This window comes from Cellulomonas fimi ATCC 484 (assembly GCF_000212695.1).
Lineage (GTDB): Bacteria > Actinomycetota > Actinomycetes > Actinomycetales > Cellulomonadaceae > Cellulomonas > Cellulomonas fimi.
The window spans coordinates 631,974-689,439 of the sequence record NC_015514.1 but is presented as its reverse complement, the minus strand read 5'-3'; the positions used below and the strand labels follow the sequence as shown (position 1 = coordinate 689,439).

The 57,466-nt window shown below is 75.1% G+C and carries 49 protein-coding genes and 1 pseudogene (2 of these 50 only partly in view); 13 read left to right on the top strand and 37 right to left on the bottom strand.

What is annotated here, in order from left to right; translation table 11 throughout:
• The 3 genes in view from CELF_RS03090 to CELF_RS03080 are tightly spaced (at most 44 nt apart) and all read right to left on the bottom strand, a layout consistent with a single transcriptional unit that may run on beyond the window.
• Window positions 1–464, bottom strand: partial view of a DsbA family protein gene (locus CELF_RS03090; RefSeq protein WP_013769790.1) — the 5' portion only. It extends 457 nt beyond the left edge of the window; only the first 464 of its 921 coding nucleotides appear in the window; the start codon lies at window positions 462–464; its stop codon lies beyond the left edge, outside the window.
• A 36-nt stretch (window positions 465–500) separates the two neighbouring features.
• Window positions 501–986 carry a hypothetical protein gene (locus CELF_RS03085; RefSeq protein WP_041553322.1) on the bottom strand — a complete coding sequence of 162 codons (486 nt, stop codon included), beginning with the start codon at window positions 984–986 and terminating at the stop codon, window positions 501–503.
• Between the two features lie 44 nt (window positions 987–1,030).
• Window positions 1,031–2,806, bottom strand: coding sequence for a serine/threonine-protein kinase (locus CELF_RS03080; protein WP_013769788.1), 1,776 nt, complete (start codon window positions 2,804–2,806; stop codon window positions 1,031–1,033).
• A gap of 141 nt (window positions 2,807–2,947) precedes the next feature.
• Between CELF_RS03080 and CELF_RS03075 the strand changes: the two genes are divergently transcribed.
• The 3 genes from CELF_RS03075 to CELF_RS03065 are packed head-to-tail and all read left to right on the top strand — an operon-like array spanning window position 2,948 to window position 5,952.
• A complete protein-coding gene (locus CELF_RS03075) occupies window positions 2,948–4,384 on the top strand; it encodes an alpha,alpha-trehalose-phosphate synthase (UDP-forming) (RefSeq protein ID WP_013769787.1) in 1,437 nt (478 codons plus the stop codon).
• On the top strand, window positions 4,377–5,201 hold the full coding sequence (gene otsB / locus CELF_RS03070; RefSeq protein ID WP_013769786.1) for a trehalose-phosphatase: 825 nt from the start codon (window positions 4,377–4,379) through the stop codon (window positions 5,199–5,201). The genes CELF_RS03075 and otsB overlap by 8 nt, the downstream gene beginning before the upstream one ends.
• Before the next feature lie 25 nt (window positions 5,202–5,226).
• Window positions 5,227–5,952 carry a DUF3592 domain-containing protein gene (locus CELF_RS03065; RefSeq protein WP_157457158.1) on the top strand — a complete coding sequence of 242 codons (726 nt, stop codon included), beginning with the start codon at window positions 5,227–5,229 and terminating at the stop codon, window positions 5,950–5,952.
• A gap of 48 nt (window positions 5,953–6,000) precedes the next feature.
• Here CELF_RS03065 and CELF_RS03060 read toward each other — a convergent pair whose 3' ends face one another.
• The 4 genes from CELF_RS03060 to CELF_RS20320 are packed head-to-tail and all read right to left on the bottom strand — an operon-like array spanning window position 6,001 to window position 8,001.
• Window positions 6,001–6,393 (bottom strand): YbaB/EbfC family nucleoid-associated protein, encoded by a 393-nt coding sequence (locus CELF_RS03060; protein WP_013769784.1) that lies wholly within the window; start codon window positions 6,391–6,393, stop codon window positions 6,001–6,003.
• Complete coding sequence (locus CELF_RS03055) at window positions 6,393–7,319, bottom strand: WXG100 family type VII secretion target (protein ID WP_013769783.1); 927 nt, start codon at window positions 7,317–7,319, stop codon at window positions 6,393–6,395. Before CELF_RS03055 ends, CELF_RS03060 begins: the two co-directional genes overlap by 1 nt.
• Entirely contained in the window at window positions 7,316–7,630 is a 315-nt protein-coding gene (locus CELF_RS20325; protein ID WP_013769782.1) for a type VII secretion target, read from the bottom strand. Before CELF_RS20325 ends, CELF_RS03055 begins: the two co-directional genes overlap by 4 nt.
• Entirely contained in the window at window positions 7,627–8,001 is a 375-nt protein-coding gene (locus CELF_RS20320; protein ID WP_013769781.1) for a YbaB/EbfC family nucleoid-associated protein, read from the bottom strand. Before CELF_RS20320 ends, CELF_RS20325 begins: the two co-directional genes overlap by 4 nt.
• Window positions 8,002–8,137: 136 nt before the next feature.
• Between CELF_RS20320 and CELF_RS03040 the strand changes: the two genes are divergently transcribed.
• The 3 genes from CELF_RS03040 (at window position 8,138) to CELF_RS03030 (ending at window position 12,435) form a co-directional block, all read left to right on the top strand.
• Window positions 8,138–9,640, top strand: a complete 1,503-nt coding sequence (locus CELF_RS03040) for an outer membrane protein assembly factor BamB family protein (RefSeq protein WP_013769780.1) — start codon at window positions 8,138–8,140, stop codon at window positions 9,638–9,640.
• Between the two features lie 188 nt (window positions 9,641–9,828).
• Window positions 9,829–10,956, top strand: a complete 1,128-nt coding sequence (locus CELF_RS03035; protein WP_013769779.1) for an ABC transporter ATP-binding protein — start codon at window positions 9,829–9,831, stop codon at window positions 10,954–10,956.
• A 192-nt stretch (window positions 10,957–11,148) separates the two neighbouring features.
• Entirely contained in the window at window positions 11,149–12,435 is a 1,287-nt protein-coding gene (locus tag CELF_RS03030) for a DUF4032 domain-containing protein (protein WP_013769778.1), read from the top strand.
• Between the two features lie 95 nt (window positions 12,436–12,530).
• On the opposite strand, the gene rlmB is transcribed toward CELF_RS03030, so the two are convergent.
• From rlmB to CELF_RS03005, 5 genes are all read right to left on the bottom strand, one after another.
• Window positions 12,531–13,538, bottom strand: coding sequence for a 23S rRNA (guanosine(2251)-2'-O)-methyltransferase RlmB (gene rlmB, locus CELF_RS03025; protein WP_013769777.1), 1,008 nt, complete (start codon window positions 13,536–13,538; stop codon window positions 12,531–12,533).
• 77 nt (window positions 13,539–13,615) lie between these two features.
• Window positions 13,616–15,043 (bottom strand): cysteine--tRNA ligase, encoded by a 1,428-nt coding sequence (gene cysS / locus CELF_RS03020; protein WP_041553320.1) that lies wholly within the window; start codon window positions 15,041–15,043, stop codon window positions 13,616–13,618.
• A 58-nt stretch (window positions 15,044–15,101) separates the two neighbouring features.
• Entirely contained in the window at window positions 15,102–16,334 is a 1,233-nt protein-coding gene (locus tag CELF_RS03015) for an alanine racemase (protein ID WP_013769775.1), read from the bottom strand.
• Window positions 16,331–17,614: an MFS transporter gene (locus CELF_RS03010; protein WP_013769774.1), complete on the bottom strand. Its 1,284-nt coding sequence runs from the start codon at window positions 17,612–17,614 to the stop codon at window positions 16,331–16,333. The genes CELF_RS03015 and CELF_RS03010 overlap by 4 nt, the downstream gene beginning before the upstream one ends.
• Window positions 17,611–18,282: a TetR/AcrR family transcriptional regulator gene (locus tag CELF_RS03005; protein ID WP_013769773.1), complete on the bottom strand. Its 672-nt coding sequence runs from the start codon at window positions 18,280–18,282 to the stop codon at window positions 17,611–17,613. The genes CELF_RS03010 and CELF_RS03005 overlap by 4 nt, the downstream gene beginning before the upstream one ends.
• Window positions 18,283–18,444: 162 nt before the next feature.
• Between CELF_RS03005 and CELF_RS03000 the strand changes: the two genes are divergently transcribed.
• Entirely contained in the window at window positions 18,445–19,812 is a 1,368-nt protein-coding gene (locus CELF_RS03000; RefSeq protein ID WP_013769772.1) for a D-arabinono-1,4-lactone oxidase, read from the top strand.
• Window positions 19,813–19,980: 168 nt separating this feature from the next.
• Entirely contained in the window at window positions 19,981–20,931 is a 951-nt protein-coding gene (locus tag CELF_RS02995) for a quinone oxidoreductase family protein (protein WP_049791422.1), read from the top strand.
• 111 nt (window positions 20,932–21,042) lie between these two features.
• On the opposite strand, the gene CELF_RS02990 is transcribed toward CELF_RS02995, so the two are convergent.
• Both CELF_RS02990 and CELF_RS02985 read right to left on the bottom strand, forming a co-directional pair.
• Window positions 21,043–21,276: a hypothetical protein gene (locus tag CELF_RS02990; protein WP_126297656.1), complete on the bottom strand. Its 234-nt coding sequence runs from the start codon at window positions 21,274–21,276 to the stop codon at window positions 21,043–21,045.
• Window positions 21,277–21,482: 206 nt separating this feature from the next.
• Window positions 21,483–22,403: a LysR family transcriptional regulator gene (locus CELF_RS02985; RefSeq protein WP_013769769.1), complete on the bottom strand. Its 921-nt coding sequence runs from the start codon at window positions 22,401–22,403 to the stop codon at window positions 21,483–21,485.
• A gap of 93 nt (window positions 22,404–22,496) precedes the next feature.
• Between CELF_RS02985 and CELF_RS02980 the strand changes: the two genes are divergently transcribed.
• Window positions 22,497–23,576: an EamA family transporter gene (locus CELF_RS02980; protein ID WP_013769768.1), complete on the top strand. Its 1,080-nt coding sequence runs from the start codon at window positions 22,497–22,499 to the stop codon at window positions 23,574–23,576.
• Here CELF_RS02980 and CELF_RS19865 read toward each other — a convergent pair.
• The 3 genes and pseudogenes from CELF_RS19865 to CELF_RS02970 form a co-directional block, all read right to left on the bottom strand.
• Window positions 23,498–23,845: pseudogene (locus CELF_RS19865) on the bottom strand (2-C-methyl-D-erythritol 2,4-cyclodiphosphate synthase); the annotation flags it as partial. The gene CELF_RS02980 and the pseudogene CELF_RS19865 sit on opposite strands and share 79 nt — an antisense overlap.
• A 71-nt stretch (window positions 23,846–23,916) precedes the next feature.
• Window positions 23,917–24,681, bottom strand: a complete 765-nt coding sequence (gene ispD / locus CELF_RS02975; protein WP_013769766.1) for a 2-C-methyl-D-erythritol 4-phosphate cytidylyltransferase — start codon at window positions 24,679–24,681, stop codon at window positions 23,917–23,919.
• A gap of 31 nt (window positions 24,682–24,712) precedes the next feature.
• A complete protein-coding gene (locus tag CELF_RS02970) occupies window positions 24,713–25,195 on the bottom strand; it encodes a CarD family transcriptional regulator (protein WP_013769765.1) in 483 nt (160 codons plus the stop codon).
• Window positions 25,196–25,515: 320 nt separating this feature from the next.
• Here CELF_RS02970 and CELF_RS02965 point away from each other — a divergent pair, with 320 nt between their 5' ends.
• The gene (locus CELF_RS02965; protein WP_013769764.1) at window positions 25,516–26,094 is read left to right on the top strand and encodes a hypothetical protein; all 579 of its coding nucleotides are present in this window, start codon (window positions 25,516–25,518) and stop codon (window positions 26,092–26,094) included.
• A gap of 184 nt (window positions 26,095–26,278) precedes the next feature.
• Here CELF_RS02965 and pstB read toward each other — a convergent pair whose 3' ends face one another.
• From pstB to CELF_RS02925, 8 genes are all read right to left on the bottom strand, one after another.
• On the bottom strand, window positions 26,279–27,058 hold the full coding sequence (gene pstB, locus CELF_RS02960) for a phosphate ABC transporter ATP-binding protein PstB (protein ID WP_013769763.1): 780 nt from the start codon (window positions 27,056–27,058) through the stop codon (window positions 26,279–26,281).
• 9 nt (window positions 27,059–27,067) lie between these two features.
• Entirely contained in the window at window positions 27,068–28,027 is a 960-nt protein-coding gene (gene pstA / locus CELF_RS02955) for a phosphate ABC transporter permease PstA (RefSeq protein ID WP_013769762.1), read from the bottom strand.
• Window positions 28,027–29,046 (bottom strand): phosphate ABC transporter permease subunit PstC, encoded by a 1,020-nt coding sequence (gene pstC / locus CELF_RS02950; protein WP_013769761.1) that lies wholly within the window; start codon window positions 29,044–29,046, stop codon window positions 28,027–28,029. Before pstC ends, pstA begins: the two co-directional genes overlap by 1 nt.
• A 113-nt stretch (window positions 29,047–29,159) precedes the next feature.
• Window positions 29,160–30,272 (bottom strand): phosphate ABC transporter substrate-binding protein PstS, encoded by a 1,113-nt coding sequence (gene pstS, locus CELF_RS02945; RefSeq protein WP_013769760.1) that lies wholly within the window; start codon window positions 30,270–30,272, stop codon window positions 29,160–29,162.
• Between the two features lie 237 nt (window positions 30,273–30,509).
• Window positions 30,510–31,226: a response regulator transcription factor gene (locus CELF_RS02940; protein ID WP_013769759.1), complete on the bottom strand. Its 717-nt coding sequence runs from the start codon at window positions 31,224–31,226 to the stop codon at window positions 30,510–30,512.
• Window positions 31,223–32,488: a sensor histidine kinase gene (locus CELF_RS02935; RefSeq protein ID WP_013769758.1), complete on the bottom strand. Its 1,266-nt coding sequence runs from the start codon at window positions 32,486–32,488 to the stop codon at window positions 31,223–31,225. Before CELF_RS02935 ends, CELF_RS02940 begins: the two co-directional genes overlap by 4 nt.
• A 134-nt stretch (window positions 32,489–32,622) precedes the next feature.
• Window positions 32,623–33,105: a DUF1269 domain-containing protein gene (locus tag CELF_RS02930; protein ID WP_013769757.1), complete on the bottom strand. Its 483-nt coding sequence runs from the start codon at window positions 33,103–33,105 to the stop codon at window positions 32,623–32,625.
• Window positions 33,106–33,148: 43 nt separating this feature from the next.
• The gene (locus CELF_RS02925) at window positions 33,149–33,550 is read right to left on the bottom strand and encodes a DUF7144 family membrane protein (protein ID WP_013769756.1); all 402 of its coding nucleotides are present in this window, start codon (window positions 33,548–33,550) and stop codon (window positions 33,149–33,151) included.
• A 243-nt stretch (window positions 33,551–33,793) separates the two neighbouring features.
• On the opposite strand from CELF_RS02925, the gene phoU reads away from it, so the two are divergent.
• On the top strand, window positions 33,794–34,459 hold the full coding sequence (gene phoU / locus CELF_RS02920; protein WP_013769755.1) for a phosphate signaling complex protein PhoU: 666 nt from the start codon (window positions 33,794–33,796) through the stop codon (window positions 34,457–34,459).
• Between the two features lie 98 nt (window positions 34,460–34,557).
• Here the strand turns inward: phoU and CELF_RS02915 are convergent, their stop codons facing one another.
• From CELF_RS02915 to CELF_RS02895, 5 genes are all read right to left on the bottom strand, one after another.
• Complete coding sequence (locus tag CELF_RS02915) at window positions 34,558–35,298, bottom strand: phosphoglyceromutase (protein WP_013769754.1); 741 nt, start codon at window positions 35,296–35,298, stop codon at window positions 34,558–34,560.
• Between the two features lie 62 nt (window positions 35,299–35,360).
• A complete protein-coding gene (locus tag CELF_RS02910; protein WP_013769753.1) occupies window positions 35,361–36,701 on the bottom strand; it encodes a glycosyltransferase in 1,341 nt (446 codons plus the stop codon).
• A 280-nt stretch (window positions 36,702–36,981) separates the two neighbouring features.
• A complete protein-coding gene (locus CELF_RS02905) occupies window positions 36,982–42,219 on the bottom strand; it encodes a glycoside hydrolase family 3 N-terminal domain-containing protein (protein WP_013769752.1) in 5,238 nt (1,745 codons plus the stop codon).
• Window positions 42,220–42,555: 336 nt separating this feature from the next.
• On the bottom strand, window positions 42,556–43,611 hold the full coding sequence (locus tag CELF_RS02900; RefSeq protein WP_013769751.1) for a lactonase family protein: 1,056 nt from the start codon (window positions 43,609–43,611) through the stop codon (window positions 42,556–42,558).
• Window positions 43,612–43,824: 213 nt separating this feature from the next.
• Window positions 43,825–45,231, bottom strand: coding sequence for an ROK family transcriptional regulator (locus CELF_RS02895; RefSeq protein ID WP_013769750.1), 1,407 nt, complete (start codon window positions 45,229–45,231; stop codon window positions 43,825–43,827).
• A 99-nt stretch (window positions 45,232–45,330) separates the two neighbouring features.
• Here CELF_RS02895 and xylA point away from each other — a divergent pair, with 99 nt between their 5' ends.
• Together xylA and xylB are read left to right on the top strand one after the other, a co-directional pair.
• Entirely contained in the window at window positions 45,331–46,518 is a 1,188-nt protein-coding gene (gene xylA / locus CELF_RS02890) for a xylose isomerase (RefSeq protein ID WP_013769749.1), read from the top strand.
• 129 nt (window positions 46,519–46,647) lie between these two features.
• The gene (gene xylB, locus CELF_RS02885; RefSeq protein WP_013769748.1) at window positions 46,648–48,096 is read left to right on the top strand and encodes a xylulokinase; all 1,449 of its coding nucleotides are present in this window, start codon (window positions 46,648–46,650) and stop codon (window positions 48,094–48,096) included.
• 69 nt (window positions 48,097–48,165) lie between these two features.
• Here the strand turns inward: xylB and CELF_RS02880 are convergent, their stop codons facing one another.
• From CELF_RS02880 to panD, 7 genes are all read right to left on the bottom strand, one after another.
• Window positions 48,166–48,504, bottom strand: a complete 339-nt coding sequence (locus CELF_RS02880; RefSeq protein WP_013769747.1) for a histone-like nucleoid-structuring protein Lsr2 — start codon at window positions 48,502–48,504, stop codon at window positions 48,166–48,168.
• A gap of 83 nt (window positions 48,505–48,587) precedes the next feature.
• Window positions 48,588–48,779 (bottom strand): hypothetical protein, encoded by a 192-nt coding sequence (locus CELF_RS02875; RefSeq protein WP_013769746.1) that lies wholly within the window; start codon window positions 48,777–48,779, stop codon window positions 48,588–48,590.
• A 2-nt stretch (window positions 48,780–48,781) separates the two neighbouring features.
• A complete protein-coding gene (lysS, locus tag CELF_RS02870; protein WP_013769745.1) occupies window positions 48,782–50,317 on the bottom strand; it encodes a lysine--tRNA ligase in 1,536 nt (511 codons plus the stop codon).
• 71 nt (window positions 50,318–50,388) lie between these two features.
• Entirely contained in the window at window positions 50,389–51,276 is an 888-nt protein-coding gene (nadC, locus tag CELF_RS02865) for a carboxylating nicotinate-nucleotide diphosphorylase (protein WP_013769744.1), read from the bottom strand.
• 151 nt (window positions 51,277–51,427) lie between these two features.
• Window positions 51,428–55,441 (bottom strand): endo-1,4-beta-xylanase, encoded by a 4,014-nt coding sequence (locus tag CELF_RS19360; protein WP_049791420.1) that lies wholly within the window; start codon window positions 55,439–55,441, stop codon window positions 51,428–51,430.
• A 190-nt stretch (window positions 55,442–55,631) separates the two neighbouring features.
• On the bottom strand, window positions 55,632–57,368 hold the full coding sequence (locus tag CELF_RS02855) for an L-aspartate oxidase (RefSeq protein ID WP_013769742.1): 1,737 nt from the start codon (window positions 57,366–57,368) through the stop codon (window positions 55,632–55,634).
• Window positions 57,365–57,466, bottom strand: the 3' end of a protein-coding gene (gene panD / locus CELF_RS02850) for an aspartate 1-decarboxylase (protein WP_013769741.1). It continues 393 nt past the right edge of the window; only the last 102 of its 495 coding nucleotides appear in the window; its start codon lies beyond the right edge, outside the window; the stop codon is at window positions 57,365–57,367. The genes CELF_RS02855 and panD overlap by 4 nt, the downstream gene beginning before the upstream one ends.

Genomic DNA, 57,466 nt, shown 5'->3' with positions numbered 1-57,466 from the left:
GGCTGGTAGAGGACCGTGACGCCGTCGGTCTGCGCGAGCGCCTCCAGGTCGGCCGAGTTGATCTGGTCGAACTGGCCGCAGTAGGGGCACATGAAGTCGAAGTAGATCGAGACGACGGTGTTGTCCGCGTCGCCGGCGTCGCCGACGGTGCCGCCGCTCACCGGGATGCCGCCGTTGTCGTCGGCAGCCGCGGGCGTCTCGACGTCGTCGAGGGTCGGTGCGACCACGCCCTCCTGCGCGGCGCCGTAGGCGACGTTCGCGTACTGCGCCTCCCGCGCGGCGTTCTGGTTCACGATGAACACGATGACGGCACCGAGGCCGAGGACGGCGACGGCGAGGCCGGAGATCGCGAGGATGCGGGTCCGCTTGGCCTTGCGCTCCTGCTCCTTGCGCAGCTCGAGCGCCTTCTGGCGGGCCTCGTCGCGGCGCGCGGCCTTCGACGGGCGGGGGTCGTTCGTGGGCATGGGTTCTCCTGGGTGGGACGGTCGTCGGTCGGGCGGTCAGACCGCGACCGGCGGACCCCGGACCGGGAGCCCCGCGGTGGTCCGGCGCCCGTGCAGCGGCAGCTCGCGGCGCTCCACCGCCACGGGCCGCCCGGCGGGCACGAGCACGACCGCGACGACGGGCCGCACCCAGCGGCGCAGCAGCCGGACGGCGGCCCGGTAGGCGCGCGACGCGACGACGCCCGCACCGACGCCGCTCGCCGCGAGCGCGAGGTGCGCGACCAGCAGCGGGCCGGCGACGCTGAGCAGCAGCACGGCACCACCCGCGGCGGGACCGAACGCGTACGTGCCGTCCGGGCAGTCGGCGGCGTCCTGGAGCAGCGCGAGCCGCAGACCCCAGGGGCCGACCCCGACGGGCGCGAGGCACTGGTGCAGCAGCACCCGCCCCGACGCGGCGCCCGCGAGCGCGAGCAGCGCGGCCAGCCCGGCGAGGGCGGCGGCCGCGCGCGGGTCCGCGAGGACCCCGGCTCGTCGCGCACGCATGGGCACAGCGTAGGGGGCGGACCTGTGCGGCGGACGCGGACCGGTCAGGGCATCGTCGGCTCGGGCGCGGGCCACCAGAGGATCTCCTGGCCGCCCTGCACGAGCGCGAGCAGCACGGCGGAGACGACGAGCAGCACCACGACCGCGACGAACGCACCGAGCCGTCCGGGCGCCACCACGTCGAGGGCTCGGCGCGCACCGAGACGCGTCATGCGGGACAACGGGCCCCACCACACGACGAGCACCCCGAGCAGCACGAGGCCGCCCAGGACGAGCGACGCCGTGACGCCCTGCACGGGCAGGCCCGCGGGCGAGCCCGTGATGGTCCAGCGGTCCTCCTGGAGCACCCACCAGACGACGCCGGTGACGATGACCAGCACGCTCGCGCCCACGACGACCGACGGCACGAGGCCGACGGTCGCGCGCAGCAGGTGCCACGGACCGGCGGCGACGGTGACGGGCACGTCCGAGCGGCGGACGCCGAACCGCTCGCGCCGCGCGTGCATCGACTCGACCGCGGTCCCGAAGGTCCGCACGACGAGCAGCACCACCACGACGACGACGAGCGTCACGCCGGGCCACAGGGCGCCCGCCGCGCCGACGAGCAGGCCGCACGCGAGCAGCGTCCCCCACCGCCGCCGGGCGGGCGGACGGACGTACCCGGAGCCCTCGGGGCCGGGCTGCTCGGACGCGTCGAGGTCGTCCTGGATCCAGTCGACGCCCTCGGGGTCGTCCTCGTCGTCCTGCGACCAGGCGTCCGGGTCGTCGTCCGACCACCCGTCGGCGTCGGTGCCGTCGCGGTCGTCGAGGCCGACGTCCGAGTCCTCGTCGGCGAGCGCGAGGTCGTCCGCGGCGAAGGCCCGCGTGCGCCCGTCGTTGGCGGCGACGGCTGTCGCGCCGGCCGCGACGGCCGCGCCCTTGGTGAGGACCGGTGCGGCGACGTGCGCGGTCTCGGTGAGGTCGGCGGCGCTCACGACGGTCGTCGCGGTGCCGTCCTCGTCGACGACGTCACCGTCGGTGGCGGCGACGGTGAGCGCGGCGACGACGTCCTCGGGCGCGGTGCGGTCGTCCGGCTCGGGAGCCAGCGCACCCCGCAGCGCGGTCGCCGTGAGCGTGCCGATCCCGGCGAGGTCCGCGTCTCCCGCGCGGGCCCGGGCCAGCACCGCCTCCACCGGCCGCGTCCCGAACGGCGAGCGACCGGTCGCGGCGAACGCCAGCACCGCGGCCCAGCCCCAGAAGTCGCTCGCGGGCGTCGGCTCCGAGCCGTCCAGCAGCTCGGGAGCGAGGTAGCCGGGCGTCCCGATGACGAGGCCGTCGGACGTGAGCGGCGCGTCGCCCGCCGCCTGCGCGATGCCGAAGTCGATGAGCACGGGCCCGTCGTCGGTCACGAGCACGTTCGACGGCTTGAGGTCGCGGTGCACGACACCCGCGCCGTGCACGGCCGCGAGCGCGGCGCGCAGCCCCTCGGCGAGGTCGAGCAGGTCCTGCGCGTCCAGCGGGCCGCGCTCGCGGACGTGCGTCTCGAGGTCGTCGCCGTCGACCAGCTCGGTGACGATGAACGCCTCCGTCGAGTCCGCCTCGGCGTCGAGCACCGCCGCGACGGCCGGGTGCCGCAGCTTCTGCAGCGCACGCACCTCGCGGCGCAGCCGGTCACGCGCGACGGCGTCCGACCCGACGTGCGGGTGCAGCATCTTGAGCGCGACCGCCGTGCCGCCCCCGTCGACCGCCCGGTAGACGGCCCCCATCCCGCCGGAACCGAGCGGCGCCACGATGCGGTACCCCCCGATGTCCGACCCCGGCGTCAGACCGATCCGCTCCATGCCCGCACGGTAGCCCGAGCCCCACGGGCCCGAGGCCCGGCACGCGGGTGACGTGTGACCCACGTCGCGTCGGCCCGTGACCAGGGGCGCGACACGCACGACCCCACTAGGGTCGGCCGGGAACCCGAGGAGTTGATCGCGTTGCCATCCGTGCCCGCCGACGGCTACGACCTGCTCGTCGTCGCCAACCGACTGCCGGTCGACATCGCCGTGGGGGACGACGGGAAGCCGTCGTGGACCCGGTCGCCCGGCGGTCTCGTCACCGCCCTCGCCCCCGTCATGGCCGGCGCCGACGGCGCCTGGATCGGGTGGGGCGGCTCCCCCGACCTGGAGCTCGAGCCGTTCGAGGTCGACGGCACCCAGCTCGTCCCGGTGCCCCTGAGCGAGGCCGACGTCGAGAAGTACTACGAGGGCTTCGCCAACGACACCCTGTGGCCGCTGTACCACGACGTCATCGCGCCGCCCACCTTCCACCGGCAGTGGTGGGACGCCTACCAGCGCGTCAACCGCCGGTTCGCGGAGGCCGCCGCCGCGCAGGCCGCCCGCGGCGCGACCGTCTGGGTGCACGACTACCAGCTCCAGCTGGTCCCGCGGCTGCTGCGCGAGCTGCGGCCCGACCTGCGGATCGGGTACTTCCACCACATCCCGTTCCCGCCGCTGGAGATCTTCGCGCAGCTCCCGTGGCGCCGGCAGGTCGTCGAAGGGCTGCTCGGCGCGGACCTCGTCGGCTTCCAGCGCGCCGGGGACGCGGCGAACTTCGTGCGCGTCGTGCGGCGCCTGACCGACCTCACGACCCGGGGTCAGGTCGTCACGCTGACGAAGCACGGGCGCGTCGAGCGGCACGTGCGCGCGGCGGCGTTCCCCATCTCGATCGACTCGGCGGCCTTCGACGACCTCGCGCGCAGCGCGGCCGTGCAGGAGCGCGCGCAGCAGATCCGGCACGAGCTCGGCGACCCGGAGGTGCTGCTGCTCGGCGTCGACCGGCTCGACTACACCAAGGGCATCCGGCACCGAGTCAAGGCGTACGGCGAGCTGCTCGAGGACGGCCGCCTGTCGCCCAGCACGACGACCCTCGTCCAGGTCGCGAGCCCGAGCCGCGAGAACGTCGGCGCCTACCAGCAGCTGCGCGACGAGGTGGAGCTGCTCGTCGGGCGCATCAACGGCGACTACGGCCAGGTGGGGCACGCTCCCGTGCAGTACCTGCACCAGTCCTTCCCGATGGAGGAGATGGCGGCCCTGTACCTCGCGGCCGACGTCATGCTCGTCACCGCGCTGCGGGACGGCATGAACCTCGTCGCCAAGGAGTACGTGGCCGCCCGGTCCGACGACCGCGGCGCGCTCGTGCTCTCGGAGTTCACGGGTGCGGCCGACGAGCTGCAGGGCGCGATCCTCGTCAACCCGCACGACATCGACGGCATGAAGGACGCCATCACCTACGCGGTGCACATGGACCAGCGCGAGGCGCGCAAGCGGATGCGCCGGCTGCGACGACGCGTGCTGGGGCACGACGTCACCGCGTGGGCGCAGGAGTTCCTGGCCGTCCTCACCGCCGTCCCGACCCGGAGCGAGCATGTCTGAGCCCTCGACCGGCACCCCGTCCGCCCGGCCCGACGCGAGCGTGCCCTCGCTGCACGCGGCACTCGCCGACGTCCTCGCCGACCCGCACGCGCGCCCGCTGCTCGTCGCGCTCGACTTCGACGGCACGCTCGCACCCCTGCAGGACGACCCGCAGCTGTCCCGGATCCTGCCCGCGGGCGTCGACGTGCTCGCCCGGCTCGCGGCAGCCGACGGCGTGGAGCTCGCGCTCGTGTCCGGCCGCGCGATGGCCGACCTGCACGCGCTCGCCGAGGTGCCGCCGGGCACGTTCCTCGTCGGCAGCCACGGCGCGGAGCGCGCCCGGGTGACCCGGTTCGGGCTCGACCGGGACGTCGTCCAGCTCACCGACGAGCAGGCGGACCGGCTCGCGACGCTCGGCGCGCAGGCCGCGCAGGTCGCCCGCGGCCGCGACGGCGTGTGGGTCGAGACGAAGCCGACGGCCGTCGTCGTGCACACGCGCCTCGCCGAGCCGGACGTCGCGGAGCCCGCCGAGGCGGAGGCCGTCGCGCTCGGCGAGCGGCTGGGCTCCGGCGTGCTGCACGGCAAGGACGTCGTCGAGATCTCCGTGCTGCACGCGAGCAAGGGCGAGGCGCTGCAGGCGCTGCGCGGCGAGCTCGGCGCACCCGTCGTGCTGTACGCGGGCGACGACGTGACCGACGAGCATGCGTTCGCGGCCCTCGGCGACCGCGACCTGACCGTCAAGGTCGGCGCCGGCACCACCGTGGCCCGCTTCCGCCTCGACTCGCCGGAGACGGTCGTGTCGGCTCTCGCGCACCTGGCGCGCACGCTCGGGGCCTGACCCGGGGTCGGCTACCGTGGCCGCCGTGACGAAGCCCGCGATCCCGTACGTCGACGACCGTCCGGTCCGGTTCGTGCTCGTCGACACCGTCGAGGAGACAGCCGAGCTGCCGCGGCAGGTCGTGCTCGCCGACCGGCCCACCGGTGCGCGCACGACGCTGGCGGTCGTCCTGGGTCTGGCCGTCGCGCTGTGCGTGATCGGGAGCTTCGGCGCCGACGCCGTGCGCGAGCGCGTCGACGCCTGGGGCGGCGGTGCGGCCCTCGCGTCGGTGGTGGTCGGCCTCGTGCTGTGCGTCGTCAACTGGAGGCGCGGGTCCTGGCTGCTGTACCCGGTCGCGCTCGTGATCGGCCTGCCCGCGCTGCTCGTCCTCGGCGCCCCGACGGTCGGCGTCGTGGCTGCGGTGGTCGTCCTCGGCGGCGGTGCGGTCGCAGCACGGCTCGGCGACCGCGCCCGCGACCGCCGCTGGGCGCGCCTGTCGCACCTCCTGACGAGCAGCCGGCGGGAGATCGCGCACGTCACCGCGCTGCACTCCGAGTCGGTGCCCAACGCGGCCCGCGTGAGGTACACGGTGAGCGTCGAGGCCCCCTCGCTCCCGGGGCACGGCTGGGCGTTCACCGAGCTCAGCTCGGCCCGGTTCGACCCGCGCGTCGGCGACCCGGTGACGGTGTGGTACGACCCCTCGGACCCGGCCGTGGCGGTCGTCGTCGCGGCGTCGGCGCAGGTGGGCCGGGCGCGGCCGCCCCAGTCCTGACCCACCGCCCGGCGTCAGCCGGCGTGCGCCGCCGGCGACCGCGTCGCGTCAGGCGTCGCGCGCCGTGCCGAGCGCCGTGCGGTAGTGCTGGACCGCCGAGCGGCCGAGCGGGTCGTCCTCGCCGACGGCGGCGACCACGGCCTCCTCGACCTCGGCCTCGAGCCGCGCGAGCGCACGGCGCACGGTCGCGGTGATCGTCAGCCCGAGCGACAGCGGGCTCGCCGCGAGCGCGCGGTCCGTGAACTGCACGTCGGCGAGCAGGCCCGCGTGGTCCACCGTGACGGCCACCTCGCGGCCGGGCGACCACTCGGTCACGCGCACCGACTCGACGGCTGCGCCGACCGTCTGCGCGCGGGCGAGCTGGTCCGCCCCCTGCTTCTCCCAGGACGCGAGCATCGCGAGCGCCTCGGACGGGTCCTGCAGCGGCGGGTGCGGGGTCATCAGTCGTCGCCTCCGGCGCGGTCGGCGGCGTCGTTGAGACGCGCGATGGAGTTCGAGGCGCTCGTCGCCGTGTACAGCGCCTCGGACAGCTTGGGCACGCTGCTGGCGAGGTTCCCGGCACCCTGCACGACGCTCGCGGGCGCCGCGGGCATCGTCTCGAGGACGTCGCGCAGGTTGCGCAGCGCGGGCACGGCGGCGCTCAGCGCGTTGTTCGCGGTGTTGAGCATCTCGAGGAGCTTGGTGATGCCCGCGGTGAGCTTCGTGAGCCACTCGCGGACCTTCTCGACGCGGATCGCGATCGCGGTCACGGCCTGCGGGACGACCCACGTCGCGCCGATGCCCACGGTCGCCGCGACCTGCGACGCCCAGGAGATCAGCTTGCCGACGAGGTCGGCGATGATGTCGCGCACGATGCTGCGCACCACGCCGACGACGATGCTCGCGCCCAGCATCGCCTGACCGACGCCCGCGCTGATCGACTCGACCATCGTCAGGCCGGACCGGTAGACGTTCGCGAACCCCTGGTAGGCGTCGGCGGCCAGGCCCTCCCAGCCGGCGAGGGCCGACGTCACCGCGGCCTCGTACTCGGCGGCGACCTCACGCACGCGCCCGGCGACGTTCTCCCACGTGTGGGCCTTGGCCTCGACGGCCTGAGGACTGCCCGCGATGGAGTCGAGCATGTCCGGCAGCGGCGGCATGTAGTCCAGGAGGAAGCCCGCGACGCTCGCCGCCATCGACGCGATCGGGTCGATGGCGAACTCCACCACGTCCATCGCGGCGGTGAACGCCCCGCCGATGCCCGCGAGGTCGGCCCACTCGCCGTCGGCGGCCGAGCCGATCGACGTGGAGGCGGGGCCGATGATCTTCAGGCTCTTGTAGCACTCGTCCAGCCCGGGGCGGCCCTCGACGGCCGCGACGAGGCTCATCGCATCGCCTTGGTGATCTTGGACAGCGAGTCCTGGACGAACTGGTCGATCGCGTCGTACGCCTCCGCGGCGCCCGTGATCGAGGAGGAGATGCCCTCCATCGCGCTCGCCGCGCCCGAGACGGTCCCCGCGGCGAGCGACTGCACGAGCGTCGCGGGCGGGACGAGGAAGGAGCACAGCAGGCCGAAGGCCATGTCGGGCATCGCCATGGTGGCGGACGCGTCGGCGGCCTCCGCGAGCCGGGCGGCGATCCCGTCCACCGCGCTCGCGTGCGAGCGCATGGCGCCGGTGTCGACGACGACCTCGTTCATCGGGCCCCTCCCTTCAGGACGGCGTCGTACTGGTCGAGCAGCGAGGAGTCCGTGAGGTCGACGCGCGGGCCGGCGAGCTGCGCCTGGATGGGCGCGGCCTGCTCCTGCACGTCCGCGACGGCCGCCTGGTACGCGGCGAGGACCGCGGTGCGCAGCCCGTCGGTGCCGTCCTGCGTCGCGGCGGCCGTCACCTGCACGTCGCTCAGCAGCCCCCGGTGGTCGACGCGGACGCGCACGACCTGCTGGGGGTCGGTGCCCTGACCCACGAGCCGCGACACCTGCTCGGTCACCTCCGCGGCGCGCGCCGCTGCCGCGAACGCGGCCTCCAGCGTGCTCTCGACCTGCGCGTGCAGTCGTCCGACGTCGGACATGCGCCCCCTTCCTCCGGCTCCGGTCCGGCACAGTACCGGGGACCGGGCATTCCCGACAGGTTGACGCGGGCGACAGGCCGCAGAACCCCCCGGTCGGGCGCACGCGGGATCGCCCGTCCGGGGTTAGCGTGACGGCATGCCCGGCCGGATGCAGGACGTGCATCTCGTCGAGGACGACCCCCTGGACCCGGCCCCGACGGGCGACCTGCCGCGACCGCCCCGGCCCCGGTGGCAGCCCGCGCTGCGCCCCGCGCTGGCCGGCGTGCTCGCGGTCGCGCTCGCCCTCACGGGCACGCAGCTCGTGCTCGACGCACGGGAACGGGCCCGGGTCGCGGAGCTCGCGGACGTGCGCGGCGTGCTGCGCCCGCTCGACCCCGGCGTGGGGGTGCGGTGGGAGGCCGCGGCGGCCGACGCGGCCGTCGTCGAGTCGGGCACGGCGGTCGGCGACGTCGTCGTGGGCGTGGCGCCGTTGCCGGGGCCCCGCGTCGAGGTGCGGGCGCTCGACGACCGCACGGGGGTGCTGCGCTGGTCGCGCGAGCTCGACCTCCCGACGCCCGCGATGTCGCCGAGCGCCGCCGAGCCCGCGACGTGGACCGCATGCACGCCGCTCGTCGCCGACGACGGGTCCTCCTCGCACCCGGCGGTGGGCTGCCTCGCGCAGCAGCCCGGCGGCGACACGGGTCCGGCGCCGCAGGTGGCGGTCTGGTTCCTCGACGCCGCGGACGGCACGCTGCTGTCGTCGCGACGCCTGCCCGGCAGCGCCGCGTTCTCCGTGCTCGGCGGGCTGTTCCTCGCGGCCGAGCGGGTCGACGAGCGCGCCGGGTCCGCCCGCTGGCGGCTCACCGCGCAGGACCCGTCGGGCCGCACGGCGTGGACGTTCACCACGCCTCGCGTCCCGGCGACGCGCGACTCCGACGTCCCCGCCGACCTGTGGTCGACGTCGTACGCGTCGCTGGACGCCCGCGGCGAGCGCGTCCTGCTCTCGGTCGGCACGTCGTCCTGGCTGCTCGACGCCGGCGGCGCGCTGCAGCGGCGGGACCCGGTCGAGGTCGCGTGGTGGCCCGAGCTCGCCCGCGGCGGCGTCGTCGTGCACTCCACGTGGTCGCAGGACGGCGAGCCCCGTGCGCGCGTCCTGCTGCCCGACGGGCGGCCCGTGGACGTGCGGTCCGCGCCCCTGTGGCTCTCGGTCGACGACGGGTCCGCGCCCGGCGCCGTGCTCTTCTCGACCCGCGCGGGACGCCGCGACGGCACGGCGGCCACCGTGTCGGCGCTCGACGCGTCGTCGGGCGCGGTGCGCTGGCGGGTCACGGGCCTGGAGGCGAGCGCGGCGGTGCTGCTGCGCGGCCGGCTGTACCTGACAGGGCCGGACGGCCTCGCGGCGGTCGACGCCTCGACGGGCCGCGTGCTGTGGACCACGCCGCTCGAGCGGCCCGCCGACGAGCTCGCGACCGACGGCCGGTGGCTCCTGCTGCGGGGGCCCGGCCCGGTGGTCGAGGCCTACGCGACGGCCGACGGGCAGCGTGCGTGGCGCGCCGACCTGTCCGGCGCCGTGGACGCCGGCACCGACCTGCGCGTGGGGTGGCAGGTGCCGCACCTGTACGCGGTGCGGCCCGACGGCACGGTCGCCGTCCTGGGCTGACGCCGGGCCCTCCCGGACCGCCCGCCGGGGACCCCCGCCCGGAGAGACGCGGGTCACGCGTGTGGCATGATGACCACGGACCGAGGACGGGCCTACGCCCCCCTCGGTCCGTGTCAGCGAAGACACTCTGACACCCTCCACGACGGATCGTCCGGCACGTACCTGCCGGTGAAGGGAATGGATCAGACATGGCTACGGTCACGTTCGACAAGGCGACCCGGGTCTACCCGGGCACGGAGCGCCCCGCGGTGGACGCGCTCGACCTGCACATCGAGGACGGCGAGTTCCTCGTCCTCGTCGGCCCCTCGGGCTGCGGCAAGTCCACGTCGCTCCGCATGCTGGCGGGCCTCGAGGACGTCAACGCGGGCCGCATCCTCATCGGCGACCGGGACGTCACGGACGTCCAGCCGAAGGACCGCGACATCGCGATGGTCTTCCAGAACTACGCGCTGTACCCGCACATGACGGTCGCCGACAACATGGGCTTCGCGCTCAAGATCGCCGGCACGCCGAAGGCGGACATCCGCGCCCGTGTCGAGGAGGCCGCCAAGATCCTCGACCTCTCGCAGTACCTCGACCGCAAGCCGAAGGCCCTCTCGGGTGGTCAGCGTCAGCGTGTCGCCATGGGTCGCGCCATCGTGCGTCAGCCCCAGGTGTTCCTCATGGACGAGCCGCTGTCGAACCTCGACGCCAAGCTCCGCGTCCAGACCCGTACGCAGATCGCGTCGCTGCAGCGTCGTCTCGGCGTCACCACGGTGTACGTCACGCACGACCAGACCGAGGCCCTCACCATGGGCGACCGCATCGCGGTCCTCAAGGACGGTCTGCTCCAGCAGGTCGGCACGCCGCGCGACATGTACGACACCCCGGCGAACGTCTTCGTCGCCGGCTTCATCGGCTCCCCGGCCATGAACATCGCGACCGTCCCGGTCCTCGAGGGTGCCGCGCAGCTCGGCCGCGCGCGCGTCTCGCTGCCGCGCGACGTCATCACGAAGTTCACCGAGTCGGACAAGAACCACATCACGCTGGGCTTCCGTCCCGAGGCGCTCGAGGTCGTCCCGCAGGGCACCCCGGACGCGATCCCGGTCATCGTCAACATCGTCGAGGAGCTCGGCTCGGACGCGTTCCTCTACGCGTCGCTGACGAACGAGTTCGGCGGTGCCGAGGCCGTGCACTCCGGTGCCGGTGACGCGCAGATCATCGTCCGCATCGACCCGCGCGGCGTGCCCGCCAAGGGCGAGACGGTCTGGGTGCGCATCCGCGAGGGCCAGCAGCACCTGTTCCACGCGGGCTCGGGCGAGCGCATCGCCGTCTGACCTGCTGCACGACCGTCGACGGGCGGGTCCGGCTCCGGCCGGGCCCGCCCGTCGGGCGTTGCGACACCCGCCGACCCGCCGCGCACCGTCGACGCGCGCCGTCGGCGTTGTCGGCCGCCGCTCCGCAGCCCCGCCGGCTGTTGTCGGCTCCGGCGGGGGCCGCGCGTCGGAGCACTCTGAGAGGATCGAGCCATGAGCCCGACGCCGCAGCGCCTGCAGATCACCGCGGCCAACCCGGACCCCGCGCTCCTCGACCTGCCCTGGCAGGTCCCGCTGGAGGACTGGCCGGCCGAGACGCTCGCCGCGCTCCCCCGCGGCATCTCGCGGCACATCGTGCGGTTCGTGCGACTGTCCGGCCGGGTGATCGCGGTCAAGGAGATCGGCGAGACCGTCGCCTACCGGGAGTACGAGCTGCTGCGTCAGCTCGACCGGATCGACGTCCCGAGCGTCGTGCCCGTCGGCGTGATCACCGGCCGGCGCGACCCGGACGGCGAGCCGCTCGAGGCCGTGCTCATCACCGAGCACCTGCAGTTCTCGCTGCCGTACCGCTCGCTGTTCAGCCAGTCGCTGCGCCCCGACACCGCCACGCGGCTCATCGACGCGCTCGCCGTGCTGCTGGTCCGCCTGCACCTCGCGGGCTTCTACTGGGGCGACGTGTCGCTCTCGAACACCCTGTTCCGCCGCGACGCCGAGACGTTCGCCGCGTACCTCGTGGACGCCGAGACGGGCGACCTGCACGACCGGCTGACCGACGGGCAGCGCGAGTACGACCTCGAGGTCGCGCGCGTCAACATCATCGGCGAGCTCATGGACCTGCAGGCGGGCGAGTTCCTCGAGGAGGACGTCGACGCGGTCGCGATCGGCAACGCGCTCGCGGACCGGTACCGCGAGCTGTGGCGCGCGCTCACCGAGACCGAGTCGTTCGGGTACGGCGAGCGGTGGCGCGTGCAGGCGCGCATCGACCGGCTCAACGACCTGGGCTTCGACGTCGGCGAGCTCGACATCACGACCGACGTCGACGGCACGTCCGTGCAGATCCAGCCGAAGGTCGTGGACGCGGGCCACCACTCGCGCCGGCTCATGCGCCTGACGGGCCTCGACGTGCAGGAGAACCAGGCCCGCCGCCTGCTCAACGACCTCGACGAGTACCGCGCGGCGACCGACCGGCAGCGCGAGGACGAGGCGTTCGTCGCGCACGACTGGCTGACGGAGGTGTTCGAGCCCGCGGTGCGCAGCGTCCCGAAGGACCTGCGCCGCAAGCTCGAGCCCGCGCAGGTGTTCCACGAGCTGCTCGACCACCGGTGGTACCTGTCGCAGCAGCAGGGCCGCGACGTGCCGATGCCGGAGGTCGTGAAGAGCTACGTCCGCAACATCCTGCCGACCCGGCCGGACGAGGACGCGATCCTCGGCATCCAGTCGGGCGACCTCCGCGACACCGACCTGCTCCCGCGCGTCGACGAGGACGAGATCATCGGCTGACCGGCCGCGGAACGCGCCGGCATCTCACCGGCACCCCGCCGGCACCGTCCCGACGCGCGCCGTGGGCGGCGTGGCGTGCGTCGGGGCGGTGCCCGTCAGGCCTCGCCGCGGCGGCGGGCGACCTCGTAGAGGGCGATGCCCGCGGCGACGCCCGCGTTGAGCGACTCCACGGCGGACGCGATGGGGATCGACGCGATCGCGTCGCACTGCTCGCGCACGAGCCGCGACAGGCCCTTGCCCTCGGAGCCGACGACGAGCACCAGCGGGTCCTCGGCGAACGCGAGCTCGGCGACGCTCTGGTCGCCGCCGCCGTCGAGCCCGACGACGAACACGCCCGCCTCCTTGTACGCCTGCAGGGTCCGCACGAGGTTCGTCACGCGGGCGACCGGCACGCGTGCGGCGGCACCCGCGGACACCTTCCACGCGGACGCGGTGACGCCTGCAGCCCGACGCTCGGGCACGAGCACCCCGTGCGCGCCGAACGCCCCGGCGGAGCGGAGCACCGCCCCGAGGTTGCGCGGGTCGGTGACGCCGTCGAGCGCGACGACGAGCGCGGGCCGCCCCGACACCTCGGCGGCGTCGAGCAGGTCCTCCTCGTCGGCGTAGGCGTAGGGCGGCACCTGGATCGCGACGCCCTGGTGCACGGACCCGTCGGTGAGCCGGTCGAGCTCGGTCCGGGACACCTCGAGCAGCGGGTAGCCGGCCTCGGCGGCGGTGGAGACGATCTCGCGCGTGCGGTCGTCGGCCTCGAGCCGGGCGGCGAGGTACACGGTCGACACCGGGATGCCGGCGCGCAGCGCCTCGACCACGGAGTTGCGGCCCGAGACGATCTCGTGGGTCGACGAGGTGCGACCGCCGCGACCGCCGGACGCGCTGCGCGACGCGGACGCCGAGCGCTGGCCGGACCGGCCCTGACCGGCGACGGCGCGCTTCTCGGCGGCGACCTTCTTCTTGTGCGCGACGTGGTAGACGCGGTCCTCGGCCTTCGGGGTGGGGCCCTTGCCCTCGAGCGCCTTGCGGCTGTGCCCGCCGGTGCCGACGGAGGCGCCCTTCTTGGAGCCCGCCTTGCGGGTCGCGCCGCGGCGCTGGGAGTTGCCGGCCATGGGGTACGTCTCCTGGTGTCGGGGGTGCGGGACGGTCGGTGTCGGGCCGTCGGCGCGGGGTGGTGCAGCGGTGGAGGTCAGGCCTCGGGTCGCAGGGACCAGCGGGCCCCCGTGGGTGAGTCCTCGACGACCACGCCGGCGGCGGTGAGCCGGTCGCGGATCGCGTCGGCGGTGGCGAAGTCGCGCGCGGCACGGGCCGCGGCGCGCGCCTCGACCTGGCCCGCGACGAGGGCGTCGAGCGCCTTCGCGTAGCGCTCGTCCCCGCCACGAGTGGCCCACTGCGGGCTGCCCGGGTCGAGGCCGAGCACGTCGAGCATCGCGCGCAGGCCGACGAGGGTCGCCCGGACGTCGTCGAGCGCGTCGTCCGCGAGCGCCGAGTTGCCCTGCCTGAGCCACTCGTGGACGACGGCCATGGCCTTCGGCACGTTGAGGTCGTCGTCCATCGCGTCCGCGAAGTCCTGGGGAACGGGGGCGGCCGCGACCTCCTCGGCGTCGACGGCGCCCACGCGCTCGGTGGCGCGCTCGACGAACCCGGCGAGCCGGTCCCACGCCGCCTCGGCCTCGCGGAGGGTGTCGTCGGTCCACTCGAGCATCGAGCGGTACTGCACGGTCGTCATCGCGTAGCGGACGACGACGGCCCGGACCTGCTGCAGCACGACGTCGACGAGCAGCCCGTTGCCGAGCGACTTGCTCATCTTGGTGCCGCCCTGCGTGACCCAGCCGTTGTGCAGCCAGTACCGCGCGAACGGGTACCCGGCGGCGTGCGACTGCGCCTGCTCGTTCTCGTGGTGCGGGAACCGCAGGTCGAGGCCGCCGCCGTGGATGTCGAACCCGTCCCCGAGGTAGCGGCGCGCCATGGCGGAGCACTCGAGGTGCCAGCCGGGCCGCCCGCGGCCGTACGGGGTGTCCCACGCCGCCGTCTCCGGCTCGCCGGGCTTCGCGGCCTTCCACAGCGCGAAGTCGCGCGGGTCCTTCTTGACGACGCCGTCGGGGGCTCCGTCGGGCGCGGGCACCATGTCGTCGACACGCTGGTTGGTCAGCGCGCCGTAGTCGGGGAACGAGCGCACGTCGAAGTACACGTCGCCCTCCCCTGCCGCGTACGCGTGCCCGCGCTCGACGAGCCGGGTCATGAGCTCGACCATCGCGGGCACGTGGCCGGTCGCGCGCGGCTCGTAGGTGGGCGGCAGGACGCCGAGCGCGTCGTACGCGGACGTGAACGCACGCTCGTTCGTCATGGCCCACGCCCACCACGGCTCACCCGCGGCGGCCGCCTTCGCGAGGATCTTGTCGTCGATGTCGGTGACGTTGCGGACGAGCGTCACGCGGTGCCCGGTGCGGCGCAGCCAGCGGACCAGGACGTCGAACGCCACGCTCGAGCGGACGTGGCCCACGTGCGGCGGCGCCTGCACGGTCGCGCCGCACAGGTAGATGCCGACCTCGCCCGCCGTCAGGGGGACGAAGTCGCGCACCGTGCGGGTCGCAGTGTCGTACAGGCGCAGGCTCACGCCCGTCATCGTACGGGCAACCACCTGCGCGGATCCGGGTGAGGGCGCTCGCGGCCGGTCAGCCGAAGGTGCGCCCCTCCCCGCGGTAGGTCGGCACCGAGCTCTCGACGCGGTCGCCGCGGACGAGGTGCACGGCGTCGAACCGCTCCATGACCTCCCCCGCCTTGGCGTGCCGGAACCACACCCGGTCGCCGACGCGCAGGTCCGCCCCGGACGACAGGCGCAGCGGCGTCTGCACCTCCCCCGCGCCCTCGCGCCCGCTCAGGGCGAGCCCGCCGGGCCACACGGGGCGCGGCAGGCGTGTGCGGGTCGCAGGCCCGGACGCGACGTACCCGCCGCCGAACGCGGTGGCCCAGCCGGGTGCGGGCACCCGGACGACGTCGAGCCCGAAGTACGCGGCGGGGCGCGGCGTGAACGCGCGGTACCCGTCGAAGAGCGTCGGCACGAAGAGCCCCGACCCCGCGGTGACCTCGGTGACGGTGGGGTCGGACGCGCTCGTCTCGAGCGAGCCGGAGCCGCCGGAGTTGACGAGGTCGAGGGGGTGGCCGACCGCGTCCTGGACGGCCTCGAGGACCGCGCTGCGCCGCACGGCCAGGTCCGCGACCGAGAGCCGCTTCACCGCCCGGACGGCGGCGCTGCTGTCGGGCAGGCCCGCGACCTGCGCCTCGTAGAACATGACGCCCCGCACGTGCAGGCCGCGCCCCTCGACGGCGGCCGCGAGCACGGCGGCGTCCGCAGGCGCGTGCACGGGCGAGCGCCGCACGCCGAGGTGCGCCCGGAAGGGGCCCACGCCCACGCGCAGGGACGCGTCGACGTCGAGGCAGACGCGCAGGGTCGCACCGTGCGCGTCTGCGGCCGTGGCGGCGAGGGCGGCCTGGGCGGTGTCGTCGACCATGAGCGTGACCGCAGCGGCGGCGCGCGGGTCGGCCGCGAGCGCGTCGAGCGCGCCCGTGTCGACCGTCGGGTACCCGACGAGCACGTCCTGCACGCCGAGACCGGCCAGCCACAGCGCCTCGCGCAACGAGTACGCCATGACGCCCGCGAAGCCGGGCCGGGCGAGCACGGCGTCGAGCACGTGCCGGACCCGCACCGACTTCGACGCGACCCGCACGGGCGTTCCCGCGGCGCGGCGCACGAGGTCGGCGGCGTTCGCGTCGAGCGCGTCGAGGTCCACGACGGCGAGCGGCGCGGGCAGGCCGCGCGTGGCGGTGTCCAGCCGGTCGCCGAGGGTGCGGGTCGCGTCGGCGGGCCGGTGCGCGACCGTCGGCCGGTCCGGGGCCGGGGCGCTCACGACGCCGGACCGTCGACAGCGGGGCCCGTCGGCGTCACGGGCGCCGGTCCGGCGGCGGGCTCGAGGGGCCCGGCACGGTCGGGGTCGCGTCGGTGGCCGAACCGCGGGGCGACGACCGCCACGGCCACGACGAGCAGCACGGGCACCACGAACCCGGCGCGCAGCGTCGACCCGGTGCCGATGGCCCCGACGAGCACGCCGCCGAGCACGGCACCGACGTAGTTGAAGACGTTGAGCCGGGCGACGACGGCGTCCGCGTGCCCGGGCGCGAGCGACCCGGCGGCGGAGAAGCACAGCGGTGCGAGGACGCCGAGCCCCGCTCCCGTGAGGGCGAACCCGGCGAGCGCGAGCGGGCTGCCGGGCGCGACGACGACGAGCAGCAGGCCGGCCGCACCGACGAGCGCCCCGACCCGGACGACGACGCCGCGGCCGTACCGGCGCACGAGCGGGTCGCCCACGACGCGGGAGACCAGCGTCGTCGCGAGATAGGCGGCGTACCCGAGCGGGGCGACGCGCGAGGTCGCGTCGAGCACGTCGCCGAGGTAGATGGTCGACCATGTGGAGACGGCCGTGTCGGCGACGTAGTACGCGACGACGCCGAGGCCGAGCAGCAGCACGGGACCCCACGGCACGGCGCCCTGGGCCTCCGGCGCCGCGGCTCCCCCCGCGGGCGTGGTGCCACCGTGCCAGCCCGCCGCGGCGACGAGCGCGGCGGCGACGGCGGCCACGAGGATGCCCGACCACAGCACGACTGCCGCGGGCTCGATCGGCACGCGCCCTGCGGTGACGGACACGAGGACCGCGCCGGCGATCCCGCCGACCGACCAGGCGGCGTAGAACGTCGTGAGCAGCGACCGGCCGTAGACGCGCTGCACGGACACGGCCTGCATGTTGGTCCCGGCGTCGACGAGCCCGAGCCCGACGCCGTACACCGCGAACGACGCCGCGAGCAGCCCGAAACCGGGCGCGACGGAGACGAGGGCGACCGCGACGGCGAGCGTGCACAGCCCTGCCGCGAGCACCCCGCGGCTTCCCGCGGCCCCGCGCGCGACCCGGTCGGCCGCGACGGTGCCGAGCGCGGCCATGACGCACACCCCGAGGACGACGAGCGTGATCTGCCCGTCGTCGATGCCGTACCGGTCCTTGAGCTGCTCGAGGCTCGTCAGCAGCAGCGCGTACACGAACCCCTGCGCCGCGAACCCGGCGGCGGTCGCGGCGCGCGCGCGTCGTGCCACGGCGTCCACGCGCGACGGCGCCGCGGCTGTCGGGCCGGCGCTCACGCGGACGGCTGCTCGCGGAGCGCCACCGGCTCGGCGGGCAGGCCGTGCCGGTCGAGCTCGTCGGGCGCGAGCTCGACGGGGACCGCGAGCTGGGTGAGGTAGCGGCCGAGGCCCTGCAGCCCGCGGCGGGCGGCCTCGGTGTCGCCGTCGACGAGCCACGCGAGCGAGTACCCGTCGACGACCGCGACGATCGCGAGCGCGATGTGCGCGCGGGGCACCGTCCAGCCGATGTGGGCGGTCTTCTCGACGAGCTCGAGCACGTGCTCGGCCGCGGACCACTGGCCGCGGTACTGGTCGATCGCGACCTGGTTCAGCTCGGCGTGCCGCAGCGACGACGTCGTCAGCTCGTACGAGAGCAGCTGCGGTCCGCGCGCCGAGACGATCGTGTCCCACAGCGCGTCGATGACCGTCTCGAGGACGGTGTCGACGGGAACGCCGTCCGGCAGCCCGTCGAGGCTGTTGGCGAGGTTCTGGGTCGTGATGGCGTGGGCCATCGCGCGCAGCAGCTCGTCCTTGTCCTGGAAGCAGTAGTGCACGACGCCCAACGACACGCCCGCCTCGGCGGCGATGGCGCGGACGGTCGCGGCGTCGATTCCGTCGCGGCTGGCGACGGCGAGCGCAGCCTCGATCAGCTGCTCGCGCCTCTCGGCGACGGGCATGCGGTTCATCCCGGGTCCCCTCCCTCGTCCGACGCGTACCCTCACCGGCCCGACCGCCGGTCGTGCGAGGTGCGTCGCCTCCCCACAGCACATCTCAATGGTGCTCGTGACGATAGTCAAGGATGATGCACACTTGACTTGGACAACCGCCCAGGAGGAACGTTCGACACGATGGGACGCGCACCCGCCCCGACGCCCTGGCACAACTGGGCACGCACCGCGCACGCCACTCCGCGCAGCGTGGCACACCCCCGTGACCTGGGCGAGCTGGTCGCGGCCGTGCAGTCCGCCGGCCGCGCGGGACTGCGTGTCCGCGCGGTCGGGGGCGGGCACTCCTTCACCCCCGCGGCGGTCACCGACGGGGTCCAGCTGCGTCTCGACGCGCTCGACACGCTCGAGCGTGTCGCGCCCCGCCCGGACGGCACCGCGCACGTCACGGTGGGCGCCGGCATCCGGCTGCACGCCCTCAACGCGGCCCTCGCCGCGCACGGTCTCGCGATGCGCAACCTCGGCGACATCGACAAGCAGTCGATCGCCGGCGCGATCTCGACCGGCACGCACGGCACCGGTGCACGCCTCGGCGGGCTCGCGACGCAGGTCGTCGGGGCGCGCGTCGTGCTCGCCGACGGCAGCGTCGTGGAGACCTCCCCCACGCGACGCCCCGAGCTGTTCGAGCTCGCGCGGCTCGGGCTCGGCTGCGTCGGGGTCCTCGCCGCGGTGACGCTCGAGGTGGTGCCCGCGTTCCGCCTGGAGGCCCGCGAGGAGCCGTGGCCGCTCGAGCGCGTCGTCGAGCGGCTGGACGGGCCCGACGGGCTGGTCGAGTCCAACGACCACTTCGAGTTCTACTGGTTCCCGCACACCCGGCGGGCGCTCACCAAGCGCAACAACCGCGTGCCCGACGACGACGTGCGCCCCCTGCACCCCGTGCGGTCGTGGATCGACGACGAGCTGCTGTCCAACGCGGTGTTCGCCGTCACCAACCGGATCGCCACGCTCGTCCCGCCCGCCACCCCGGGGATCAACGCCGTGAGCGCACGCGCCCTCGCGCCCCGCTCCTACACCGCCCCGTCCGCGGAGGTGTTCGTCTCGCCGCGCCGCGTGCGGTTCCGGGAGATGGAGTACGCCGTGCCGCGCGAGAGCGTCGTCGACGTCCTGCGCGAGGTCGACGCGTGGATCCGCTCGTCGGGCGAGCGCCTGCCGTTCCCCGTCGAGGTCCGGTTCGCCGCGCAGGACGACCTGTGGCTGTCCACGGCCCACGGCCGGCCCACCGCGTACGTGGCCGTGCACCAGAACGTGCACCTGCCCTACGCGCGCTACTTCCGTGCGGTCGAGGCCATCGCGGCCCAGGTGGGCGGCCGCCCGCACTGGGGCAAGCTCCACTGGCGCGACTCCGCCGCCCTGGAGGGCGTCTACCCGCGGTTCGCGGACGCCCGGCGCGTGCGGGCGCAGGCCGACCCGGGCGGCACGTTCACCAACCCCTATCTCGACCGCGTGCTGGGGCCCGTGCCGGGCGGCGCCCGGGCCCCCCGCGCCGCCTGACGGGACGGCGGCCCGCCCGGCCGCTCGGCGGGCCGGAGCGGTCGGGCCGCGGGCCGGTCGGTGCGTCGGGCCGGTCGGAGTCGGCGCCCGTCACCCGTGCGGGTGAAGCGATGCATACGCCTGCATGGACCCTGGCGGTCGCGACGCTCGGCGGGCACTCTGTGCCGGGTGACTTCTGCGAGCAGGGCCGTGGTCGCCACGGCGTTCGGTGGTCCCGAGGTGCTCCGTACGGTCGAGGTCGCGCCCGGCGACCCCGGCCCGGGGCAGGTGCTCCTCGACGTGCGTGCCGCCGCCGTCAACCCGATCGACTGGAAGATGTACGCGCCCGGGCCGGGCAACGACCCCTCCCGGCTGCCGCTGCGGCTCGGTCTCGAGGTGGCCGGCGTCGTCGCGGCCGTGGGCCCGTCGGTCCGCTGGCTCTCGCCGGGCGACGAGGTCATCGCGTGGCGCGTCCACGGCGGCTACGCGAGCCACCTCGTCGTCTCCGAGCAGGTCACGTGCCGGCGCCCGAGCACCCTCGACTGGCCCGCCGCGTCCGGGCTCCTGCTCGCCGGCACGACCGCGGTGCACACCCTGTCCGCGACCGGCGCCCACGACGGCGACGTCGTCCTCGTGCACGGCGGCTCGGGCGGTGTCGGTCGCATGGCCGTGCAGCTCGCAATCCTGCGCGGTGCCCGCGTGATCGCGACGGGCTCGCCGGACACCCACGACGACCTGCGCGCGCTCGGCGCCGTCCCGGTCGCGCACGGCCCCGGCCTGCTCGAGCGCGTGCGGGACGCGGAGCGCACGACGGGACCCGTCACGGTCGCGATCGACACGGTCGGCAGCGACGAGGCCCTCGACGTGTCGGTCGCCGTCGTGGCCGACCGGCTGCGCGTCGCCACCATCGCCGGCTTCGGACGGGCGGCCGAGCTCGGCGTGCGCGCGCTCGGCGGCGGCCCGGGTGCGGATCCCGGCACGGCCGTGCGGGAGGCGGCTCGGGCGCAGCTCGCCGAGCTGGCGGCCGACGGCTCGCTCGACGTGCGGGTCGCGCGCACCTTCGCGCTCGACGACGCGGCCGACGCGCACCGGCTCAGCCGCGAGGGTCACGCGCGCGGGAAGCTCGTGCTCGTCCCCTGACGGGTCCGCGGCGGCGACGCGCCCGGACGGGCTGCTCGTGCGGCGATGATGCGCCCGGACGGGACGCCCGTGCCGTGATGCACCCGGAGGCGACGCCCGTGCGGCGGAGCGTCAGAACGTGACGGGCGGGGGCGCGTCGTCGGACAGGACGCGCGCGCGGTCGTCGTCGAGGTCGGTCAGCCCCTGCTCGGTCGCGGCGAGCACGTCGGCGGACACCCGGACGCGCAGCCGGACGCGCGGGACGGGGGTACGCACGGGCAGCGCGGACGTCGGCGCCGAGGCGGCACGATGGAGCGCTCCCACGCCCTCGGGCGTGGGTCCCTGGGGCTGGGACCGCTGCGTCACGAACCGGGACCGTAGCAGGGCTGTCGGAGCCCGCGCGACCCGGCCGACGTTCTCCACCCGCTCCCGGGCGTGACGGGACCGCACTTCACCCACCGCCTCGCCCGGCGCCCGCCCGGCATCCCTCTCGGCATCCCCTCGGCGCCCCTGCGCGCCGTCCCCGCGCCGACGCGCCGCCCGCCCGCAGCGTCGCGGGGTCCCTGCGCAGGTCAGGCGCGTGCGGCGCCGCCCTCGATCTCCGCGGCGAGCGCGCGCAGCTCGTCCAGCACGCGCCGCACGACGAGCCGCTCGGCACAGTCGGCGCGCACGAGCGCGTCGATCCGCCGGCCCGCACGCACGTCGGCCAGCGGGACGAGCCGCACCCGCGGGTCGTCGCCGAACGTGTGCCGCGGCAGCAGCGCCACGCCGTGGCCCGCGGCCACGAGGGACGCCGCCACGTGGAAGTCGTTGATCCGGTGGCGCACCCGCGGTGCCTGGCCCGACCCGCGAGCGACCGCTGCGAGCACCGTCGCCACCGGGAAGCCGTCCCGGACCGCGACCCAGTCGACGTCCGCGAGCTCGTCGGGGCGCACCTCGGTGCGCTGCGCGAACGGGTGGTCGTGCGGCACGGCCACGTCGAGCGGCTCGCGCAGCAGCGGCACGACGACGACGCCGTCGCCCGGCGCGGCCCAGGGGCGGCTCGCGTCGGGGCGGTGCGCGACGACGACGTCGACCCGGTCGGTGAGGCCGACGAAGTCGTCCTGCGCGACGTCCTCGTCCGAGCACTCCACGACGACGCCGTCCCACCGCGCGACGCGTGTCAGCAGCCCGGGCAGCAGCAGCTGCGCGCCGCTCTGGAACGCGCTGACCCGCACGACGCCCGTCGGCCGGCTGTGGAGCTCGTCGACGGCCGACCGGGCACGCTCGAGCGCGACGGCGACGTCGACCGCCGCCTCGGCGAGCGCGACGCCGGCGGCCGTGAGCCGCAGCCCGCGGCCGACGCGCTCCGTCAGGGGGACACCCACGGAGCGCTGCAGCGCCGCCAGGTGCTGGGAGACGGCGGACGGGGTGACGTGCAGCGTCGCCGCGGCGGCGGTGACCCCGCCCTGCGTCTGCACGGCACGGAGCACCTCGAGCGAGCGGGCGTCCATGCATCGACGGTAGCCGACCGTTCAGCGCTGCTGCAGCGTCGTGTCACGAGAACTCGATGGTGCTGAACGGTCGGGCGGGGTGATGCTCGCCGCATGCCCACCCGCGACCGCGCCCTCGCCGTCCTCGTCGCCGTCTGCTGGGGCCTGAACTTCCCGGCGATCCACCTGTCGCTCGAGCAGTTCCCGCCCTTCCTCCTCGTCGCGCTGCGCTTCACGCTCCTCGCCGTCCCGACGCTGCTCCTCGTGCGTCGCCCTTCGGCCCCCTGGCGCTGGGTGCTCGCCTACGGTGCGGGCTTCGGCGTCCTGCAGTTCGTCTTCCTCTACCTCGCGATGGACTCGGGCATGCCGACCGGGCTGGCGTCGCTCGTCCTGCAGTCGTCGGCACCGTTCACGGTCGTGCTCGCCGCGCTCCTGCTGCGCGAGCGGGTCAGCGCCCGGCAGGCCGTCGGCGTCGCCGTCGCGGTCGCCGGGCTCGGCGGCATCGCGGTGCACCGCGCCGGTCTCGACGGGGGCGCGACGCTGCTCCCGGTCGTCCTGACCCTGTGCGGCGGGCTCGGGTGGGCGCTCGGCAACCTCGGCAACCGGCAGGCGATGCGCGCCGCACCCGGCGAGGGGTTCCGGCTCATGCTGTGGATGTCGGTCGTACCGCCCGTGCCGATGCTGGTGGCGTCGCTCGTCGTCGAGGGCCCGGACCGCATCGCCGCGTCCGCCGACGGCCTGACCTCCACGCGCGGCCTGCTCGCGATCGGCGGGCTGCTGTTCACGGTGCTGGTCGCCACGCTGCTGGGGTCGGGCATCTGGTCGACGCTCATGGGCCGCCACCCGTCGAGCACCGTCGCACCGTTCTCGATGCTCGTGCCCGTCGTCGGCGTGACGTCGTCGTGGCTGCTGCTGCGGGAGCCGACCGCGGGCGTCGAGCTGCTGTGGGGGGCCGTCGTCGTCGCGGGCGTGCTGCTCGGCAGCACACGTGCCGTGCCGACGTGGTGGCCCCGTCGCCGACCAGCCCCCGACGACTGCCCTCAGCCCTCCACGGCGACGACGAGCGCCGTCGCGACCGCGGCCACACCCTCGCCCCGGCCCGTGAGCCCGAGCCCGTCCGACGTCGTCGCGGACAGCGTCACCGGCGCCCCCGCAGCCGACGACAGCGCGGCCTCCGCCTCCGCGCGGCGCTGACCGAGCCGGGGCCGGTTGCCGATCACCTGCACCGCGACGTTGCCCACCGCGAACCCGGCGGCGCGCACGCGCCGGGCAGCCTCGGCGAGCAGCGCCGTCCCCGCCGCGCCCTTCCACTGCGGCTCGGCCGTGCCGAAGTTCGAGCCCAGGTCGCCGAGCCCGGACGCCGACAGCAGCGCGTCCGCGGCGGCGTGCGCGGCCACGTCGGCGTCGGAGTGGCCCGCGAGCGGGCGCTCCCCCGGCCAGGACAGGCCCGCGAGGTGCAGCACGGCGTCCGGCGCCGGGTCGGGGTCGTAGGCGTGCACGTCGACGCCGATCCCCGTGCGGGGCAGGGCGGGGGTCACAGGGCCTCCAGAGGGGCGGTGCGCGCGTCGCGGAGCAGCAGCTCGGCGACGGCCAGGTCGCGGGCGGTCGTGATCTTCGCGGCGTCCTCGTGACCCTCGACGACGCCGACGGGCTCGCCGAGCAGCTCGACGAGCCCGGCGTCGTCGGACGCGGCCAGCGCCTCGTCGTGCGCGACGCCGGCCCCGTGCGCGTGGGCGCGCAGAAGCGTCGCGAGATCGAACCCCTGCGGCGTCTGGACGGCCCGCAGGTCGGCGCGCGGAACCGTCCGCAGCACGGGCTGGACGACCGGGCCGTCCCCGAGGCCGGCGGCACCGACCTGCTTGACCGTGTCGGTCACCGGCAGGCCGGGCACGACCGCGACGTGCCCCGCGCGCACCGCCTCGACGACGCGGGCCACGAGCGCGGGCGGGACGAGGGGCCGGGCCGCGTCGTGCACGAGCACGACGTCGACGCCCTCGCGCGCTGCGAGGACCTCGAGCGCCGCGGCCACGGAGGCCTGGCGGGTCGCTCCCCCACGCACGACGACCACGTCGCCGCCGAGGTGCCCCAGCAGGGCACGCACGGCGTCGACGTGGTCGGCGGGTGCGGTGACGACGAGCGTCGTGACGCGGTCGTCGTCGGTGGTGGTGCGCGCCTCGAGCAGGCGGCGAGCGGCGTGCAGGAGCAGCGGCTCTCCGCCGAGCGGGACGAGGGCCTTCGGCAGCCGGTGGCCGAGCCGTGCACCGCTGCCGGCAGCGGTCAGGACGGCGGCGACGCTCACCGGCGTGCGTGGGCGGGGTAGGGGCGGGTGGTCAGGAGGCGAGGACCTCGTCGAGGATCGCCTCGGCCTTCTCCTCCTCGGTGTGCTCGGCGAGCGCGAGCTCCGAGACGAGGATCTGGCGGGCCTTGGCGAGCATGCGCTTCTCGCCCGCGGACAGGCCGCGGTCGGCGTCGCGACGGGACAGGTCCCGCACGACCTCGGCGACCTTGATGACGTCGCCCGAGGCGAGCTTCTCGAGGTTGGCCTTGTAGCGGCGCGACCAGTTGGTCGGCTCCTCCGTGTACGGGGCGCGCAGCACCTCGAACACGCGGTCGAGGCCCTCCTGGCCCACGACGTCACGCACACCCACGAGATCGACGTTCTCGGCGGGCACCTCGATGGTCAGGTCGCCCTGTGCGACCTTGAGCTTGAGGTAGATCTTGTCCTCTCCGCGGATGGTCCTGGTCTTGATCTCCTCGATCAACGCTGCACCGTGGTGCGGGTAGACAACGGTCTCCCCAACAGTGAAAGTCATCTGCAGGCGTCCCCTTTCGCAGACGTGTATCTTATCACGCCCGATTTGGCAGCCGGCCCGGCTGAGATCTGCATCACCGCAGGTCAGAGCGGTGACGCGCGGCACCGGTGTCCGGCGGCGCGGGCCGCGGGCGGGACCTCGGACCCCCATGGGCGAGGTACCCGCGGGTAGGTTCCACCCGGGCAGGACGCGCCCGCGCAGGGGCCGGCGCACGGGTGCGGGCGGCTAGGCTTGCGGTGCGGTCGCGCTCGGTCCCTCGAGGCGGCCGTCGACCTGACCGGACCCCCGCCACAGGGGCCCCCACGCCCCGAGGAGTCATCGTGACCTCGCCCCGCACCCGCTCCCCCCGCCTGCTCGCGCTCACCGGCGTCGTCGCCGCCGGGCTCCTCCTGTCGGGGTGCTCGGCCACCAACCCCCTGACGACCCAGGACGAGTACTCCGCGTCGGACGGCGTGCGGGTCACGCTGGGCGACGTCCGCGCCAGCAACCTGCTCGTGCTGTCCGCGGCCGAGGGCGAGATCGGCGTGCTGCACGGCGCGCTCATCAACGACGGGGATCAGGACGAGACCGTCACGCTGACGTTCGAGGGCGCCGAGCCGACGACCGTCGAGCTGCCCGGCGGCGCCACCGTCCTGCTCGACGGCAGCGACGACGAGGGGCACGCCGACGTGCCGGTCGACGCGGTCGCGGCGCCGCCCGGCGGGACCGTGCCGCTGACGGTCGCGACGGCGTCGTCCGGCGCGCAGACGCTCGAGGTCCCCGTGCTCGACGGGACGCTGCCGGAGTACGCGGGCGCGCTCCCGACCGCGACGCCGACGCCCACGCCCGAGCCCACGCCGGCGGTCACCGAGGCCGTGCCCGGCGCGGAGCCGACCCCCTCGCCCACCGCCGAGGGCTGACCCACCCCCGGGCACGGCGCCCGGCTGCACGTGGGCACCCTCGCACGAGACACGACGACGGGCCCGGCCGCTGCGGCCGGGCCCGTCGTCGTCCCTCGTCCTGGTCGCGCCGCCTCGTCGTCGCACGTCGGGCGGACGGCGTGCCCGAGCCCGCACCGGCGGGACCGGGCGGGGCGCGCCCGGGTCAGCCGAAGCGGCCGGAGATGTAGTCCTCGGTGGACTGCTCGCGCGGTGAGGAGAAGATCGTCGACGTGTCGTCGATCTCGATGAGGCGGCCCGGCTGGCCCGTGCCCGCGAGGTTGAAGAACGCCGTGCGGTCCGAGACGCGCGCGGCCTGCTGCATGTTGTGCGTGACGATGACGATCGTGTAGCTCGCCTTGAGCTCCGCGATGAGGTCCTCGATCGCGAGGGTCGAGATCGGGTCGAGCGCGGAGCACGGCTCGTCCATGAGGAGCACCTGCGGCTTCACGGCGATGGCGCGCGCGATGCACAGGCGCTGCTGCTGACCGCCGGACAGGCCCGAGCCGGGACGGTCGAGGCGGTCCTTGACCTCGTTCCACAGGTTCGCGCCGCGCAGCGAGGACTCGACGAGGTCCTGCGCGTCGCCCTTGGAGATGCGGCGGTTGTTGAGCCGCACGCCCGCCAGGACGTTCTCCGCGATCGACATCGTCGGGAACGGGTTCGGCCGCTGGAACACCATGCCGACCTGGCGGCGGACCGCGACGGGGTCGATGTCGCTGCCGTAGAGGTCGACGCCGTCCATCGCCACCGAGCCCTCGACGCGCGCGCCCGGGATGACCTCGTGCATGCGGTTGAGCGTCCGCAGGAACGTCGACTTGCCGCAGCCCGAGGGGCCGATGAAGGCCGTCACGGAGCGCGGCTCGACCGCCATCTCGATGTCGGCGACGGCGCGGAAGTCGCCGTAGTAGATGTTGAGGTCCTTGACGTCGATGCGCTGAGACATGGGGGGTCCTTAGCCGAGGTTCTTGGGGGCGAAGAAGCGGGTGATGAGGCGCGCGGCCAGGTTGAGCAGCATGACGACGAGGATCAGCGTCAGCGCGGCGGCCCAGGCCCGGTCGTAGTTGATGGTCGCGATGCAGTCCACGGCGTCCGGCGAGCACGGCACGAGGCCCTGCTGGTACTGGCGGTACACGTAGACGGGCAGCGTCATCATGCGGCCCTCGAACAGGTTGAAGTTGATCGAGTCGATGACCCCGACCGTGACGAGCAGCGGTGCCGTCTCGCCGATGACGCGGGCGATCGCGATCATCACGCCCGTGCCGATGCCGGCCACCGCGGTGCGGAGCACGACCTTGACGATCGTGAGCCAGCGCGGCACGCCCAGGGCGAGCGCGGCCTCGCGCAGCTCGTTCGGGACGAGCCGCAGCATCTCCTCGCAGGACCGCACGACCACCGGGATCATGAGCACCGACAGCGCGACCGAGCCGACGACGCCCATCCGGATGCCCGGCCCGAGGATCACGGCGAACAGCGCGTACGCGAACAGACCGGCGACGATCGACGGGATGCCCGTCATCACGTCGACGAAGAACGTCACCGCCCGGGCGAGGGCCCCCCTGCCGTACTCGACCAGGTAGATGGCGGTCAGCAGGCCGATCGGCACCGAGATCAGCGTCGCGAAGAGCGTGATCTCGACCGTCCCGACGATCGCGTGGTAGATGCCGCCCGCGTCCATGCCGCCGAAGACGCCGCGCATGGAGTGCGTGAGGAAGTACGCGTCGAACCGCTCGATCCCGTTCGCCAGGACCGTCCACGTGACGGAGACGAGCGGCAGCATCGCGACGACGAACGCGCCCACGACGAGGCCCGTCATGGTGCGGTCGCGGCGGCGGCGGCCCTTGTCGACGGTCGACAGCACCCGGCGCAGGTCGTCCGAGGACGACGGGGCGACCGGGGCGGTGGCGGCGGTCATCAGTTGGCTCCCGAGAAGTCCTTGCGGCGCGCGACGATCGCGCGCGCGGCCATGTTGACGAGCAGCGTGATGACGAACAGCGCGAGGCCCGTCGCGATGAGCGTCGAGACGCCGAGCGGGTTCGCCTCGGGGAACTGCGCGGCGATGTTGGCCGCGATCGTCTGCTGCTTGCCCGCGGCGAGCAGCTGGAAGCTGTAGAGGAACCCGGGCGACAGGATCATCAGGACGGCCATCGTCTCGCCCAGCGCGCGGCCGAGGCCGAGCATCGCCGCGGAGACGATGCCGGAGCGCGCGAAGGGCAGGACGGCCGTGCGGATCATCTCCCAGCGGGTCGCGCCGAGGGCCAGCGCCGCCTCCTCGTGCAGGCGCGGCGTCTGCAGGAACACCTCGCGGGTGACGGCCGTGATGATCGGCAGCAGCATGACCGCGAGGACCAGGCCCACCGTGAGGATCACGCGCGCCGTCGGCGAGACCTCGCCGCCGAACAGCGGGATCCAGCCGAGGTACGTGTTGAGCCAGCCCCACACCGGCTGCACGAGCGGCGCGAGCACCAGCGCGCCCCACAGGCCGTAGACGACCGACGGGATCGCGGCGAGCAGGTCGACGAGGTAGCCGAGGCCCGACGCGAGCCGGCGCGGCGCGTAGTGCGAGATGAACAGCGCGATGCCGAGCGCGACGGGCGTCGCGAGGACGAGCGCGAGGGCCGCGGCGAGGACCGTGCCGAAGACGAGGGGCCCGACGAACTCGATCAGCGAGTCCGCGCCGTGCAGCCAGGAGATCTTCTCGGTCAGCTCGGCGGCCGGCGTCGTCATGGCGGGCCAGGCCCGCAGCACGAGGAAGACCGCGACGGCGGCGAGGACGAGCAGGATGAGCGCGCCCGCGCCGGTCGCGGCCCACCGGAACAACCGGCTCGCACCACGGTCACGGACCTTCGCGCGGCGACGCGGGCTGAGGGCGGCGCGCGGCGACGCGCCGTCGCTGCGTCGGCCCGCCGTCGGGGGGCTGGTCGTACTGGTCACGGTTCTCCTGGAGCTCGGTGTGCCGGTCGCGGGGGCCCGTCGGTCCCCGCGCGTGCGAAAGAGCCGGTGACCGACCCGCATCCCCCCGGTGCGGGCCGGTCACCGGCGTGCCGTCACGCGGCGGCGATCGCCTCGACCGCGGCCTGCGCGTCGGCGGCCAGCGCCTCGGACAGCGGGGCGGAGCCCGCGGCCTCGGCGGCAGCAGCCTGGCCGTCCTCGCTCACGACGTAGCCGAGGAAGCCCTTGACCAGGTCGGCGGTCGCGGCGTCCTCGTACTGGAGGCACGCCACGGCGTAGGAGACGAGGAACAGCGGGTAGGCGCCCGACTCGGTCGTCTCGCGGTCGATGTCGATCACGATGTCGTGCTCGGTGCGGCCCTCGGCACGCGGCGACGCGTCGAGCGCGACGGCCACGGCCTCGGCGGACGGGGCGACCCACTCCTCGCCGACCTTGATCGACGCCTTGCCGAGCGAGCCGGCGGCCGACTCGTCGGCGTAGGTGATGGTGCCGTTGCCGCCCTGGACCGTCTGGATGACGCCGGACGTGCCCTGCGCGGACTCGCCGCCCTCGATCGGCCAGTTGCCGTCGGCCTCGTGGGCCCACGCGCCGCCGGACGCCTTGCCGAGCCAGTCGGTGAAGTTCTTCGTCGTGCCCGACTCGTCGGAGCGGTGCACGGGCGTGATCGCGACCGCCGGGAGCGTCGCGTCGGGGTTCTCGGCGGCGATCTCCGGGGCGTCCCAGCTGGTGATGGTGCCCTCGAAGATGCCCGCGATGGTCGTCGCCGACAGGTTGAGCTCGGTGACGCCCTCGAGGTTGAAGACGACCGCGATCGGGCTCACGTAGACCGGGATGTCGATCGCGTCGGCCGAGCAGGTCTGCTGCGCCGTGGCGAGCTCCTCCTCGTCGAGCGCCGAGTCCGTGCCCGCGAACTGCACGGCGCCGTCGAGGAACTGCGTGCGACCGCCGCCGGAGCCGACCGGGTCGTAGTTGACCGTCACGTCGGGGTTGCCGCTCTGGAAGCCGGCGCGCCACGCGTCCATGGCCTTCTCCTGCGAGGAGGCGCCGGCGCCGTTGAGCTCGCCGGAGAGCGTGCTCACGCTCTCGTCCGACCCGGGGGTCGTGTCGCCGGAGCCGGTCGGGTCGTCCGATCCGCACGCCGCGAGGGCGAGGGCGAGGGCGCCGGTGAGAGCGACCGCCCCGGCGCGGCGGTGGAGGGAGAGCTTCACAGTGTCCGTCCTGTCGTTCGTGCGCGCACCGGGGTGTGCGCGGCGTGGCCGACGGTAGGAAGCCGACGTGACCTGCCGGACGGCGCTGGGTGAACCAGGGGTGAACGGTTCCCGTCGACATGCACGTGCCCGCGCGTGACGCCGACGCCCGCCCCCGCGTCCGGACGAACCGGGCGCCGTGGGCGGGCGTCTGGGCCGCGGTACCCGCGGTCGGCCTGCGCTGCGCTGCGCTCCGGCTCAGGCCTCCTCGAGCTTGTAGCCCAGGCCGCGGACCGTCAGCAGGAGGGTCGGGTTGGCCGGGTCGGCCTCGATCTTGGCGCGGACGCGCTTGACGTGGACGTCGAGGGTCTTGGTGTCGCCGACGTAGTCGGAGCCCCAGATCCGGTCGATGAGCTGGCCGCGGGTCAGGACGCGTCCCGCGTTGCGCAGCAGCATCTCCAGCAGGTCGAACTCCTTGAGCGGGAATGCGACGAGCTCGCCGCGGACCTTGACGGTGTGCCGGTCGACGTCCATCTCGACCGGACCGCTCACGAGCAGCCCGTCCTCCTCGTCGAGCACCGGGGCCGGAGCGCCCGCCCCCGCCACGACGGCCGCCTCCCGGCGGCGCAGCACCGCGCGCATCCGGGCCAGCAGCTCGCGCGACGAGTACGGCTTGGTCACGTAGTCGTCCGCGCCGAGCTCCAGGCCGACGACCTTGTCGATCTCGTCGTCCTTCGCGGTGAGCATGATGACGGGCACGTCGCTCGTCAGCCGCAGCCGTCGGCACACCTCGGTCCCGGGCAGGCCCGGGAGCATGAGGTCGAGCAGGACCAGGTCCGCGCCGTGCTCCTCGAACAGCTCGATCGCCTGCAGCCCGTCCGCGGCGGCGACGACCTCGTACCCCTCGCGCTCGAGCTGGTACGTGAGCGGCTCCCGGTAGGACTCCTCGTCCTCGACGAGCAGGATGCGGGTCATGAGGCGGTCCGCCGCACGGTGGTGTCTCCCAGGATCGTGGTGGGGGTCGAGGTGGGGCTCGGCGCGTCGGCCGGCGCGCGCGTGAGGTCGACGACGGCGCCGTCGGCGGGGTCGTCGTCGGCCGGGGCCGTGCCGACGTCGGCACGGGGCAGCCGGATGGTGAACGTCGAGCCGCGGCCCGGCTGGGACCACACGGTCACGTCGCCGCCGTGGTCGGCCGCGACGTGCTTGACGATCGACAGCCCGAGGCCCGTGCCGCCCGTCGCCCGCGAGCGCGCCGGGTCCACGCGGTAGAACCGCTCGAACACGCGGTCCTGCTCGTCCGCGGGGATGCCGATCCCCTCGTCGACGACCGCGATCTCCACGAGGTCGCCCGCCTCGCGGACGCCGACGCCGACGTGCGCGGCCTCGCCCGAGTACGCCACGGCGTTGTCCACGAGGTTGCGGACCGCCGTGACGAGCAGGTCGTGCTGGCCCAGCACGCGCGTGCCGCGCACGCCGCCGATGTCGAGCCGCACCGACTTCGCGTCCGCGGTCGTGCGCGCCCGGTCGACGGCCTCGGTCAGGACGGCGTCGACGTCGACGACCGCGAGCTGGCCGACCGCGTCCGCGACCTGCAGGCGAGACAGCTCGATGATCTCGTGCACGAGCGCGGACAGCCGGCTCGCCTCCGCCTGCATGCGCTCGGTGAACCGGCGGACCGCGTCCGGGTCGTCGGCCGCGTCGTGCACCGTCTCGGCGAGCAGCTGCAGCGCACCGACGGGGGTCTTGAGCTCGTGCGACACGTTCACGACGAAGTCACGCCGCATCGACTCGATCCGGCGGGCCTGCGTCAGGTCCTCCGCGAGGACGAGGACGTGCTGCGGCGTGACCTGGGCGACCCGTACCTGCACCATGAGCAGCCCGGGACCGAGCGGGCCGCGCGGGACCTCGAGCTCCTCGTCGAGGATGACGCCGTCTCGCCGGACCGCGGCGACCATGTCGCGGATCGCGGGCGGCACGATGCGGCCGTCCCGCACCAGGCCGAGCGCGTGCGCGGGGGCGCTCGCCCGGACGACCACGTCGTCGTCACCCAGCACGATCGCCGCCGAGCGCAGCACCGCGAGCGCGCGGACCAGGCCGTCGTCGAGCTCCGGCTCCGCGGAGGGCTCCGTCTGCCTCTGCGCGCGCTCGCTCACCCGGAACGCCAGCGTCGCCCCGATCCCGGTGAGCAGTCCGAGGGCACCGGCGAGCAGCAGCGCGAAGCCGTCGAACCCGTCCACGGGCCCAGCGTAGGCCGGTCCGGCTCGACCGTAGGACCGCGCGCGGGCGGCACGCCCGGACCGTCGACGAGCGTTCACGCACCGGCCCGCGCGCGTTCACCTCCGGTGCCGCGGGCCGTGTGCGCGTGGCTGCGTCAGCCGAACGTCTCCATGAGCGTCGAGCGCTCGGCGTCGGTCAGGTTGGTCGCGACGAGCGTCGAGTGCAGGCCGTGGAACCGCTCGCCGAGCCGGTCGAGGTCGCCGTCGGTCGTCACCGCGCACAGCAGCGACGTGCCGGGTGTGACCTGCTCGCGGATCGTCTGGAGCTGCGCCTCGTCGATCCCGACCGCCGCGACCGCCTTGGAGATCGCCCCGACGGCCGCACCTGCGGCGGCGCCGAGCAGCGGCACGAAGAACAGACCGCCGAACAGCAGCCCCCAGAACGCGCCCCAGCCCGTGCCGCGCCACTTGTCCTCGTGGCCGTGGTGCAGGTCGGGCTTCGGCTCGCCGTCGCGCCACTCCACGACCGCATGGTCGAGGATCGTCACCAAGCCGTCGGACGACGCGGCCTTGAGCGCCGTCTCTGCGGCGCGAGCCCCGTCCGGGGTGTCGAACTTCCACGCGGTGAACGTCGTCATCGTCTTCCTCCTCGTCGACCCGGTCCGGGCCGTGCCGGACCCGTCAGGACACCGCGCGCTCGACGTCGGCGCCGTGCACCGTCAGCGCCCACAGGACGACCACGTCGAGCGCGATCACCGTGAGCGACCACCAGGGCGTCACCGGGAGCGAGACGAACTGCGCGACGAGGTTGAGCACCACGAAGACGCACGCGGTGTAGCGGGCCCACGCGGCGCCCGTGAACAGCGCGAGCCCGAGCGCGGTCAGCGCGATGCCGAGCAGCAGGTGCACCCAGCCCCACGCCGAGACGTCGAACAGGACGACCCCGTTGCCCGACCACGCGAGCACCTTGTCGTCCTGGAAGACCGCGACCAGTCCCGCCACGATGTTGAACAGGCCCACGGTCAGCAGCGCGAACGCGCCGAACCAGACCCACCCGACCCACGCCGTCACCGTGCGTGCCATGTCGTGCCCCTCCCGTCGCCGGCCCGCCGCCCCGCCGCGGTCACTGTCGCGCGCCGCGTCGCCGGGCCGCCTCACCCGCCCCGGGTGACCGGCGCGTGCGGCGCCGCAGGGCCGCCCGGCGGCGCCTTCGCGCGATCCGCCGGGGACCGCCGTCGCGCGTTCACCTCGCCGCGTCCGACCGTTCACCTGACGGTGCGAGCCTGACCGTCGCGCGGCGCCCCTGCCGCAGCAGGAGAGGATCACATGCGGGACATCTTCGACGCCGAGCTCGCCCAGCTCGGCCAGGACCTGGCCGCGATGAGCGGCCGCGTCGAGCGGGCCATCACCGACGCCGGTGTCGCGCTGCTCACCGCCGACGTCACGCTCGCCGAGTCGGTGATCGCCGCTGACCTCGAGATCGACGCGATCGAGCGCGACCTCGACGAGCGCTGCGTGCTGCTGCTCGCCCAGCAGCAGCCGGTCGCGACCGACCTGCGCATCGTCGTCTCGGCCCTGCGGATGAGCGCGACGCTCGAGCGCATGGGCGACCTGGCCCGGCACATCGCCCAGGTGGCGCGCGGCCGGTACCCGCGGCACGCGGTGCCGCAGCACCTGTCGGGCACGTTCACCGAGATGCACGACGCCGCGGTCCGCGTCGCGCGCCGGACGACGACGCTGCTCGGCAACCACGAGCTGCCGCTCGCCGAGAGCATCGAGCAGGACGACGACCTGCTCGACGAGCTGCACGAGGACACGTTCGCGGCGCTGCTCAACGGCACGTGGAACGGCTCGATCCAGGAGGCCGTCGACGTCACGCTGCTCGGCCGCTACTACGAGCGGTTCGGCGACCACGGCGTGTCCATCGCGCGCCGCGTGACCTACCTCGTCACCGGTGTGCTCGGCCAGGAGCTCGACCGCTCGGCCAGCTGAGCCCCGGTCCGTGCCCGCGACCCGGGCCCGGACGGACGGAGCGCCGGCCACCCCTGCTCGGGTGACCGGCGCTCCGTCGTGCGTGGGCGTCGCAGGGGTCAGCGACCCTGGTTCGCGACCGCCTTGATGGCCTCGGCGGCGGCCTCGGGGTCGAGGTACGTGCCGCCCTTCGTCACGGGCTGGAGGGTCTCCTCGTCCAGCTCGTAGAGCAGCGGGATGCCCGTCGGGATGTTGATGCCGGCGATGGTGTCGGCGTCGACGTCGTCGAGGTGCTTGACGATCGCGCGGATCGAGTTGCCGTGCGCGGCGACGAGGACCGTCTTGCGGGCCTTGAGGTCCGGCACGACGTCCGACTCCCAGTACGGCAGCGCCCGCTCGAGGACCTGCGCGAGCGCCTCGGCGCGCGGGATCGGCTCGCCCGCGTAGCGCGGGTCGCTGTCCTGCGAGAACTCCGAGCCGAGCTCGATGTCCGGCGGCGGGACGTCGTAGGAGCGGCGCCAGAGCATGAACTGCTCCTCGCCGTACTCCGCGAGGGTCTGCTTCTTGTCCTTGCCCTGCAGCGCGCCGTAGTGGCGCTCGTTGAGGCGCCAGCTGCGCTTCACCGGGATCCAGAGGCGGTCCGCGGCGTCGAGCGCGTAGTTCGCGGTCGTGATCGCGCGGCGCAGGAGCGACGTGTGCACGACGTCGGGCAGGACGCCCGCGTCCGTGAGCAGCTTGCCGCCGCGCTTCGCCTCCTCGACGCCCTTCTCCGACAGGGCGACGTCCACCCAGCCGGTGAACAGGTTCTTGGCGTTCCACTCGCTCTCGCCGTGGCGGAGCAGCACGAGGGTGTAGGTCATGCGCCCATCCTGCCGCAGCACCCGCGACCCGTCGCCGGGACGTCCGTCCCTGGGACGGCGCGTCAGCGCGTGTGCCGGACCTCCGCGGCGACCCCGTAGACCTTGAGCACCTGGTCGGCGGCCGCGGCCCACCCGAACCGCTCGGCGCCGCGGCGGGCCGCCAGCCCGTACGCGGCGCGGCGCTCGTCGTCCGCCAGGACGTCCGCGAGGACGTCCGCCCACACCGCGGGGTCGTGCCCGCGCACGAGCCGGCCCGAGACCCCGTCCTCGACGATGGTGCGCAGGCCGCCCACGGCGGCCGCGACGACCGGCACGCCGCTGGCCTGCGCCTCCGCGGCGACGAGCCCGAACGACTCGCTGCGCGACGGCATCGCGACGACGTCGGCCGCGTGGTACCAGCGCACGAGCGTGTCCCGGTCGGCCGGCGGGCGGACCACGACGTCGGCCGCGACGCCGCTGACGACCGCGAGCGCCTGCAGCTCGCGCACCGCGGTCGACCGGCCGCTGGGGCCGCCCAGGACGACGAGCAGCGGCACGGGGCGCCCGGTCGCGTGCAGCACGGCGAGCGCGCGGACCAGCACGTCGGGCGCCTTGAGCGCCTGCACGCGGCCCGCGAAGAGGACGACGTCACGGTCCGTCGGCAGGCCCAGCGCGACGCGTGCGGCGCGCCGCTCCGCGGTGGTCGTCGGGACGAACCGGTCGAGGTCGACCCCCGGCTCGACGACGTGCACGCGCGACGGGTCCGCGCCGTACAGGTCGACGAGCTCGCGCCCCTCGACGGGTGTGCTCGCGACGAGCGCGTCGGCGGAGCGCACGACCTCCTCCTCGCCGATCACGCGCTGGCTCGGCTCGGCCTGGTCGCCCGGGGCCAGGGACGCGTTCTTCACGCGCGCGAGCGTGTGGGACGTGTGCACGAGCGGGACCTCCCACCGCTCGGCCGCGATCGCGCCGACCTGCCCCGACAGCCAGTAGTGCGAGTGCACGACGTCGTACCAGCCGGGCCGGCGGGCCGCCTCGGAGCGCAGCACGCCCGCGGCCATCCCGCACAGCACGCCCGGCAGGTCGTTCTTGTCGAGCCGCTCGAACGGGCCCGCGGGCACGTGGTGCACGAGGACCGGCGGGACGACGCCCGGCGGCACGTCGTCCGCGAGCAGGACGGCGCGCGACTCCTCGCGGGACATCGGCCGGCCGTCCGCGTCGGTGCCCGGCACGACGGCCGTCTCGGGCAGCTCCGACGACGTGGCGCGCGTGAAGATCTCGACGCGCGCCCGCTGGGCCGCGAGGGCCTTCGCCAGCTCGAGCACGTAGACGTTCATGCCGCCCGCGTCACCCGTGCCCGGCTGGTCGAGCGGCGAGGTGTGGACCGAGAGCATGGCGACGCGGGGGGCGCGCTCGGCGGTCACGGGGTCTCCTGGGGGCTGGGCAGAGGGCTCCGGCCATTGTCGCCCACCCCTGCCGGCGTCCGCGCCGTGAGCGTCCGGGTCGCTCGCGGTGTCCGGGCGCGGGGCGACGGCAGCCGGGTGCGCGTGCCGCCGGGCGCGGAGCGACTCAGCCCGGTGGGCGCGACGCCGGGACGGGGCGGTGCGCCCACCGGGTGCGGACCCGGGCGGCCACCGGTCGGGGCGGCCGCCCGGGGGGCATGGCGTCGCGCGACCCGGCGGTGCCGCGCGACGCCCGGCGCGGTCAGCGCACGACGAGCAGCCGGGGCAGCGCGAGCGCCGACAGGTACGTGCCGTCGCCCGCGTAGGTGACCAGGACGAGCGACGTGCGGGTCGTGCGGGGCAGCGTCACGACCGCCCGGCCGGCGTCGTCGAGCGTCCCCGTCGCCGTCGGGCGGCCGTTCAGCCACACCGTGACGGTGCCCGTCGGCGTGACGCCCGCGACCCCGTCGACCTGCACCTCGACCGTCTTGTCGTCGTCGCGGCCGACCGTCCAGTCCGTGCCCGCGGTGCCGACCTCGGGACGCGCCTTGGCGACCGACAGCGTCCGGGGCGCCGACTGCGACGCCGCGACGAGCGGGTCCGTCGCGCTCGCGCCGCCGTACGCGGCGACCACCGAGTGCCGTCCGACCGCGAGGTCGGCGGGCAGGGCCACCTCGGCGACGGCCGCGTCACGGCCCCGCGGGGCGAGGGTCGCCGTGGCGACGGCCGTGCCGTCGACCCGGATCTCGACCGTGCCCTGCGGGGTCACCCCGTCGGCGGTCACCCGGACCTTCGCGGTGACGGGCCGGCCGAACAGCGTGGCCGCCGGCATCGTGAGCGTCGTCGTCGAGGCGACCGGGGCCGTCGTCGGCACCCCGGCCACCTTGGCGAGCAGCTCCGCGGCCTGGCCGGCCGAGCCCGCCATGAGCAGGTGCTCGGCGTCGGCCGTCAGCGCGACGGCGTCCGCCGGGAGACCCGCGCCGCCCGCCTCGACGGCGGCCTGCGCGAGGTCGCGGAGCACGCTGACGACCAGCCCGGCGGCGGCCGCCGCCGTCGCGTCCGTGCCGTCGAGCGCCGCGGCGGCGTCCGCGAGCAGCGGGACCGCGACCGCGTGCGCGGCCGGGTCGAGCGCGGACCCGGCCCACACGTCGGCGTCGAGCACGGCCTGCACGGCGTCGCGCGCCTCCCCGGCGGGCAGGGCGTCGACCGCGGCCGTCAGGCGGCCGCGCTGGGCGTCCGTGCGCAGACCCCAGCCGTACGCGAACAGCGGCGCGTACGCGTCGTCGCCGACGTTGACCGGCACCTGCTCGGCCGTCGCCGGCCAGCTCACGGGGAGCCGCCCCGTGAACGGGCGGTCGCCGAAGAGCACGTCCGCGACACCCGCACCCTCGGTGCCCGGAAGCCACGACGCGACGAGCGCGTCGACCGCGTCGAGCCGGTCCGTCACGAGCTGGGGGCGGCCCGCGACGACGAGGACCACGCACTCGACCGCACCGCACACGGTGTCGATCGCCGCCCGGTCGGCCGCGGACAGCGACAGGCTCTTGCCGTTGTTGCCGACGTCGCCCACGCCCTCCGCGTACGGGGTCTCCCCGACCACGACCACGCCGACCGTCGCGTCGCCGACCGGCGCGGACGCGTCCTTCGAGTAGGTGATCGTCGCGTCGGGCGCCACCGCGCGGATGCCCTCGAGGATCGAGGTGCCCGTCGTCGTGTCGCCCGAGCCGCCCTGCCACGAGATCGACCAGCCGCCCATCTGGTTGCCCAGGTCGTCGGCGTTCGAGCCCGCGACGTACACGTGCGCGTCCTTCGCGAGCGGCAGCACGCCGTCGTCCTTCAGCAGCACCTGGCTCGCGGCCGCCGCCTCGCGCGCGACCGTCCGGTGCTCCGCCGAGCCGACCGCGTCGGCGAGCGTGCGGTCCGCGAACGGCTGCTCGAACAGCCCGAGCGCGAACTTCTGGGTGAGGATGCGCCGGGCCGCGTCGTCGACGCGTTCCTGGCTGACCACGCCGCTCTCGACGTTCGCCGTCGTCGCGGTGATGAAGGTCCCGAAGTTGTACGGCGCCATCGCCATGTCGAGCCCCGCGTTCACGGCGCGCGCCGCCTTCTGCGCGTACGTGCCGCCCGGCAGCTTGTCGACGCCCTCCCAGTCCGAGATCAGGAACCCGTCGAAGCCGAGCTCGCCCTTGAGCAGGTCCGTGTTGAGCGCGGCGTGCTCGTGCATCCGCAGCGGCTCGCCCGCGCCGACCGCGACCGCCGAGTACGACGGCATGACCGACCCGACCCCCGCGTCGATCGCCGGGACGTACGGGTCGACGTGCAGGCGCCGCAGCTCCTCGAGCGACGCCACGTGCGTGACGCCCTGGTCGATCGGGTAGCCGCTGCCGGCCAGCTCCGGCACGTACGTCGTGCCGCCGTCGCCCACCCAGTGCTTGGCCGTCGCGAGGACCTCGTCCGGGCCGGACAGGTCGGCCGGGTCGTCTCCCTGCAGGCCGGTCACCGCGGCGCGCGCCATCGCGGTGACGAGCGCCGGGTCCTCCCCGAACGACTCGTACGACCGGCCCCAGCGCTCGTCGCGCGTCACGCACAGGCACGGCGCGAACGTCCACGGCACGCCCGTCGCGCGCACCTCGGCCGCCGTCGCCCGCTGCACGCGCTCGACCAGACCCGCGTCCCGCGCCGCGCCGAGCCCGCTGTTGTGCGGGAACACCGTCGCGCCCACCACGTTGTTGTGGCCGTGCACGGCGTCCACGCCGTACACGATCGGCACCTGCAGGCGCGTCGCGAGCGCCTCGCGCTGGAACCCGTCCACCATGTCGGCCCAGCCCTCGGCCGTGTTGTCCGCCGGCACCGAGCCGCCGCCCGAGAGCACCGACCCCAGCCCGAGCGTGCCGATCTGCGTGGGCGACTGCAGGCCCAGGCGTTCCGCCTGCGTCATCTGGCCGACCTTCTCCGCGAGCGTCATGCGGCCCAGCAGGTCCTCGACCCGCTCCGCGGTCGGGAGGTCCGCGTCGAGGTACGGCGCGCCGACGGCGTTGAGCACCACGCGCGGCGAGCCCGCGACCGCGGCACCCGTCGCCGTGAGCGTCACCCCGAGCGTGCGCGCGTCGTCCCGTGTCGCGGTCGCGTGCGTGACGACCTCGACGTCCTGCGTCGCGCCCGACGCCGTCCCCGCGGGGAACGTCAGCGTCGTCGTCACCGTGTCGTAGTGCGTGCCCGCCTGCGCGGAGCCGTCCGTCGTGGCGACCTGGACCGTCACGTCCGCCGGCAGCGGCGCACCGTCGGTCGTCGTCAGCACGACCGGGACCCGTGCGGTCGCGCCCGGGTCGACGAGCACCACGTCCTGCGCCGGAGCGACCTCGGCCGTCGGCGCGGGCACCGCCGAGCCGTACAGCTGCACGTCGTCGACCGCCCAGCGCACCGGGTTCGCGGTGCCCGGCACGAACGTCAGGGCGTACCCCCACGCCGACGTGAGGTCGAGCGTGCCGTTGCGGGTCTGCGCGTCACCCGGCTGGTACCCGCCCAGCGTGAACTGGTCGAACGGCAGCTCGACGAGCTTCCAGCGGCTGCCGTCGGGCGACCAGTTGTCCTTGAACGTCGTCGCCCACAGCTCCGAGTGCTCGCCGTCCGGGCCGCCGTCCTTGAGCTCGACCTTGATGTCGTCACCGGCCGTCGGCGACGCGGGGCGCGTGTCCTGCGACGCGTACCAGAGCAGCCGGATGCCGCGGAACGAGCTCCAGTCCTGCGGCGCGGCGAGGTTCTGGCTGAACCCGCCCCAGCCGCCCGACGGGACCAGGTAGGCGCCCGAGAGCACGTGGTTGTCCGCCGGACCGCCCTCGCGGTCCTGCTGCGTCACGCCGAGCGACACCTGAGCGCCCGACGAGCCCCACGTGAACAGGCCGACCGTGCTGCCCGGCTCCGCGAGCGGGACGTCGCCCTCCGCGTCCTCGACCGTCGTCACGCGGTCGTACAGGCCGAGGTCGTCCAGCTGCCACGCGCCCGCGCCCAGGTCGGTCAGCGTGATCGCCCAGCCCGTCGACGCCGTCGGGTCGAACCGCGCGTCGCTGCCCGGGTCGTTCTTCAGCCGCAGGCTCGCGAACGCGACGTTCACCCGGCGCCAGCCCGCCGTGTCGTCCACGACCGACGTCTCGAACAGCTGCCCGCCGCTCTTGAGCTCGTACCGCAGCAGCCCGCCGCCGCCCGTGCCGAGGAACCAGAACGTGAACCCGTCGTGGTCCGACCAGTCCGTCGGCGGCAGGTCGTGCGTGAGCCCGAACCAGTCACCGGGTCCCGCCGGCCCGCCCACGGTCGCGACCAGCGCGTGGCTGCCCGCCGGCGCACCCGGTCGGTCCGTGGTCGTCGTGCTCAGCACCGGCGTCACCGGTGCGCCGCTCCCCCACGTCGTGTAGCCCGCCGGCACGCCGTCCTCGTAGTCGTCGAGCACCGTCACCGCGCCGACGTCCGGCAGCGCGCCGTGCGGCGTGATCGTCACCGTCGCCGTCGTGCGGCCGCCCAGGACGAGGCCGTCGCCCGGCTCCGTCAGCTCCAGCACGACCGTCCGGACCGGGGCCAGCGGGCCGTGGTCCGTCGTCACCACGTCGACCGTGGCCGTCGTCGCGCCCGCCGGGAACGTGAGCGTCTCGTCGACCGCGGTGAAGTCCGTCCCGGGCACCGCCGTGCCGCCCGTCGACGCGACCCGCACGGTCGTGTCCTGCGCCACCGGAGCCGCGAGGACGACCGGCACCTGCGCGGTCTGGCCCGCCGGCACCCGGACACCGCTCGTCCCGAACGCCGTCGCCACCGCGCCCGGCGTGCCGTAGACCTCGAGCGCGAACAGCGAGTAGCCGTACCAGTGCAGCGTCGGGGCGTCCCAGTCGAACGACGTGCGCGCGTCCATCTGGATGCGCACGTAGCGCGCGTCGGCCGGCGTCGGGAGCGTGACGTCGTCCGTCCCTCCGTCGCCCGCCGTCTCGGTGTGCACCGTCGTCCACGACGCCGGGTCCTGCGGGGCGGCCGTCGCGACCTGCACCCGGTAGGCCTTCGCGTACGCCGCCTCCCACGCGAGCGCCACCCGGTCGACCGACGCCGTCGCACCGAGGTCGACCTGGAGCCAGGCCGTGAACTCGACGTCCGCGTCCGGGCCGTTGCCGCTCGCCCAGCGGGTCGCCGGGTCGCCGTCGATCGCCGCGTCCGGGGGGAACGTGCCGTCGCCGTCCGCCTGGTGCTGCGAGGCCGTCGCCGTCCCGGTCCGGGCCAGGTCGCCCGCGGCCGCCGGTGCGGCTTCCGGTGCCGCTGCCGGGGCGGACGACGCCGTCGCCGGTGCGGGTGCCTCCGGGAGGGTCGCCGTGGCCGAGGCCGCGGCGGGTGCGGCCGCGGCGAGCGCGAGGGGGACCGTGAGCGCGAGCGCCGTCAGCGCGGCGACGCCTGGTCGGTGCCTGTCCGGCGGGCTGCCGGCGGTGGTGCGGGTGCGGCGGAGCAGGGTCGGACGGGCACGCAGCACGGTCACTCCTTCGTGACACCACGACCGGATCCCCTGACCGGCCGGCCGCCGCGGCTCCCCGTCCGGGGCTCCGTCGCCCCGCCCGGTCCTCCCTCGGACACCGCGGCTGCGCCCAGCAGACCACACCCACTTACCGACCAGTAAGTGCAGAACATCACGATTCGGTCACGACCCGCTCCCTCCGCGCCGCCCGGGGCGCGCGACCCCGTGCTTGCCCGCGACAACGACACGACGCCCCGGGACCGGCACGTGCCTGTCGCGCTCTCGGCGCGCTGTGCCGGTCTCGTCGGCCGAAAGGGCGGACGAGACCGGGCGGGACGGGGTGGGGTGCGGCGGTCAGGCGGGGTGGACCGAGGCAGGGGACGGGATGTCGGACGTCGAGACGATCGCGCCCTCGGCGTCGAGGACCGCGAGGCGGTGAGCCTTCTCGAGGGTCACGACGACCCACGGGCCGACGACCGCGAAGTGCCGCGGCCAGTGGCCGCCCACGGGGTGCGAGCGGCCCGCGGACAGGCGACCGTCGGCGCCGACGCGGTAGCGCGTGAGCACGTCCGCCCCCCGGACCGCGACCAGCACCTCGTCCCCGTCGACGACGACGTGCGACGGCAGGGACCCGGCGGGGTGCCGCACGGCATGGACGGGACCACCCCCGCCGGACCCGGTGACGTCGCCGACGACGGCCGGGACGGTCTGCGCGGCGGCGGCCGTCGAGGTCGCCTCGTCCCACGTCAGGACGTGCACCTGCACGTCGAGCTCGCCCACGACGTACAGCGTCCGGCCGTCGGCCGCGAAGGCCAGGTGGCGCGGGCCGGTGCCGGGCGGGAGCGTCACGGCGACACCGTCGGGCTCGACGCCCTCCGCCGTCCGGCGGTAGCGGCGGATCTCGTCGGTCCCCAGGTCGGCGACGAGGACGTGCCGGCCGCCCGGCGCGAGGACGACGAAGTGCGCGTGCGGTCCCTCCTGCCGGTCGGTCCGGGGGCCGCTGCCCTCGTGCGCGAGCGACGCGACGGGCTCGCCCGCGGTGCCGTCGGCCGCGACCGGGACGAGCCCGAGGGTGCCCGACCCGTAGTTCGCGACCGCGAGCAGCCCGTCGAGCTCGGTCGAGACGTGGCACGGGTACGCGCCGCCCGAGCCCACGCGGGACCGCTCGACGAGCCGGTCCCCGTCGACCGCGAGCGTCGCGACCTGCCCTTCCTGCGCCTCCAGCGCCGCCACCACCGGACCGCCGGGCACCCCGGTCACGTACGAGGGCGAGGGCAGCGCGAGCGTGAGGGTCGCGTCCGACAGCGCACCGGTCGCGTCGTCGAGGGTCACGCGCCAGACGCCCTCGCCGAGGCCGACGGGGGTGCCCGCGCCCGCGGCGGGGTAGGTACCGATCCAGAGCCGAGTCACGGGCGACGAGCCTAGACCGGAGCCGTCGCGGCCACCCGGCGACGCCCGCCGGCGCTGCGCCGGCAGCCACCACCAGGTCCTCCGACGTCGGGCGCAGCAGCCTGGGACGCGGCCGTGCCTCCGAGCGGGTGAGTCGTCCGCGGGACCGCGGCGGTCGGAGCGGACGCCGGATCCGCGGCCGCCGCCCCGTGCGCACGCGCGCCCGACGACGCCTCAGGCCGGGTCGGTGGCGTCGACGAGCCAGGCCGACGGGTCGGCGACGACGGTGCGCAGCACCGTGAGCGCAGCGCCGGTCATGGCGGCGTGACCGCCCGCGCACGCGACGTCGACGGTCGGCTCGGCCCACGGCGCACCGATGACGTGCCGGCGCAGCGCGTCGAGGACGGGAGCGCGGACGTGGTCGGCGAGCGCGGCGTAGGTGCCGCCGAGGACGACGTGCCCGACGTCGACGAGGTTGACGACGTTCGCGAGCGCGGCACCCAGGACGCCGCCGGCGGCGGCGAGCGCGTCGCGGACGCCGGGGCTGTCGGCGCGCGCAGCGGCGACGAGCGCGTCGAGCCCGTCGCGCGGGTCGAGGCCCGCGGCGCGCAGCAGCGCGTCCTGGCCGGCGACCTGCTCGAGGGTGCGGCCGTCGCCGACGAGCGTGTGGCCGAGCTCGCCGGCCCAGCCGTGCCGGCCGCCGAAGATCTCGCCGTCGAGCACGAGCGCACCACCGACGCCGATCTCCCCCGACACGTAGACGAAGGACGGGCGCGCCCCGGGGGTGCGGCGGACGGTCGCCTCGGCGCGCGCGGCGAGGTCGGCCTCGTTGGCGAGCCGCGGGGGGTGGGCGGCGAGGACCGCGGACGACGTGCGCGCGAGGCCGGCGACGTCGACGTCGCGCCAGCCGAGGTTGGGCGCGTAGCGCAGCGCGCCGCCGCGCGCGTCGACCAGGCCGGGGAGCGCGAGCGCGACGCCGGCGAGGCGTGGCGGGGTGCCGGACGCCGCGAGAGGTGCGTGCGGCGCGCCGGGTGCCGGGGGTGTTGCGTCAGTCGTGCGCGTCGTCCCCCCCGGGGCCGTCACGTCCCCCGCGGGAGTCACGTCGCGCGGAGCCGTCGCGTCACCCGGGCTCGTCGCGGTCGCCGCGTGCCCGGGGGCGTGGTCGTCGCGCCCGTGCGAGGCGTCGACGGACGGTTCGGCTCGCCCGTCGAGGACCGCGACGGCGTCGTCGACGAGCGCGCCGAGGCGCGCCAGGACCTCGGCCGGGGCGCTGCCGCGGAAGTCGCCGTGCTCGACGTGCTCGACGAGCACGCGGCGGGACAGGTCGAGGACGCGGACGCCCAGGTAGTCGACGTTGACCTCGGCCCCCAGCGCGGCGACGGTCCCGGCGGGGGCGGCGAGCGGGACGGCGGGACGACCGGCGCGCTGGGTGGGCACGGGAGGCAGCTCGGCGAGCAGCCCACCGGCGACGAGCCGGTCGACGAGGGCGGAGACGGTGGCGCGCGTGAGTCCGGTCGCGCCGGCGACGTCGGCGCGCGACGGTGGGGGTGCACCGGTCGCGGCGGCGTCGAGGACGTGGCGCAGCACGAGCCCGAGGTTGTGCTCGCGCAGGCTCCCCTGCCGTGCGGCCGTCGCTCTCACGGGGTTGACCCTAGCCCCGATCCGCCATAAGTTCAGCCATACAACAAATCTCGGTGCGATCGAACGTCGCGCCGGGGCACTCGATGATGAGAGGTCGCGATGGTCCGCAAGCCCACCCCCGACGACAAGTTCTCCTTCGGCCTGTGGACGGTCGGGTGGAACGCCCAGGACCAGTTCGGCAGCGCCTCGCGGCCGTGGCTGGACCCGGTCGAGTCCGTGCACAAGCTCGCCGAGCTCGGCGCCGCGCACGTGACGTTCCACGACGACGACGTCGTGCCGTTCGGCTCCGACGCCGCCGAGCGTGACCGCATCCTCACGCGCTTCAAGAAGGCGCTCGAGGAGACCGGCATCACGGTCGAGATGGTCACGACCAACACGTTCAGCCACCCGATCTTCAAGGACGGCGCGTTCACCTCGAACGACCGCCGCGTGCGCCGCTACGGCCTGCGCAAGGTCATCCGCAACGTCGACCTGGCCGCCGAGCTCGGCGCGTCCACGTTCGTCATGTGGGGTGGCCGCGAGGGCGCCGAGTACGACTCGGCCAAGGACCTCAACGCCGCGCACGACCGCTACGCCGAGGGCATCGACACCGTCGCCGGCTACATCAAGAGCAAGGGCTACGACCTGCGCATCGCGCTGGAGCCCAAGCCGAACGAGCCCCGCGGCGACATCCTCCTGCCGACCATCGGGCACGCGATCGCGCTCATCGACCGCCTCGAGAACGGCGACATCGTCGGCCTCAACCCCGAGGTCGGGCACGAGCAGATGGCCGGCCTGAACTTCACGCAGGGCATCGCGCAGGCGCTGTGGGCGGGCAAGCTCTTCCACATCGACCTCAACGGCCAGCGGTCCATCAAGTACGACCAGGACCTCGTCTTCGGCCACGGCGACCTGTTCTCCGCCTTCGCCACGGTCGACCTGCTCGAGAACGGCTTCCCGAGCGGCGGCCCGCGCTACGACGGCCCGGTCCACTTCGACTACAAGCCGTCGCGCACCGAGGACTTCCAGGGCGTGTGGGACTCGGCCGCCGCCAACATGGCGACCTACATCCTGCTCAAGGAGCGCGCGCAGGCGTTCCGTGCCGACCCCGAGGTGCAGGAGGCGCTCGAGGCCGCCGGCGTGCTCGAGCTCGCGCAGCCGACGATCGCCGAGGGCGAGACCCTCGACGACCTGCTCGCCGACACCTCGGCCTACGAGGACCTGGACGTCGACGCGGTCGCCGAGCGCGGCTACGGCTTCGTCCGCCTGAACCAGCTGGCCCTCGAGCACGCGCTCGGCGCCCGCTGACCCACCGGCACCGCCCGCCCCGCCGCCCCTCGGCAGGGCGGGCGGTGCTGTCGGCCCCTCCGCGGGCCAGCCCTCGTCTCCCCCGCGACCGTTGCACCGCCGCCGGTCCGCCCGCCGAAGGAAAGCCCCATGACGCTCGTCGCCGGCGTGGACTCCTCCACGCAGTCCTGCAAGGTCGTCGTCCGCGACGCCGACACCGGGGAGCTGGTCCGTCAGGGCCGCGCCTCGCACCCCGACGGCACCGCCGTCGACCCGCGCCACTGGTGGGACGCGCTGCAGACCGCGATCGCCGACGCGGGCGGTCTCGACGACGTCGACGCGATCTCCGTCGGCGGCCAGCAGCACGGCATGGTCGCGCTCGACGCGTCGGGCGAGGTCGTCCGCGACGCGCTCCTCTGGAACGACACGCGCTCGGCGCAGGCCGCGCTCGACCTCATCGCCGAGCTCGGCGACGGCGACGCCGAGGCGGGCGCGCAGGCGTGGGCCGACGCGATCGGCTCCGTCCCGGTCGCGTCGCTCACCGTCACCAAGCTCCGCTGGCTGCGCGACGCCGAGCCCGACAACGCCGACCGCGTCGCGGCCGTCGCCCTCCCGCACGACTGGCTGACGTGGCGGCTCGGCGGCAACGGCGCCGGCTCGGGCGGTGCGGGCCTCGACCAGCTCGTGACCGACCGCTCCGACGCGTCCGGCACGGGCTACTGGTCCCCCGTCACGAACGACTACCGGCTCGACCTGCTCGAGCGCGGTCTCGGGCACCGTGTGCAGCTGCCCCGGGTCCTCGGCCCGTCCGAGGCGGGGCCGCGCGCGGTCGTCGGCGGCCGCGAGCCGGTCCTCGGGCCCGGTGCGGGCGACAACGCTGCCGCGGCCCTCGCCCTCGGGCTCGGCCCGGGCGACGTCGCGGTGTCGATCGGCACGTCGGGCGTCGTCTCCGCGATCGCGTCCTCCCCCACGGCCGACGGCTCGGGGCTCGTCACCGGGTTCGCCGACGCGACGGGCGCGTTCCTGCCGCTGGCCTGCACCCTCAACGCGTCGCGCGTGCTCGACGCGGCCGCCCGGATGCTCGGCGTCGACCACGCGGGCCTCGCGGAGCTCGCGCTGTCCGCGCCCGCGGGCGCCGACGGCCTCGTCCTGGTCCCCTACCTCGAGGGCGAGCGCACCCCGAACAAGCCCGACGCGACGGGCGCGCTGCACGGCCTGCGGCTCGCGAACACGACGCCGGCGCACCTCGCGCGCGCGGCCGTCGAGGGCATGCTGTGCGCGCTCGCCGACGGCATCGACGCGCTGCGCGCGCAGGGCGTCGCGGTCGAGCGGCTCTTCCTCATCGGCGGCGGCGCGCAGTCCCGTGCCGTGCGGGAGATCGCGCCCGCCGTCTTCGGCCTCGACGTGCACGTCCCGACGCCGGGCGAGTACGTCGCCGACGGAGCCGCCCGGCAGGCGGCCTGGGTGCTGTCGGGCGCCGAGGCGGCCCCGTCGTGGACCTCGGCCGCGGAGGCGTCGGTGCACCGCGCCGAGCCCGTCGCCCGGATCCGCGAGCAGTACGCGGCGGTGCGCGAGCTCACGGCGGTCCGGCCGGCCTGACACGCCTCGCAGCAGCACGAGGCCCCCGGCACCGTCGGTGCCGGGGGCCTCGTCGTGCGGGGTGCGCGGTCAGTGGGCCGCGTCGTACGCCGCCTTGACGTCGGCGGAGATGCGACCGCGCTCCGAGACGTGGTGGCCGTTGGCCTTCGCCCACTCGCGGATCGCCTGCGCGTCGTTCGCGGAGCGCTTGACACCGCCCGGCCGGGGGGCGGTGCGGCCGGCCGAGGAACGGCCGCCGACCTTGCGGGCGTGCCCGACCCACTGGGCGAGGGAGTCGCGGAGCTCGGTGGCGTGCGCCGCGGTGAGGTCGATCTCGTACGTCACGCCGTCGAGCGCGAACGTCACCGTCTCGTCCGCCGTTCCGCCGTCGATGTCGTCGACGAGCAGGACCTGGACCTTCTGAGCCATTGTTCGCTCCGGGGTAAGTGCGATGGAGGGGAAATTCCGCTTACCCGCGAAGCATGACATCCGTCCGATTCAGGCGTCAAACGCTAGGGCGTCGATTCGTCATTCTTCGGGGTCGGTTCCCGCTGTGCGGCGAGGCGTTCTGCGGCGTCCATTCTCGCCAATGCCTGCCGTTCCGTGCGGTCGGCATTCACGAGCGCACGGATCGCGAACCAGAAGATGAGGCCGACACCGATGGACGGGAGGATCGCCGCGAGGGCGGCACCGAGGCCGTTCATCGTCAGGCCTGCGGCTTCACGAGCGGGAACAGGATGGTCTCGCGGATGCCGAGGCCCGTGAGCGCGATGAGCAGACGGTCGATTCCCATGCCCATCCCGCCCGACGGCGGCATCGCGAACTCCATCGCGGTGAGGAAATCCTCGTCGATGCGCATGGCGTCGTCGTCGCCGCGCGCGGCGAGCAGCGCCTGCGCCTCGAACCGCTGCCGCTGGATCACCGGGTCGACGAGCTCGGAGTAGCCGGTCGCGAGCTCCATCCCGCGCACGTACAGGTCCCACTTCTCGACGAGCCCGGCCTTGTGGCGGTGGTCACGCACCAGCGGCGACGTCTCGACCGGGAAATCGCGCACGAAGGTCGGAGCCGTCAGGTGGTGACCGACGTGGTGCTCCCACAGCTCCTCGACCATCTTGCCGTGGTTGCGCTGCCCGGGGGCGAGCTCGACGCCGGCCTTGTCGAGGAGCGCGAGCAGCACCTCGTCGGTCGTGTCGTGCGTGATCTCCTCGCCCAGCGCGGCGGACAGCGAGTCGTACATGGGCAGCCGCTCCCACTCGCCGCCCAGGTCGTACTCGGACCCGTCGGCGAGCGTCACGGTGGTCGACCCGAAGGCGTCGCGTGCCGCCGTCTGCACGAGGTCCTGCGTGAGCTCGGCGATGGTGTCGTAGTCGCCGTAGGCCTCGTACGCCTCGAGCATCGCGAACTCGGGCGAGTGCGTGGCGTCGACGCCCTCGTTGCGGAAGTTCCGGTTGATCTCGAAGACGCGCTCGACGCCGCCGACCGCGGCGCGCTTGAGGAACAGCTCGGGCGCGATGCGCAGGAACAGCGGGATGTCGAACGCGTTCATGTGCGTCTCGAACTGGCGCGCGGCCGCGCCCTCGGGGCGCACCTGCAGCATGGGCGTCTCGACCTCGAGGAAGCCGCGCCGGTGCAGGTTGTCGCGGACCGAGCGGAGCACCGCGGCGCGCGTGCGGACCATGTCCCGCGAGCGCTGGTTGACGATGAGGTCGACGTACCGCTGCCGGACGCGCGCCTCCTCGGACAGCTCCGCGCCCTCGTAGACGTTGGGCAGCGGGCGGATCGCCTTGGCGGCCATGGCCCACGCGTCCGCGAACACCGACAGCTCGCCGGTGCGGGACGCGACGACGCGGCCGTGCACGAACACGTGGTCGCCGAGGTCCACGTCGGTCTTGAAGGCCGCGAGCCGCTCCTCGCCGACCTCGCGCAGCGACAGCATGGCCTGCAGGCGGTTGCCCTCGCCGTCCTGGAGCATCGCGAAGCACAGCTTGCCGGTGTTGCGCAGGAACACGACCCGGCCGGCGACGCCGACCTCGTCCTGCGTCTCGGTGCCCGGCTCGAGGTCGGGGTGCTCGGCGCGGACCTGCGCGATCGTGTGCGTGCGCGGCAGGCCGACGGGGTAAGCGTCGGTCCCCTCGGCGAGCAGCCGCTCGCGCTTGGCGCGGCGGACCTGGATCTGCTCGGGGGTGTCGTCGGCGGGGGCCGACGGGGCAGGCGCGATGGTCTCGTCAGGCGCAGCGGTCACCGGACGATTCTACGGGCGCGCACCGGCCTCCCCGTCCGCGCGGGCCCCCGGCCGGCTGCCGCCCGCGACGGTCAGGACGCCTGCAGGTCCAGGGCCAGGTCGAGGATCGGCGACGAGTGCGTGAGGGCACCCACGGAGAGGTAGTCCACCCCGGTCGCGGCGACCTCGGCGGCCCGCTCGAGCGTGAGGTTGCCCGTCGCCTCGAGCTCGACGCGCCCCGTCGACGGCTCCCCCGCCCGCACGGTCGCGACCACCTCGGCGAGCAGCGGCGTCGGCATGTTGTCGAGCAGCAGGAACCGCGCGCCGGCGGCGACGGCCTCGAGCGCCTGGTCGAGCGTGTCGGCCTCGACCTGGATCGCGACGTCGGGGAACCGCTCCTGGACGGCGCGCACCGCGGCCGCGACCGAGCCGGCCGCGACCACGTGGTTGTCCTTGACCATCGCGACGTCGTACAGGCCCATGCGCTTGTTGGTCCCGCCGCCGCACCGCACCGCGTACTTCTCGAGCGCGCGCAGGCCCGGGGTCGTCTTGCGGGTGTCGAGCACCTGCGCGCCCGTGCCGTCGAGCACCTGCGCCCAGCGCCGCGTGTGGGTCGCGACGCCCGACGCGCGCGACGCGAGGTTGAGCAGCGTGCGCTCGGCGACGAGCAGCGCCTGGACGGGACCGACCAGGACGGCCAGGACCTCCCCCGGCCAGACGTGCGCGCCGTCCTCCACCGTGAGGTCGACGCGGACCGCCGCGAGGCCGAGCCGGGTCGCGACCTGGTCGACGACCTCCTGGACGACGACCAGCCCGGCGACGACGCCCTCCGCGCGCGCGACCAGGTGGGCCGTGCCGGCGGCGTCGGTCGGGATCGTCGCCTGCGACGTGACGTCCCGGCCCGGCGCGGGGCCGAGGTCCTCGTCGAGGGCCACCTGGACGACGCGGGCGACCCATGCGGGGTCGAGCTGCTGCTGCACGCGGCCACCCTACGGGTCGGGCGCGCGCGTCCCGCGCAGGGCCGCCGGACGACGACGGCGGCCCCGGGCACCACCGGGACCGCCGCCTGCTCGTCGGGCCGCCACGACGCCGGGCCGTCAGCGACCCGGCGTCGTCGCAGCCGTCAGCCCGTCACGAGAAGACGGGCCGCACCCGCACCGGGGCGCTCGCGACCACCTCCCCGGCGACGTACGCCTTGACCTCGAAGTCGCCCGGCAGCACCCACGCCGGCACCTTCACCGTGGCGCTCGCGGCGCCGTCGGCGTCGGTGCGGACCGACCCGAGCTCGACGTCCTTCCAGTACCAGGCGCTCAGCCCGTCGACGAGCTGCCCGAACAGGCCCGACCGGCTCGGGGCCGTGGGCGCGGCACCGACGCGGTCGAGGACCAGGCGCACCTTGGCCTTCGGCTCGAAGCCCGCGAGGTCCACCGCGAGCTTCTTGCCCGCGGCCACCGAGCCCGCCCCGAGCGTCAGCACGGGGCCCGGCTCGACGGCCGGGGCGACGAGCTCCGCGACGCCCCACCGGGCGGTGCTCTGGTACGAGCGGCCCGTCGGGTCCGTCCATGTCCGGACCGACCCGCGCACGCCCGCGGTCGCGTCGTTGACCTGGAAGTCCAGGCCGACGAGGTCGCCCACGGTCACGTCGCGGCCGAGCGCGATCGACGCCTCGACGACGTACCCGCCGTCGACGAGCGCCGTCGCGGACGTGAGCCGCTCCCCGATGACCGCGAGGTCGCCGCTGACCGACTGCGCGTTGCTCGCGCTGATCCGGTACTGGCCGTCCTGCGGCGTGTACGCGCCCGCCTTGGCGTTGACCGGGTCGACGAAGATCTCGACCGAGTCCTGCTCCCACGCGTTGGTCGCGGTCTCGTCGACGACCGGGTCTGCGACCGTCGCGAGCACGTCGACCGCGTCGTCGTGCCACAGCACCCGGATCTCCGCCGTCGCACCGGGGGTGCCCTCGACCTGCACGTCCGTCGTGAGGACGGGCGCGTCGGCCCAGGCCTCGTCGACCACGCCGTCGATCACGGGCGCGGTGGACGCCTGCACGGCCGCCACGTACCCGACCGGTTCGACGAGCGTGACGACGCCGAGGCGCTCGCCGTCCTCCTGCCCGTGGGACAGGTCGTTCCACGAGCGCCGCTCCCCCGACGCGCCGTCGGTGACGCGCACGTCGAACGGCACGGTCCCGCCCTGCGTCAGGCCCGCGACCGCGAGCGGCACGGCCAGGCGGTAGCCCGACGCGGTCGCCACGACGCCCGCGTCGGAGCGGTGCACGGTGACGTGCTGGTCCGCCGCGAACAGGTCCACGACGTCGTCGGCGCCGTCGTCGGTCGCGTCCGCCACCTCGACGTACGCGACGAGCCCGTCGGCCGACCAGCGCAGCTGGAAGCCCGTCGCGTCGCCGAACGACGTCTCGGGCAGCAGCCGCCACGTCGGGTCGTCCACCCCGGTCGGGGTGCCCGCGTGCGCGTCGGCGAGCCGGGTCAGCGTCGGGAGCTCGCCGCGGTCGACGATGCCCCAGAAGGCCGGCTTGGCCTGCAGGTCGTCGTCGAACGGCAGCGGTGCGCCCTCGCGCCACGACCGGCTGTCGTACGGGCCCCACAGCGTCACCGAGAACAGGTCCGGGTACTGCCGGAGCATGTCGAACACGTCGGCGTAGTAGTAGCCCTGCGCGACCAGCTTCTCCTGCGAGACGGTCCCGTCGATCGGCGCGTCGAGCTCGGTGACGGCCTGCAGCAGGCCGGTCGTCGCGAACGCGTCGATGCTCGCCTTCATCTGCGAGACGGGCTGCAGCAGGTTGACGTGGAACTGGTGGCCGAGGCCGTCGAGCGGGACGTCCCGCGCGAGCAGCCGGTTCACGACGTCGAGCATCGCCTGCCGCTTGGCGGGCAGCTCGGTGTTGTAGTCGTTGAGGAAGAGCTGCACCGGGCCGTCGGTGTCGCCGCCGTTGAACGCCTGGCTGGCGTACTGGAACGCGAGGTCGAGGTACTGCTCGCCGAGCACCTCGAACCAGCGGCTCCTGCGCAGGCCGTCGCTCTCGCTCTCCGCGATCGCCTCGTTGACGACGTCGTAGGCGACGATCGGGTTGCCCGCCGTGCCGTACTCGCCGTACTTCTGCCGGTAGTGGTCGGCGACCGTCTCGATGTGCGTGCGCATGCGGTCCCGCAGGATCTGCTGGTCCGCGGCGCTGCTGGTCAGCGGGGTCCCGTCGGCGTGCGTGAAGAACCAGTCGGGCGTCTGGCTGTGCCACACGAGCGTGTGCCCGTAGACACGCTGCCCGTTCGCGACGGCGCTGTCGATCAGCGCGTCGCCCGCCTCGAAGGTGAACGCGCCCTCGGTCGGCTGGATGCTCTCCGGCTTCATGGCGTTCTCGGCGGTGATCTGGTCGTAGTGCTTGACGACGAGCTGCTCGCCCGTGCCGACGGTCTCCCGCTCGTCGATCGCGACGCCGACGGGCCAGGGCAGCTCGTCCTTGAGGGACGGGATGTCGGTCTGGACCGGCGGGGCCGTCGAGCCGCTCACGACCACGTCGTCGACGAGGAAGGACGCGAGCGACGAGCTCGACTCGACGTAGAGCAGCGCCGACTCGGCGGCGGCCATCGTGTACTGCGCCTGCACGTGCGTCCACGCGTCGGCGGTGACGCCCGTCGCGGTCGTGACCGTGTCGTAGGTGGACTCGCCCGCGTTGTCGCGCTGGACGGAGATCCGCAGGTCGGCCGGCTCGGTCGCGCCCGCGGCGAGCTTGACCCACGCGTCGACCGTGTAGGTGCGGCCCGTCTGGAACACGTCCGTGACGGTCGCGCCGATGCCGTGCCACGCCTGCGTGCGGCCGGCGACGAGGGCCGCCTGGGCACCGCCGTGCGCGTCGTCGCTGAGGGTGACCGTGGCGTCGCCGCGCGGGCCCCAGACCCCGAGGCCGGCCTCGAAGTCGTTGCTCAGCCCGGTGGGCACGCTGCTGCCGCCGTCCGCGCCGCCCGTGGGCAGCGTGAACGTCCAGCCCGCCGCGAGGCGCTCGTCGACGACCGTCTGCACGGCCGCGAGCGTCCCCGAGCGGTCGCCGCCGCCGTCGTGCGCGAGCACGACCTGGCCCGCCTTCATGGCGTCGCGCAGGTTCGACGTCAGCGTCGGGACGTCCTGCGTCGACCAGTCGTCGATGGTGTTCGTCACCGCGAGCGGCTGCATGCCGAGCGCGACGGCCACGCCGGGCGTGACGCCCCAGCTCCCGTTGGGGGCGCGGAAGTACGGGACCTTCGCGTCCGGGTCACCGAGCGCGTCGCGGATGATGCCGAGGTTCTCGACGAGGTCCGCGCGCACCTGCTCGGCCGTCCAGCCGCCCATGTCGGCGTAGGACGTCGTGTGGTTGCACAGCGTGTGGCCGTCCGCGACGATCCGCCGCAGCACGTCCGCGCCGCCGGGGGCCTGGATGTTCTGGCCGATGACGCAGAACGTCGCGCGGATGTCGCGCTCGGCGAGGAAGTCGAGCAGCGCGGTGGTGGTGGCGCCGTTGGGGCCGTCGTCGAACGTCAGGGCGGACACGTCGCCCGTGCCGCGGGCGGTCGCGACGGGCGTGGTCGTCGGGTCCACCGCGCCGCCGGGGACGACGCCGCCGGGGTCGGTCGGTGCCTGGCCGGTGATCACCACGTCGTCGAGCAGCAGGTCGGGGTACGGCGCGGTGTCGCCGCCGTCGAGGTACATGCGCGCGGCATCGAGCCCCTCCTCGAACGTGTAGGAGCCGCTGATCGTGGTCCACGCGCCGGCGCTCAGGGTGCTCGGGCCGCTGACCCAGGTGTACGGGTTGGACGCGGCGGGCGCGTCGACGGTGAAGTGCACGCCGGCGGCGGGCTGCGCCTCGTCGGCGAGCCGCGCGCGCATGCTCACGGTGTACGTCGCGCCGGGCTCGAGCAGCGGGACGAGGTCGAGGGCGACGCCCTGCCACCCCGCCGTGCGCCCGGCGACCCGCAGGCTCGTGCCGGTCCCGTCCGGGTCGGGGACGAGCGTGAGCGTGGGGCTGCCGCTCGGCGTCCACGGCGCGTACGTGCCGGACTCGAAGTCGCTGCGGAGGACCTCGACGTCCGCGGCGCGGGCCGTGGACGGGGGTGCGGTGCCGAGCGCCGGCGCGGCCACCAGGCCCAACGCCACCATCCCGACTCCGATAGTTTCGAACAAGCGTGGCCGACTCATCGACGCTCCTTTGCGCGGACGGGTCCCGATCCTCGGGGGTCGGATCCGACCATACGGTCAGGAGGGCACGTTCTGCCAGCCTCTCCGGCCAGAAACACTCGATCTATGTGTCGAAACTATCGAGTCGTCGCGGCGGCGCCCGGTGGGCGCGTCAGGACAGCGGCGTGCGCGTCGTCGTCAGCGCCCCGTCCGGGTCGAGCGCGAGCTCCAGACGCAGGCGCCACGCCTCGTCCCGGTCCGGGAAGTCCGTGCGCGCGTGCCCGCCGCGGCTCTCCGTGCGCTCCAGGGCCGCCGCCGTCAGCACCGTCGCCACCTGGTGCACGTTGGTCGTCTCCCACTCCGCGACCTGCGGCGCCGCGAGCGCCCGGCCGTCGTCGCGCCGCTCGTGCGCGTCGGTCGGCACCGCCGCCAGCGCCGTCGCCGCACGCGTCAGCCCCTCGCCCGAGCGGAGCACGCCCGGACCGTCCGACGCCACCCGCTGCACGCGCGTGCGCGCCGCGGCCGCCACGAGCGCCGCGTCACCGGTCCGCCCGGTCGGCGTCAGCCGCGGCAGGGCCCCGTCCTGCACCTGGGCCGCGATGTGCCGAGCGGCACGCGTCGCGAACACCAGGCCCTCCAGCAGCGAGTTCGACGCGAGCCGGTTCGCGCCGTGCACGCCCGTGCACGCGACCTCGCCCGCCGCGTACAGCCCCGCGAGCGACGTCCGTCCGACGAGGTCCGTGACGACACCGCCCGAGTGGTAGTGCTGGGCCGGTGCCACGGGCACCAGGTCGTTCGCGAGGTCGATGCCGTGCTCGCGGAGCCGGTCGTGGATCGTCGGGAACCGTCGCCGCAGGAAGTCCGGGCCCAGGTGCCGCGCGTCGAGCCACACGTGGTCCGCACCCGTCGCCGCCATCCGGCGCACGATCGCGTGCGCCACGACGTCGCGCGGCGCGAGCTCGGCCATCGGGTGCTCGTCGGGCATGAACCGCACGCCGTCGGTGTCGAGCAGCAGCGCGCCCTCGCCGCGCACCGCCTCGGACACGAGCGTGAGCTGGCCCTTCACGCCCGCACCCAGCCACAGCACCGTCGGGTGGAACTGCACGAACTCGACGTCGCCCAGGACCGCGCCGGCCCGCAGCGCCGCGGCGATCCCGTCGCCGGTGGCCGACGCCGGGTTCGTGGACGACCGGAACACCTGCCCGATGCCGCCCGTCGCGAGCACCACCGCGCGCCCGAGCGCCGCGCCGACGCCGTCGCGCTGCCCCTCGCCGATGACGTGCAGCGTCACGCCGCACGCCGCACCCGGCGCGCCGTCCGGGCCGGGCGGGCCCGTGAGCACGTCGAGCACGAGCGCGTGCTCGATGACCTCGATGCCCGGGTCGTGCCGCACCGCCTCGATCTGCGCGACGAGCGCGCGCGAGATCTCGGCACCGGTCGCGTCGCCACCCGCGTGCGCGATGCGGTCCGCGTGGTGGCCACCCTCGCGCGTCAGCGAGATCTGCCCGTCCGGGTGCGTGTCGAACACCGCGCCACGGGCGACGAGCTCGCGCACGCGCGCCGGGCCCTCGGTGACGAGCACCTCGACCGCGCGCGGGTCGCACAGCCTGACGCCGGCGACCAGCGTGTCCTGCAGGTGCGCCTCGGGCGAGTCCTCCGGGTGCAGCGCCGCGGCGATGCCGCCCTGCGCCCAGACCGTCGACCCCGAGACCAGCGCGTCCTTGGTCACGAGCAGGACGCGCGGGACGCGGGTGCGCAGCTCGAGCGCCGCCGTCAGGCCCGCGATCCCGGACCCGACGACGACCGCGTCGGCCTCGACCGTCCACCCCGGTTCCGGGGCGGCCAGGCGCGTGGCCAGCCGCGGCGGCGCGGCGATCGACGACGGGGGCGACAGGGGCGTCGCCGTCACCGCTCCGAGCCGACCTGCGGGAACGGGTGGGGGTGCTCGACGAGGTCGCGCCCCACGGTGAACGGCACGCCGCTCGACACCAGCCCCGCGTGCTCGGT

Coding starts and splice junctions, on each gene's coding strand:
- CELF_RS03085 (WP_041553322.1), bottom strand. CDS start 986: ATGCGTGCGCGACGAGCCGGGGTCCTCGCGGACCCGCGCGCGGCCGCC.
- CELF_RS03080 (WP_013769788.1), bottom strand. CDS start 2,806: ATGGAGCGGATCGGTCTGACGCCGGGGTCGGACATCGGGGGGTACCGC.
- otsB (WP_013769786.1), top strand. CDS start 4,377: ATGTCTGAGCCCTCGACCGGCACCCCGTCCGCCCGGCCCGACGCGAGC.
- CELF_RS03060 (WP_013769784.1), bottom strand. CDS start 6,393: ATGACCCCGCACCCGCCGCTGCAGGACCCGTCCGAGGCGCTCGCGATG.
- CELF_RS03055 (WP_013769783.1), bottom strand. CDS start 7,319: ATGAGCCTCGTCGCGGCCGTCGAGGGCCGCCCCGGGCTGGACGAGTGC.
- CELF_RS20325 (WP_013769782.1), bottom strand. CDS start 7,630: ATGAACGAGGTCGTCGTCGACACCGGCGCCATGCGCTCGCACGCGAGC.
- CELF_RS20320 (WP_013769781.1), bottom strand. CDS start 8,001: ATGTCCGACGTCGGACGACTGCACGCGCAGGTCGAGAGCACGCTGGAG.
- CELF_RS03040 (WP_013769780.1), top strand. CDS start 8,138: ATGCCCGGCCGGATGCAGGACGTGCATCTCGTCGAGGACGACCCCCTG.
- CELF_RS03035 (WP_013769779.1), top strand. CDS start 9,829: ATGGCTACGGTCACGTTCGACAAGGCGACCCGGGTCTACCCGGGCACG.
- CELF_RS03030 (WP_013769778.1), top strand. CDS start 11,149: ATGAGCCCGACGCCGCAGCGCCTGCAGATCACCGCGGCCAACCCGGAC.
- rlmB (WP_013769777.1), bottom strand. CDS start 13,538: ATGGCCGGCAACTCCCAGCGCCGCGGCGCGACCCGCAAGGCGGGCTCC.
- CELF_RS03005 (WP_013769773.1), bottom strand. CDS start 18,282: ATGAACCGCATGCCCGTCGCCGAGAGGCGCGAGCAGCTGATCGAGGCT.
- CELF_RS03000 (WP_013769772.1), top strand. CDS start 18,445: ATGGGACGCGCACCCGCCCCGACGCCCTGGCACAACTGGGCACGCACC.
- CELF_RS02985 (WP_013769769.1), bottom strand. CDS start 22,403: ATGGACGCCCGCTCGCTCGAGGTGCTCCGTGCCGTGCAGACGCAGGGC.
- CELF_RS02980 (WP_013769768.1), top strand. CDS start 22,497: ATGCCCACCCGCGACCGCGCCCTCGCCGTCCTCGTCGCCGTCTGCTGG.
- CELF_RS02970 (WP_013769765.1), bottom strand. CDS start 25,195: ATGACTTTCACTGTTGGGGAGACCGTTGTCTACCCGCACCACGGTGCA.
- pstB (WP_013769763.1), bottom strand. CDS start 27,058: ATGTCTCAGCGCATCGACGTCAAGGACCTCAACATCTACTACGGCGAC.
- pstA (WP_013769762.1), bottom strand. CDS start 28,027: ATGACCGCCGCCACCGCCCCGGTCGCCCCGTCGTCCTCGGACGACCTG.
- CELF_RS02940 (WP_013769759.1), bottom strand. CDS start 31,226: ATGACCCGCATCCTGCTCGTCGAGGACGAGGAGTCCTACCGGGAGCCG.
- CELF_RS02930 (WP_013769757.1), bottom strand. CDS start 33,105: ATGACGACGTTCACCGCGTGGAAGTTCGACACCCCGGACGGGGCTCGC.
- CELF_RS02925 (WP_013769756.1), bottom strand. CDS start 33,550: ATGGCACGCACGGTGACGGCGTGGGTCGGGTGGGTCTGGTTCGGCGCG.
- phoU (WP_013769755.1), top strand. CDS start 33,794: ATGCGGGACATCTTCGACGCCGAGCTCGCCCAGCTCGGCCAGGACCTG.
- CELF_RS02915 (WP_013769754.1), bottom strand. CDS start 35,298: ATGACCTACACCCTCGTGCTGCTCCGCCACGGCGAGAGCGAGTGGAAC.
- xylA (WP_013769749.1), top strand. CDS start 45,331: ATGGTCCGCAAGCCCACCCCCGACGACAAGTTCTCCTTCGGCCTGTGG.
- xylB (WP_013769748.1), top strand. CDS start 46,648: ATGACGCTCGTCGCCGGCGTGGACTCCTCCACGCAGTCCTGCAAGGTC.
- CELF_RS02880 (WP_013769747.1), bottom strand. CDS start 48,504: ATGGCTCAGAAGGTCCAGGTCCTGCTCGTCGACGACATCGACGGCGGA.
- CELF_RS02875 (WP_013769746.1), bottom strand. CDS start 48,779: ATGAACGGCCTCGGTGCCGCCCTCGCGGCGATCCTCCCGTCCATCGGT.
- CELF_RS19360 (WP_049791420.1), bottom strand. CDS start 55,441: ATGGTGGCGTTGGGCCTGGTGGCCGCGCCGGCGCTCGGCACCGCACCC.